The sequence below is a fragment of the Streptococcus mitis genome (assembly GCF_001281025.1).
Lineage (GTDB): Bacteria > Bacillota > Bacilli > Lactobacillales > Streptococcaceae > Streptococcus > Streptococcus mitis_AK.
This window is the reverse complement of sequence record NZ_CP012646.1, coordinates 791715-849385: the sequence shown is the minus strand read 5'-3', so window position 1 is coordinate 849385 and position 57671 is coordinate 791715. Positions and strand designations below refer to the sequence as shown.

General features: G+C 41.1%; 51 protein-coding genes (2 of these 51 cut by a window edge). 8 read left to right on the top strand and 43 right to left on the bottom strand.

Features of this window, described 5'->3' with window-relative positions:
* The 18 genes from rplA to recJ all read right to left on the bottom strand — a co-directional run.
* On the bottom strand, positions 1–112 hold the start of the coding sequence (gene rplA / locus RN80_RS04295) for a 50S ribosomal protein L1 (protein ID WP_001085675.1). 578 nt of this gene lie to the left of the window's left edge; only the first 112 of its 690 coding nucleotides appear in the window; it begins with the start codon at positions 110–112; its stop codon lies off the left edge, out of view.
* Positions 113–318: 206 nt separating this feature from the next.
* A complete protein-coding gene (gene rplK, locus RN80_RS04290; protein WP_001085809.1) occupies positions 319–744 on the bottom strand; it encodes a 50S ribosomal protein L11 in 426 nt (141 codons plus the stop codon).
* A gap of 122 nt (positions 745–866) precedes the next feature.
* Positions 867–1583, bottom strand: coding sequence for an LD-carboxypeptidase LdcB/DacB (ldcB, locus tag RN80_RS04285; RefSeq protein ID WP_060627734.1), 717 nt, complete (start codon positions 1581–1583; stop codon positions 867–869).
* A gap of 2 nt (positions 1584–1585) precedes the next feature.
* Positions 1586–2056 carry an HIT family protein gene (locus tag RN80_RS04280; RefSeq protein ID WP_033686522.1) on the bottom strand — a complete coding sequence of 157 codons (471 nt, stop codon included), beginning with the start codon at positions 2054–2056 and terminating at the stop codon, positions 1586–1588.
* Position 2057: 1 nt separating this feature from the next.
* A complete protein-coding gene (locus RN80_RS04275) occupies positions 2058–3095 on the bottom strand; it encodes a M42 family metallopeptidase (protein ID WP_060627732.1) in 1038 nt (345 codons plus the stop codon).
* 97 nt (positions 3096–3192) lie between these two features.
* Entirely contained in the window at positions 3193–4521 is a 1329-nt protein-coding gene (gene brnQ, locus RN80_RS04270) for a branched-chain amino acid transport system II carrier protein (protein ID WP_060627730.1), read from the bottom strand.
* 171 nt (positions 4522–4692) lie between these two features.
* Complete coding sequence (locus tag RN80_RS04265; RefSeq protein ID WP_060627728.1) at positions 4693–4980, bottom strand: rhodanese-like domain-containing protein; 288 nt, start codon at positions 4978–4980, stop codon at positions 4693–4695.
* Between the two features lie 114 nt (positions 4981–5094).
* A complete protein-coding gene (locus tag RN80_RS04260) occupies positions 5095–5673 on the bottom strand; it encodes a uracil-DNA glycosylase family protein (RefSeq protein ID WP_060627726.1) in 579 nt (192 codons plus the stop codon).
* Positions 5674–5726: 53 nt separating this feature from the next.
* Entirely contained in the window at positions 5727–7127 is a 1401-nt protein-coding gene (gene pepV, locus RN80_RS04255) for a dipeptidase PepV (RefSeq protein ID WP_060627724.1), read from the bottom strand.
* 13 nt (positions 7128–7140) lie between these two features.
* Positions 7141–7746: a nitroreductase family protein gene (locus tag RN80_RS04250; protein WP_000670177.1), complete on the bottom strand. Its 606-nt coding sequence runs from the start codon at positions 7744–7746 to the stop codon at positions 7141–7143.
* 173 nt (positions 7747–7919) lie between these two features.
* Positions 7920–8774: a metallophosphoesterase family protein gene (locus RN80_RS04245; protein WP_000680852.1), complete on the bottom strand. Its 855-nt coding sequence runs from the start codon at positions 8772–8774 to the stop codon at positions 7920–7922.
* Positions 8764–10611 carry an excinuclease ABC subunit UvrC gene (gene uvrC, locus RN80_RS04240; RefSeq protein WP_060627722.1) on the bottom strand — a complete coding sequence of 616 codons (1848 nt, stop codon included), beginning with the start codon at positions 10609–10611 and terminating at the stop codon, positions 8764–8766. The genes RN80_RS04245 and uvrC overlap by 11 nt, the downstream gene beginning before the upstream one ends.
* 38 nt (positions 10612–10649) lie before the next feature.
* Complete coding sequence (locus RN80_RS04235; RefSeq protein ID WP_001267186.1) at positions 10650–11351, bottom strand: M57 family metalloprotease; 702 nt, start codon at positions 11349–11351, stop codon at positions 10650–10652.
* Between the two features lie 78 nt (positions 11352–11429).
* Positions 11430–12662: an aminoacyltransferase gene (locus RN80_RS04230; RefSeq protein ID WP_001174044.1), complete on the bottom strand. Its 1233-nt coding sequence runs from the start codon at positions 12660–12662 to the stop codon at positions 11430–11432.
* A 4-nt stretch (positions 12663–12666) separates the two neighbouring features.
* Positions 12667–13890 (bottom strand): peptidoglycan bridge formation alanyltransferase MurM, encoded by a 1224-nt coding sequence (locus tag RN80_RS04225; protein ID WP_060627720.1) that lies wholly within the window; start codon positions 13888–13890, stop codon positions 12667–12669.
* 133 nt (positions 13891–14023) lie between these two features.
* Positions 14024–14803, bottom strand: a complete 780-nt coding sequence (locus tag RN80_RS04220) for an alpha/beta hydrolase (RefSeq protein ID WP_000290006.1) — start codon at positions 14801–14803, stop codon at positions 14024–14026.
* A gap of 68 nt (positions 14804–14871) precedes the next feature.
* Complete coding sequence (locus RN80_RS04215; protein WP_060627718.1) at positions 14872–16533, bottom strand: ribonuclease J; 1662 nt, start codon at positions 16531–16533, stop codon at positions 14872–14874.
* Positions 16534–16706: 173 nt separating this feature from the next.
* Positions 16707–18929, bottom strand: a complete 2223-nt coding sequence (gene recJ / locus RN80_RS04210; RefSeq protein ID WP_060628754.1) for a single-stranded-DNA-specific exonuclease RecJ — start codon at positions 18927–18929, stop codon at positions 16707–16709.
* 176 nt (positions 18930–19105) lie between these two features.
* Here recJ and RN80_RS04205 point away from each other — a divergent pair, with 176 nt between their 5' ends.
* From RN80_RS04205 to RN80_RS04185, 5 genes are all read left to right on the top strand, one after another.
* Positions 19106–19864: an amino acid ABC transporter ATP-binding protein gene (locus RN80_RS04205; RefSeq protein ID WP_001229569.1), complete on the top strand. Its 759-nt coding sequence runs from the start codon at positions 19106–19108 to the stop codon at positions 19862–19864.
* A 10-nt stretch (positions 19865–19874) separates the two neighbouring features.
* Positions 19875–20669: a transporter substrate-binding domain-containing protein gene (locus RN80_RS04200; protein ID WP_080998496.1), complete on the top strand. Its 795-nt coding sequence runs from the start codon at positions 19875–19877 to the stop codon at positions 20667–20669.
* 12 nt (positions 20670–20681) lie between these two features.
* Positions 20682–21359: an amino acid ABC transporter permease gene (locus RN80_RS04195; protein WP_000131145.1), complete on the top strand. Its 678-nt coding sequence runs from the start codon at positions 20682–20684 to the stop codon at positions 21357–21359.
* Between the two features lie 9 nt (positions 21360–21368).
* Positions 21369–22028: an amino acid ABC transporter permease gene (locus tag RN80_RS04190; protein ID WP_060627717.1), complete on the top strand. Its 660-nt coding sequence runs from the start codon at positions 21369–21371 to the stop codon at positions 22026–22028.
* Between the two features lie 248 nt (positions 22029–22276).
* The gene (locus RN80_RS04185) at positions 22277–23467 is read left to right on the top strand and encodes a ferredoxin reductase family protein (RefSeq protein ID WP_060627716.1); all 1191 of its coding nucleotides are present in this window, start codon (positions 22277–22279) and stop codon (positions 23465–23467) included.
* Between the two features lie 95 nt (positions 23468–23562).
* Here RN80_RS04185 and RN80_RS04180 read toward each other — a convergent pair whose 3' ends face one another.
* From RN80_RS04180 to RN80_RS04085, 20 genes are all read right to left on the bottom strand, one after another.
* Positions 23563–24693 (bottom strand): ABC transporter ATP-binding protein, encoded by a 1131-nt coding sequence (locus tag RN80_RS04180; protein WP_000229953.1) that lies wholly within the window; start codon positions 24691–24693, stop codon positions 23563–23565.
* Between the two features lie 112 nt (positions 24694–24805).
* Complete coding sequence (locus RN80_RS04175) at positions 24806–25675, bottom strand: helix-turn-helix domain-containing protein (protein ID WP_060627715.1); 870 nt, start codon at positions 25673–25675, stop codon at positions 24806–24808.
* Positions 25676–25678: 3 nt separating this feature from the next.
* Positions 25679–26065, bottom strand: coding sequence for a Mini-ribonuclease 3 (locus RN80_RS04170; RefSeq protein WP_000567916.1), 387 nt, complete (start codon positions 26063–26065; stop codon positions 25679–25681).
* Positions 26058–27401: a cysteine--tRNA ligase gene (gene cysS, locus RN80_RS04165; protein WP_060627714.1), complete on the bottom strand. Its 1344-nt coding sequence runs from the start codon at positions 27399–27401 to the stop codon at positions 26058–26060. Before cysS ends, RN80_RS04170 begins: the two co-directional genes overlap by 8 nt.
* An 81-nt stretch (positions 27402–27482) precedes the next feature.
* Entirely contained in the window at positions 27483–28367 is an 885-nt protein-coding gene (locus RN80_RS04160) for a GNAT family N-acetyltransferase (RefSeq protein WP_060627712.1), read from the bottom strand.
* A gap of 11 nt (positions 28368–28378) precedes the next feature.
* Positions 28379–28996, bottom strand: a complete 618-nt coding sequence (gene cysE / locus RN80_RS04155) for a serine O-acetyltransferase (protein ID WP_060627711.1) — start codon at positions 28994–28996, stop codon at positions 28379–28381.
* Positions 28997–29011: 15 nt separating this feature from the next.
* A complete protein-coding gene (pnp, locus tag RN80_RS04150) occupies positions 29012–31225 on the bottom strand; it encodes a polyribonucleotide nucleotidyltransferase (RefSeq protein ID WP_060627710.1) in 2214 nt (737 codons plus the stop codon).
* Between the two features lie 569 nt (positions 31226–31794).
* Entirely contained in the window at positions 31795–32661 is an 867-nt protein-coding gene (gene metF / locus RN80_RS04145; RefSeq protein WP_060627708.1) for a methylenetetrahydrofolate reductase [NAD(P)H], read from the bottom strand.
* A 101-nt stretch (positions 32662–32762) separates the two neighbouring features.
* The gene (metE, locus tag RN80_RS04140) at positions 32763–35012 is read right to left on the bottom strand and encodes a 5-methyltetrahydropteroyltriglutamate--homocysteine S-methyltransferase (RefSeq protein WP_060627706.1); all 2250 of its coding nucleotides are present in this window, start codon (positions 35010–35012) and stop codon (positions 32763–32765) included.
* Positions 35013–35536: 524 nt separating this feature from the next.
* The gene (locus RN80_RS04135) at positions 35537–35830 is read right to left on the bottom strand and encodes a helix-turn-helix domain-containing protein (RefSeq protein ID WP_033686503.1); all 294 of its coding nucleotides are present in this window, start codon (positions 35828–35830) and stop codon (positions 35537–35539) included.
* Positions 35831–36016: 186 nt separating this feature from the next.
* Positions 36017–36382, bottom strand: coding sequence for a TIGR02328 family protein (locus RN80_RS04130; protein WP_060627704.1), 366 nt, complete (start codon positions 36380–36382; stop codon positions 36017–36019).
* The gene (locus RN80_RS04125) at positions 36366–36770 is read right to left on the bottom strand and encodes a YbgA family protein (RefSeq protein ID WP_060627702.1); all 405 of its coding nucleotides are present in this window, start codon (positions 36768–36770) and stop codon (positions 36366–36368) included. Before RN80_RS04125 ends, RN80_RS04130 begins: the two co-directional genes overlap by 17 nt.
* A gap of 81 nt (positions 36771–36851) precedes the next feature.
* A complete protein-coding gene (locus RN80_RS04120) occupies positions 36852–38453 on the bottom strand; it encodes a type I restriction-modification system subunit M (protein WP_060627700.1) in 1602 nt (533 codons plus the stop codon).
* Positions 38454–38482: 29 nt separating this feature from the next.
* Entirely contained in the window at positions 38483–39304 is an 822-nt protein-coding gene (locus tag RN80_RS04115) for a hypothetical protein (protein ID WP_060627698.1), read from the bottom strand.
* A gap of 1 nt (position 39305) precedes the next feature.
* Positions 39306–39659: a hypothetical protein gene (locus RN80_RS04110; protein ID WP_253275441.1), complete on the bottom strand. Its 354-nt coding sequence runs from the start codon at positions 39657–39659 to the stop codon at positions 39306–39308.
* Between the two features lie 195 nt (positions 39660–39854).
* On the bottom strand, positions 39855–41072 hold the full coding sequence (locus tag RN80_RS04105; RefSeq protein ID WP_060627694.1) for a restriction endonuclease subunit S: 1218 nt from the start codon (positions 41070–41072) through the stop codon (positions 39855–39857).
* 11 nt (positions 41073–41083) lie between these two features.
* Positions 41084–43663: an AbiH family protein gene (locus RN80_RS04100; RefSeq protein WP_060627693.1), complete on the bottom strand. Its 2580-nt coding sequence runs from the start codon at positions 43661–43663 to the stop codon at positions 41084–41086.
* Positions 43664–43800: 137 nt separating this feature from the next.
* Positions 43801–44562 carry a DUF6261 family protein gene (locus RN80_RS09960; protein ID WP_060627692.1) on the bottom strand — a complete coding sequence of 254 codons (762 nt, stop codon included), beginning with the start codon at positions 44560–44562 and terminating at the stop codon, positions 43801–43803.
* Positions 44563–44587: 25 nt separating this feature from the next.
* Entirely contained in the window at positions 44588–44803 is a 216-nt protein-coding gene (locus tag RN80_RS04090; protein WP_060627690.1) for a hypothetical protein, read from the bottom strand.
* A gap of 406 nt (positions 44804–45209) precedes the next feature.
* Complete coding sequence (locus tag RN80_RS04085; RefSeq protein ID WP_060627688.1) at positions 45210–48203, bottom strand: type I restriction endonuclease subunit R; 2994 nt, start codon at positions 48201–48203, stop codon at positions 45210–45212.
* A 146-nt stretch (positions 48204–48349) separates the two neighbouring features.
* Here RN80_RS04085 and RN80_RS04080 point away from each other — a divergent pair, with 146 nt between their 5' ends.
* Entirely contained in the window at positions 48350–48967 is a 618-nt protein-coding gene (locus tag RN80_RS04080; protein ID WP_060627685.1) for a TVP38/TMEM64 family protein, read from the top strand.
* Positions 48968–49009: 42 nt separating this feature from the next.
* Here RN80_RS04080 and scrK read toward each other — a convergent pair whose 3' ends face one another.
* Together scrK and RN80_RS04070 are read right to left on the bottom strand one after the other, a co-directional pair.
* Positions 49010–49897, bottom strand: a complete 888-nt coding sequence (scrK, locus tag RN80_RS04075; protein WP_060627683.1) for a fructokinase ScrK — start codon at positions 49895–49897, stop codon at positions 49010–49012.
* A 149-nt stretch (positions 49898–50046) separates the two neighbouring features.
* Positions 50047–51930 (bottom strand): sucrose-specific PTS transporter subunit IIBC, encoded by a 1884-nt coding sequence (locus RN80_RS04070; RefSeq protein ID WP_060627681.1) that lies wholly within the window; start codon positions 51928–51930, stop codon positions 50047–50049.
* Between the two features lie 381 nt (positions 51931–52311).
* On the opposite strand from RN80_RS04070, the gene RN80_RS04060 reads away from it, so the two are divergent.
* A complete protein-coding gene (locus tag RN80_RS04060; protein ID WP_060627680.1) occupies positions 52312–53766 on the top strand; it encodes a sucrose-6-phosphate hydrolase in 1455 nt (484 codons plus the stop codon).
* On the top strand, positions 53747–54712 hold the full coding sequence (locus RN80_RS04055; RefSeq protein ID WP_060627678.1) for a LacI family DNA-binding transcriptional regulator: 966 nt from the start codon (positions 53747–53749) through the stop codon (positions 54710–54712). The genes RN80_RS04060 and RN80_RS04055 overlap by 20 nt, the downstream gene beginning before the upstream one ends.
* A gap of 36 nt (positions 54713–54748) precedes the next feature.
* On the opposite strand, the gene RN80_RS04050 is transcribed toward RN80_RS04055, so the two are convergent.
* From RN80_RS04050 to RN80_RS04040, 3 genes are all read right to left on the bottom strand, one after another.
* Positions 54749–56023 carry a hydroxymethylglutaryl-CoA reductase, degradative gene (locus RN80_RS04050; RefSeq protein ID WP_060627676.1) on the bottom strand — a complete coding sequence of 425 codons (1275 nt, stop codon included), beginning with the start codon at positions 56021–56023 and terminating at the stop codon, positions 54749–54751.
* On the bottom strand, positions 56023–57195 hold the full coding sequence (locus RN80_RS04045; RefSeq protein ID WP_060627674.1) for a hydroxymethylglutaryl-CoA synthase: 1173 nt from the start codon (positions 57193–57195) through the stop codon (positions 56023–56025). Before RN80_RS04045 ends, RN80_RS04050 begins: the two co-directional genes overlap by 1 nt.
* A gap of 113 nt (positions 57196–57308) precedes the next feature.
* A protein-coding gene (locus RN80_RS04040) for a threonine/serine exporter family protein (RefSeq protein ID WP_060627672.1) crosses the window boundary here: on the bottom strand, positions 57309–57671 show its 3' portion. Its footprint extends 87 nt past the window's final position; 363 of the gene's 450 nt are visible here — the last part of the coding sequence; its start codon lies off the right edge, out of view; it ends in the stop codon at positions 57309–57311.

Here is a 57671-nt window from a genome sequence, read left to right as displayed (position 1 = left end):
ATTTTGCAAAGTTAGTTTCTTTTGCAAGTGCTACAGCTTCTTCTACGCTGTATGCTTTTGTGCTGTCGATTTTCTCAAGAGCAGCACGAAGTTGTTTGCTTTTTTTAGCCATTTTCTATTCTCCTTGTAAGTGGTTCAATCGATTTTCATCTCCCACGTCACTCCTCGAAATGATGAAGTCTTGCGGGTTTTCAGTCTATTAGATTCTTTTCCTACTTCGTTAAGCTCCCTTGCTGTACCCAAGTACAAGCCTCAGTCACTTGCCTAGTATGAAAAGCAACTAATAGACTGCTGTGAGATTTTCTACTGTGTTATTGATTAGTCAACAACAGTGAATCCCATAGAACGAGCAGTACCTTCGATCATACGCATTGCAGACTCTACGTTTGCTGCGTTCAAATCTGGCATCTTAGTTTCTGCAATTTCTTGTACTTGTGCACGAGTAACTGTAGCAACTTTAGTTTTGTTCGGTGTACCTGATCCTTTTTCAACACCTGCAGCTTTTTTCAAAAGAACAGCAGCTGGTGGTGTTTTCGTAACGAAAGTAAATGATTTATCTTCGTAAACTGAGATAACAACTGGAATAATCATACCAGCTTGGTCAGCTGTACGAGCGTTGAACTCTTTTGTGAATCCCATGATGTTGATACCAGCTTGACCAAGAGCAGGTCCAACCGGTGGAGCTGGTGTAGCTTTACCAGCAGGGATTTGCAATTTTACAAGTTTTTCGACTTTTTTAGCCATTTTTAAATCCTCCTTTGTGGTTTTGGCGGTAATTAAAGATTTTTACCTCCCACAAGTATGCTTTACACATACTCATCTATTATACACTATTTATCTAGAATTGCAAGAGAAAAGTTTATTTTTTAATCGACGTAATCTCCGCCTTCAAAGCCGTAGTATTCTTCCAAACTGAGACCACTCTCAGCAATTTCTTTTGCTTCTTTTCCGACATAACGAAGGTGCCATTCCTCAGCCATATATCCCGTTTCTTTTTCTTTACCTTTGAGATAACGGACAACAAAGCCATAATCAGCTGCATGGTCCAAGAGCCATTGGGCTGCTTTTTCTTCTGTTACTAAATCACCATCAGTCCCAATAACATCAAAGGCCAAACCTGTCTGGTGTTCGCTATAGCCAGGACGGGCAGAGTAACGGTCGGCAGCCGCCTTCCCATCTTGGTTGACATAATCTTGATAGAGCTTGGTCTGAGTTTCATAACTTCTAAAACCACTGTAATGATCGCTAATCGGGAAACCTGCCTCTTGCATTGCTTTGATAAGTTTGACCAACTCTGCCTTGGCTGTTGGATTTTCCCCTGGATTGTAGTCTTTTGACAATGGGTAGTGTTTATTGGCTACGATGATTTCATCGTATTTCCCTTGGATGCTGTAGTAGTCTCCTTTGTTAACCACTTCTGCTTTTTTCTGGGCAGCTCCTTGAGCCTTACTTCCTACTGTTCCATCAGCTTTAGCTGTTTGCTCTGTCTTAACTGAGCCATCTTCATTTTTTGCTTTTTCTTGTGAACAAGCTGCTAGACTCAAGGCTAGCAAAGCTGTCAAGATAAGGTATCTTTTTTTCATTTCTACTCCTTTATTTCTAATAGTTTATCTACTTCTAACGATAAACGTTTGACTAATCTTTTAATCTCATCCGGTTTTGCTTGGCAGGTTTCTGCTGTCATTTCTTCAAAAGGAACCCACCAGACTGGACCACGTCCCTTGAGACCGTGTCCATTCATATCACCTCTTCGTCTAGGAAACAGATGCCAATGAAGATGGGCATCGCCATTTCCTAGCAGTTCGATATTCATTTTCTCAGCAGCAAAGGCCTTAGCAACCGCCTCTTGGACCACACTCATTTCTTCTAGAAAATGGAGTCTTGTCTCCTTTTTCAAATGGTGCAATTCGGTGACATGTTCCTTGGCTAGAAAGAGACTATAGCCTGCAAAATACTGGTGGTCTCCAATCACAAGATAGCCTGTTTCCAACTCTTTGACAAAATAGGGATTTTCTCTCTTCTTGATGAGCTCAATTCTCTGGCAAATCAAACACATATTAGTCTACCAATGCGCTCTTAAGATAAGCATCAACCATACGTTCTGTTGCGACCACCGAGTCAACATGAGTACGCTCATAAGAATGACTAGACTCGATACCAGCACCGAGAAGGGCGTGTTTGACTTCTGCCCCTGCAGACATAGCTGCTGAAGCGTCCGAACCATAAAATGGATAGATATCCAGCTTAAATGGAATATCTTGTTCTTTAGCCAAAGCAACCAAGTGTTGACGGAAGTCATAGTGATAAGGCCCAGAAGCATCCTTGACACAGATAGACACTGTATATTCGTCTGTTTGCTGGTCATCTCCCATAGCTCCCATATCCACAGCCAGATATTCGACTACCTGAGCAGGAATATTAGAATTAGCACCATGGCCCACTTCTTCAAAGACTGAAAAAGCAAAATGGGTTGTTACTGGCAATTCAATCTTCTCTTTCCTATATATACGAAGTAGGTTAAGCAAAATTGCTGCACTGACCTTATCGTCCAAATGACGAGACTTGATGAAACCTGTCTCTGTCACGACGGTTCGTGGATCAAAGCTGATAAAATCACCGACCTCAATACCAAGAGCACGAGTTTCTTTTTCATTGGTTACTTTGGCATCCAAACGCACTTCCATATTGTCCTGCGTGCGTTCTGCAGTTCCTGCATCCTTATAAACATGGCAAGAAGTTTGGTGGATGAGGATGGTTCCTGATACTTTTTGACCTGTGCTAGCTACGTGAACAGTACAGTTTTCTCCTTCAATCATGTTCCAAGGAAAACCACCGATACGATCCAGTTTGAGACGGCCGTCTGGTTTGACAGCACGGACAATAGCACCAAGCGTATCTACATGGGCAGTCACATAGCGATGTTCTTCATCATTTTGACCTTTGATGGTCACATTGACACCGCCCTTAGCTGTGCGAACCGGCTGGTAACCAAAACCTTCTAGAGTCTTGACCAAATAGTCCGAAATCTCCCGAGTGAAGCCCGTTGGCGACGCAATGGCTGTCAGTTCTTTGATATATTCTACTGTTTGATTCATTTCTTCACCTCTTTTGCTACCTATTATAACACATTTATCATCGGATAAAAAAAGAAAATCACTCCTGTAGACTTGGCTACAAAAGTGATTTTAATGATTATTCCATTTCAAAAACATCGCTTTCTTGCTTGTTTGGCAGAACCAATGAGAGCAAGATTCCGACAATAGCTGGTACTAACCATGGGAGTGATGCCTTGGCAAAAGGAAGAGCGTTGACAAGGTTTGCAAGAAACTCAACCTTAAACGAGCTTCCTAGTACGCTTGCAATAGCAATAGCTGTAACCACAGCAATTGTCAACTGCATACCTGGTTTTGAAAGAGCCACAAATTTGTTGACAATGACAATCATAACGATAGCAATCGTGATTGGGTACAAGATAACCAGTACTGGAATTGAGTACTTGATAATCGCATCAAGACCCAAATTGGCAATAGCAAATCCAATCAAAGTAAAGGCTGTCGCATAAACCTTATAGCTGATTTGTGGGAAGCGTTCATTAAAAAAGAATTCAGCTGTTGACACAATCAAACCAACAGTTGTTGTGAAGCAGGTTACGGTAACCATAGCTGCCAGGAAGAGTTGAGCTGTTGAGCCAAAAATTTCTTGAGTGGCTTGTGACAAGATGTAAACACCTGGTGTTCCACCCTTCATAGCCTCAGCTGGTACCGGGAAATGATTTCCAAGGAAACCTAAACCGATATAAAGAGCGCTGAAGGCAAGGGCAACAACGATACCAACCACCCAAATAGTTGAAATGTATTCTTTCTTACTTGAGAAACCAAGTTGTTTCAAGGTTTGAACTGCAATCACACTAAAGGCAACTGAGGCAAGGGCGTCCAAAGTATTATAACCTTCTAAGAATCCTGTCCCAAAAGCAGAAGCTTGATAAGCAGCTGAAGCAGCTTGAGGACTTGTTCCACCGTATTTGAAAGCTCCCAGAACAACCAAGATAACAATCAAAATCGCAAAGACTGGCGTTAAAATACGGCCGATACGGTCCAAGATTTTTGATGGATTAAGCGAGATTAAATAAGCCGCTGCAAAATACAGAACCGTAAAGACAATCAAACCAAGACCTTTATTTGCATCCGACAAAAGAGGGCTAATCCCTACTTCGTAAGCTGTTGTAGCTGTACGTGGGATAGCAAAAAATGGACCGATTGACAAGTAAAGAACTGAGAGGTATAGAGTCGCAAACCAAGGCGCTATCTTTGTTGAAATCTCATAGATATATCCTTTAGGATTTAGCGTTCCAATAATAAGAGTCAATACGGCGATACCGACGCCTGAAAAGACAAAACCTGCGATGGCAGGAAGAAAATGTTCTCCAGATAGAGCACCTAGAGAAGGCGGAAAAATCAAGTTTCCCGCACCAAAAAATATTCCAAACAGGAGCAAACCTGTTAGGGCACCTTTTTTAGCCATGAAAATCTCCTTCATATTTATAAAATACTGACCTAGTATATCATGAATAGGAGTATGAAAAAAGCTTCACGAAGTAAATATTGAATGTTTTCAAGATTCTTAAAAATGAGAATTATCTAAAAATAAAATTCTCCTACCCAGTCCACACCAAGTAGGAGAAAATTCTACTGTTTAAAGTTCTTCAAAGGCCATCATGCCACCTTGTACATTGATAACCTCATAACCTTGTTCTAATAAGAATTGGCAAGCACGCGCTGATCTCATTCCAGATTTACAAATAACATAATGTAACTGGTCCTTGTCCAACTGATCATAGATATCGGCTAATTGACTCAGAGGAAGATTCTGAGCACCTTCTAAATGAAGAGCTTCAAACTCATCCACTTCTCTCACGTCCACTAAAGAAAGTTGCTCATTTTGGTAAAGCTGGTAAAATGCGTCAAAGGTTATTTCTTTCATTCTTTTTCTCCTAATACTCTTCGAAAATCAAATTCAAACCACGTCAGCGTCGCCTTACCGTACTCAAGTACAGCCTGCGGCTAGCTTCCTAGTTTGCTCTTTGATTTTCATTGACTATAAAATAGTTTTAATTCTTTTTTTCAAATCTGGCACCACTTCTGACTCAAACCAAGTATTTTTAGCCATCCAGATTTGATTTCGCGGCGAGGGGTGAACTAGTGGAAAATAGGTTGGCAAGTAGTTCTGGTAATGTTTTACCCGTTCTGTCACCTTGCCACTGATTTTCTCCTTTAAATAGTAGGCCTGGGCATATTGACCAATCAAAAGGGTCAATTGAATATCTGGTAATTCTTGCAAGAGCTGCGGATGCCATTTTTCAGCAAAGCCAGTTCTCGGTGGTAAATCACCTGACTTGCCATGCCCTGGAAAGTAGAAATCCATAGGCAGAACAGCAAAATATCCTGAATTGTAAAAGGTATCTTCATCCACACCTAGCCAGTCGCGCAAGCGGTCACCACTCTTATCTTTCCAGTAAAGGCCTGCTTCTTGGGTTTTAAGACCAGGCGCTTGACCGATGATATTGATGCGAGCAGTCTTTGGCGCTGCAAAAAGAGGCTCAATTCCGCGTTCTGTATAGCTGACATTCTGCGGATCTGCCATAATAGCCTGCTTGATTCCTTCGATTTGAGACATCTACTTTCCCTCCAAAAAGAAGTCTAAGCATACAATCTCAGACTTCTATCGTTTTATTTGATCAATTCGTAAATAGCTTCGGCATAGATTGCTGCTGCTCGGAAGAGATCGTCCAAGGCGATAAATTCATTGGCTTGGTGCATGGTGTCAATTGAGTCTGGGAACATGGCACCATAGGCAACACCTCGTTCTAGCAAGCGACCAAAGGTTCCACCACCGATAACTTGCTCGTGACCTTTAAGACCAGTTTGTTTTTCATAAACATTCAACAAGGTTTGCACAAGTGGATCTTCCATTGGCACATAGTGAGGGGTATGACCGTGCTCAGAAAGGCTAACAGAAGCGACTGGCAAGTTTTCAAGGATTGACTTGATTTGCTCTGGACTTGTTCCTTTTGGATAACGGATGTTGAGGGCAATAGTATTATCAGCGCTTGTTTCATCAAAGCGGAAGACACCGGCATTCATAGAAAGGGCACCCATCTTTTCATCCACATGAGCAATTTTGAGATTTTCACCCTCATGGTCGTTCAAGAGAATTTTACCAGCGATGTCAAGGTAGTCTTTGGCTGGACCAGCAAAGTCAAACTGACTAAGGAAGAGGGCCAGGTAAGTCGCACCATTGACACCTGAAGCAGGCATAGCACCATGGGCTGATTTACCAATGATCGTCACCTTGTATTGACCAGCTTCTTCTTGAATTTCTCCTCTGAGTTTGTGTTCTGCAACAAAAGTATCTAGTTTACTTTGCAAGTCAGCTAAGTCACCTGAAACAACTGCTGTTGCTGATTCAGGAACCATGTTTTCACGCAAACCACCTGTGAAGCTGTGAAGACGGGCAACACCTGCATTTTCACCTGCAAAGTGGAGGTATTCCGTGATATTTCCTTTTTCACCATTGATGATAGGGAACTCAGCATCTGGAGAGAAACCGAAGTCTGGTTTTGCAAGTCCTACATGCTCGAAGTAGTAGTCCATGTCTGCCCAGCCTGATTCTTCGTCTGTTCCGACGATGAAGCGGACTTTCTTAGAAGTTGGAAGTCCCAATTCTTTGATGATTTTCAAACCATAGTAACAAGCTGTTGTAGGACCCTTGTCGTCTGAAGCCCCACGCGCATAAAGGCGACCGTCTTTGATAGTCGGTGTGTAAGGGTCTGTGTCCCAACCGCTACCAGCTGGCACCACGTCCATGTGGGCAAAGATTCCGAGAACTTCTTCGCCATCACCAAACTCAAAATGTCCTGCGTAGTTATCAACATTTTTAGTTGGGTAGCCATCGCGGTCTGCGATTTCAAGGAATTTTTCCAAGGCTTTTACCGGCCCAGGTCCAAATGGATGCTCAGCATCAACCTTGCTATCATCACGTTCTGAGTTGATTTCCAAAAGGCTAAACAAGTCAGCCAAGAGGGCTTCTTTGCGTTTTTCTACTTCTGCTGTAAAATCAATTGCTGTCATTTTTTTCTTCTTCCTATCTTTTCTCGATGATTTCATCTACTGGCAAGCGGTAGCTTGGTTCCAATTTTTCGTCTGTGTAACCCACTGTAATCAAAAGTTCTGGGCGGAAACGGTCTTCAATTTCCAAAACCTCATTGACTTTTGATTTGTCAAATCCAAGGATCAAATTTGATCCGATTCCTTGGTCTGTAAGAGCCAAAACCAAGTTCATAGCAACCAAACCTGCATTGAGAGCTAGGTAGTCGCTGACTTGTTGTTCATTGTAGCGGGCAAATTCAGCAGGCAAATTCTTCATAAAATATTGAAGTTGCTCTTCTGAGAAATTGTTAGCACCACCAACTCGGGCAATCTTACGAGCACGTTTAGCCAAATCTGTGTCTGTAAACAAGGCAATAGTTACAGGCGCTGATGATACCTGTTCATAGTTTGAACCGTAAGCCAATTTTGCTAGTTCGGCATTTTTCTCACGTACCACCACAAATTTCCAAGGCTGGCTGTTGTGGGCACTTGGTGCCAAGGTTGCAATTTCGATAGCCGTACGCACATCCTTAGGATCAACTGGCTTATCAGTGAAATGCTTAGTCGCATGACGTTTTTTATTTAATTCAAGAAATTTCATAATCGATTTCCTTTTCTAATTCTACTGCTTCCATTCTACCATAATTTGAAAGAGCTTGCAGAGATTTTTCGTAGAAACAAACTGGAACAAGGATAAGCAACCGAATGAAGAAAACCATTTAAATCAGGAATCCCCTCATCCAGTTCCAATTAATTTTCAGCTGCTTAAAGAAACTAGTCCATCTTATATTCTGACTTTATAGCCTCCAAGAAATTCTTCACATCCTCTACATACCCATGCTTTTCTATTAAATTGGCTAAGAGTTTCAGATTGTGCCCCTGATAGTTGTCTTCTCGTCGTAGCTCTTCATACATTTCGATAAAAGGAAGCCCCTTGAATTTGGCCAACTCCAACTCCGCTTCATAGTCATAAGCGACTTTACGAAATAGGATATTTACCAATTCCCCATCTTCAACTTCTATCACGGCATACTGGGCACGGTGATTTTTTAACGCCTCCCAATTAAAATAGGGCATGCCAATCGACCCTGGATTGATGATTTGTTGCCCTTGACTGCCGTAACGAAGCAACTGCTTGTGGACATGACCATAGACTGCCACGTCCGTTTCCTCATCTAGCAGTTGGTCAAATTTTTCTGTATCATTCCCAACCAACAAGTCACCCCCATAATTTTTGTCAGGTAAATTATGAGAGATAGAAAAGCGCAACCCAGCAACCTCTTTCTTTTCCAGCAAAGGCAAGCTTCGTAACCAGACAATCGTTGCAGGATCCATTCGCTCCATCAAAAACTGGGTCATTCGCATTGACTGGATTTCTTGTGGATGTTCCAAACCATATTCACCATCCAAGGCCTCAAGGACACAATCATCCCAATTGCCTCGAACACTGGCTGTGATAGGAAGGTCCTTTAGCAGGGCTACCAAGTCACTTGCACCTGGACCGGGAAGAAAAATATCTCCCAGAAGCCAGTATTCACTGACTCCTTGATTTTTAGCATCTGCAATCACTGCTTCTAAAGCCGTCGCATTTCCATGAATATCTGATAAAATTGCGATTTTATGTTTCATTGTGGTTTCCTTCCGTTTGGTAATCTACTCTTTCTTCCGCCACTTGAGCTAATTCCACTGCTTCCTGCGGGTTCAACTTCCTCTGCACAGCCTCTGCAACAGCTCTAGGTACTCCAACATCGACAATCTCATCCACACTGGCTTCCTTGATTTTTGTTAGAGACTTGAAATGCTTCATGAGATTCTGCTTGCGTTTAGGTCCCAGCCCTTCAATTCCATCCAGTTGTGATGAAAAAGAATTTTTCGAGCGCAGTTGGCGATGGAAAGTTATAGCAAAGCGGTGGACCTCATCTTGTATACGTTGGAGGAGGAAAAATTCCTGAGAATTGCGAGATAACTCCACCACCTTCAGCGGATCTCCAAAGAGCAATTCATGGGTTTGGTGCTTATCATTCTTTTGCAGACCTGCAATGGGAATATCCAAGCCCAGCTCCTCTTGAATGACTTGCTTGGCAATATTGACTTGACCTTGTCCCCCATCAATCACAATCAAATCTGGAGGAGTCAAACCGTCACGCTGTACTCGACCATAGCGCCTGCGAATGACCTCTCGCATACTAGCATAGTCGTCTGGCCCGACGACAGTCTTGATTTTATACTTACGGTAATCCTTCTTACTAGGTTTTCCGTTGACAAAGACCACCATGGCTGAAACAGGACTAGTTCCCATGATGTTGGAGTTATCGAAGGACTCGATGCGAACTGGGGTGGGAATTTGGAGCAAACGACCTAGATTTTCAATAGCTCCTTGGGTCTTTTCGACAGATTTTTCTAACAAATTGAACTTCTGCTCTAGACTGACTCGAGCATTCTTTATAGCCAAATTGACTAGTTGCTTTTTCTCTCCACGCTGGGGTTTGAGAATCTTGGTATCCACCAAGACCTTGACAGCTTCTTCGTCAATATCCTGCGGAATCAGCACCTCATTGGGAACTAGATGAGATTTTTCTTGATAGAATTGTCCTACATAGGTTAGAAAATCCTCATCCGGATCATTGTAGTAGGGGAATAGATTGACGTCACGTTCAATGAGTTTTCCCTGACGGACAAAGAAAACCTGCACACACATCCAACCCTTGTCCACATAGTAGCCAAAGACATCACGATTCTGGAGATCCTTAGCCATGACCCGTTGCTTGGTTCGAAGCGTTCCAATAGCCTGAATCAGGTCACGGTATTCTGCCGCACGTTCAAACTCCATAGACTGGGCTGCCGTTGCCATTTTGCCCTTGAGGTCATCAATGATTTTGTCATCCTGCCCTTTTAGGAAATCAGAAACCTCCTGAGCCATAGACTTGAAGTAGGACTCATCCTTCTTACAGATAGTGTGGGCCATGCATTGGCCGATATGGTAGTAAAAACAGACCTTATACGGTGGATTGGTACACTTTCTAAAAGGGAAAATTCGATCCAGCAGCCGCTTGATTTCATTGGCTGCCCCCACATCTGGATAAGGTCCAAAGTAGAGACCGCCGTCCTTCTTGACCTGACGGGTGATAATTAAACGAGGATAGCGCTCATTAGTGATTTTGATGAAAGGATAAGACTTATCATCCTTGAGCATGATATTGTATTTAGGCTTATTTTCCTTGATCAGATTAATTTCTAGGAGAAGTGCCTCAATATTAGACTCCGTAACAATAAATTCAAAATCTACAATTTCAGACACCAGAGCTTCCGTCTTGGTATCATGACTTCCACGAAAATAGGACCGCACGCGGTTACGCAGATTTTTAGCCTTTCCTACATAGATAATGGTACCGTTTTTATCCTTGTGAATGTAACAACCAGGGCTGGTCGGCAAGAGCTCTAGTTTTGATTTAATCAAGTTGTTCATAATTCCATTATAGCAAAAAAGTAGGGAAAGATTGTTCCCTACTCACTAGTCTCATATATTTTTCGAAGGTTTGCAACATCCTCTTCCTGGATACCATAAAAGGAACCCGCAGGTTGCATGACAGACTTCTCATCTGTATGGTCCAAGCCAATCGCATGACCCAACTCATGTTCTGCCGTATGGACAACGCGCTCATAGGAATAGCCATAGTCAGGATTGGACAGATAATAATGATTCAGACGCACCGTTACAGACAAGAATTGTCCTGTTAAGAGATTGGTCTGACTTTCCGCCTCTCCTGCCACAGGAGTACCTCCGTCATTCATCTCCGTAGCCAAGATATCTGCCTTGCTGGACTCGGTGACAATTTCAAAGTTAAAAGCACCCGTTTGATTCCAATTCTGAATCGCTTCTAAATAAGCTTCTTGAAAGCGTGAATCCATCTGGGGATCCAAGTAAATACGAGCAGAGGCCTGTGGCCACCTTCCTTCAGAATGCTGGTGGCTATCTGTCTGGTTCAACTTAGGCAGTTGCCCTGTTTTTTCCCATCGGTCGATACTTTGTTGACCAATCTTGACTGACCGTTCTGCCTGCTTTAGCGCTCCTTGAAAATCCCCGTTCAGATAGCAGAGAAGTCCGAAAGCAAACGCACATAAGAGCACAACTATCCAAACCAGGCGCCAAAACAAACGCCACACAAAAGAAAAGAAAGCCCCTATCAAACAAAAAATCCAGCGCATGTCTCTCCACCTTTCTAGCAAATAAAGACTATTTTACTAAATCAAGCTGAAAGAAAGCTAAATACTGGCTTTTTCATCTTAACGTCCTAATATTTTTTTGAATAACTGAATAGCTTTGTATTTTAAAGGTGATGGATGATAACGGAAAGTACCCGCTTTGCGTACAATATAGCCATTAAAATTTTGTTTAAAACGCAAAACACCATCACTACCATCAAAAATCCCTTGAATCCCTAGGAAGTTGTATTTAGGGATCCCACGTTTTATGCTTTCCAACATAACATATTTCTGAAGCAAAGCTGGTGCATAAAATTTATTAAACTCAGTATAGGAACCACTAAAAAGATAGGTCGTTTCTTGAGGCATATAAATAAATAAACTACCTGCTAAGACAAGATCTTTCTCTCCATATTTTTCAATCAACTCTCGTGCTTCTGCTTTTCGAACTTCAAAGCTTTCATACTGCCTAGCCAATTCTTTGTGTTCTTTTTTCTTTTGTGCAGAATCTGGATATTGTTCTAATAAGAGTAGTGAGGTAGCTATTTTTTCAGATAATTCTTTTTGCTTATGTATTAAATTTTGTATATATTCTCCTAAATTTAGATTAGCAATTACAAACTCCGCTTGTTCTCCAAATGAATCATAAAAGTGCTCATAATATTCTAAACTTTTATCACTATATTCTCTACGTTCAGAGGTTTCTTTTGTTATATTCTTAAAAATTGAAAGTTCTTCACGATTTAATTTTTTCAACTGAATACCAAATGTATCAGCCTTTTTCACCAAAGCTTTCCCCTTTTTACTAAAACTGTTAAGCAAGGTCTTTTCAGTTAGCTCATTCAAATCTTTACAATATAACCAATCCGGTTCTCCACCTGGGTAACCTGTTTTTAAACCATCAAATTGATAACCTAAATCAGTCAAACCTTGAATAATACTTTTTTTCTCAGCATCTATTGGATTACCTTCACCATCAAAAGTTTGATAAGTTTCATAAGGTTTTACAAGCAACTCTAATACACCATTTTGCTTGGCATATTCTTTTAACTCCGCATAAAAAACTGGGAGAGCATCTTGTTGGGTATAAATCGGCCCCGAATTGATCTCCATATGTAGGCCACCCAGCATGGGCAAGCTATAAACCAGAGCTGCAACTTGAATTTCTCCTTCTTGTTTCAATGCAAGATAAACAATTCGAGCCCCTCTTTTTTCTAACAAGTCCCCCATCTGGACAGATTGCATAAAAGAACGAGAAGAGACCTGATCAGAATAAGCCTGAAATTCTTCTTTTGTGAGTGTAATTAATGCCATGTACTTACCTTCTATGATGTTTTGTTCTTAATGCCTTGCGAAAATCAAGAGCGATTCTTAACAGAGAATAAAGAGGATGGGTGGGCATTGTAAACTCACCCAAGTATTCTTCAATCGTTGGATTAAATTTTTCCTTAAAATGGTAAAGTCCACCATTGAGAGAGTTTTCAACACCACCTAAATTTTGCCACACCATACCTCGCTCAAAAGCATAGCGAGCTGTTTCATACCAAGCTAAAATTGGTGCATTATAACGTTTAAAAGCATCATCCATACCAGCATATAGATTAACAGAGGTATTACCAAATTCCAAACTCAAAGTAGCTGCTAAAGGAATGTTTGATTTTTCTTCATTCAGATATCTCTGCAAGAAATCTCTTTCTTCTACCAAACGCTCTTTTTCCTTCTTCTGGGCTTCTACTTTTGAAGTTCGAGTCGACTCAGTAAACGCTTCTTCCAACGCTAAGTTTTTCGCTAACTGTTTTTCTAATTCTCGTAAACGCTTAGCGATATCCAGAGTAGCCAGCGTAATGTAGGCCTTGTCCTTAAAATTATCTAACAATTTTTTATAATAGGCTTCATTCCTCAAATGGATATCTTTTCGCTTCTCAGTTTTTTTCATCAAAAACGAGAAAGATTCTAACAATTCATCTCTACCAATCTGAATCTCTACACCCTTATTTCGAGCGGATCGAATAGCTTGTTTTGTTGACTTGCAAAGTTTATCTTCTGTAAAATTTTCCTTGTATACTTTTGCCTGAATACGAGGCTGAATGGTATCTCCCATTCCATCGGTCTTTCCTGACCACCTTACTCCCATTCTTTGCAAATTTTCAATAATAGCCATATTTTCAGGATATTCTATTTTTTCATGCTTGATTGAACTTTGCGATAGGCAAATACTTGGGTCAAAAATCACAAAAATCGCTCTCTTGCTTCGAGCATAGGACTTAATGGATTGAAGAACAAAGTTCAAGAGTTCAGCATCCTTATAATCTAATACAGGACCTCTTGGGATATAAAACATTCTATAGCCTAGAGGAAGAGTTTTAATCAAAATACTAGCTGTAGCCAGTAATTTATCTCCTCGGTAGGCGCCAAACTTTTCATGTTGCCAATCAGACTTAACCTCTTCCCAAGCACTACTTTGTAATACATTGACTAATTCATGTTCTTTAACAAACTGATCATATTCTAATGTGGGAATGCCAATTTGATAACGATACATCTCTTACTCTCTTTCCAACAATAATAGAATTTAACTACTATTCTACTATTTTTGTTTAGAAAGTCTAGTAAAAACATATTTTAGTTTCTATTCCATAGAAGACATGGTTATTGAAAGAGTAATACAAACTAAACTAGCTTAATCTCTCTTCTAATTTGAAATCGATTGGTAGGGTTGCTAAGAACCGTTCCAATTGTTTTTCCCAATAATACCACTCGTGAGTTCCAGCACTATGGCTATAGGTCACATCAAATCCCAGTTTATTGAGATTTTTCACTGCGAGATTATTGGCTTCGTACAAGAAATCCTGCTCGCCACACCAAGCCCAAAGTTTGGTCTTTTTATCCGATTTTTTAGCCAGACTTTCTAGAGAATAAGGACTAGTTGTCCAATCTTTAATCTCCCCAAAAACACCTCTCCAGTAAGCTGGTGTTCCCAAATCTTGGCTTTCAGGAGAAAAATCTTGAAAACTAAGCGCACCTGAAAAGCTAGCTGCATGAGAAAAACGATTTGTAGCAAGAGCCAATTTGAAACAGCCATAGCCTCCCATAGAGAGGCCAGCGATAAAGGTCTTTTCACGCTTGCTAGTCATATTAGGGAAGAAGCGTTTCAGAACCTGTGGCAATTCCTCTGCTAGAGCTGTGTAATAGTCAAAACCATACTGGGTATCGGTATACCAACCGTTGCTGGTATTGGGCATAACAACGATGAGATTGGTTCCTCGGAGTAAGCGTTCTACGTTGGTCCGCTTGAGCCAACTATTATGATTACCAGACATCCCGTGCAAGAGGTACAAGACGGGAATATCTTTACAATCTGGTTCTTCCACTCGATTGGCATCGGGGTAAAGAACATTCACTCCCCACTCCATATCCAAAACTTGTGAGTAATACTCAATTTTCATTACTGCCATGATTTTCTCCTTCTATTTTCCGATAAGAAAAAGCCGAAATTCGACTTTCTCTCTATTTATTTCAAAGATTATTTTGCTTCCATGACTACTGGTAAAATAGCTGGACGACGCTTGGTTTGATCAAATAGGTACTTGGTCAGATTATCACGAACCTTCCCTTTAAGATCTGCCCAGTCAAAGTCATCTCCTTGCAGATAGTCTTCTACCGTTTGGTTAATCAATTCTGAACTTTCACGGAGAATATCGCGACTCTTCTTGAGATAAACAAATCCGCGCGTATGAACACGAGCCTTGGCTACAATTTTCTTCTCACGACGGTTAACTGTGATCGCTACGATAAAAATACCATCCTCTGACAAGACCTTACGGTCACGAAGAACCACATTTCCAACATCACCAATGGCATTCCCATCAATCAAGACATCCCCTGCCGAAACCGCGCCAGCTGGGACAAAGTCCCCATTCTCATAAGCCATGCTGGTTCCCTTTTTAGGGATGAAAATGCGTTCTGGCAACATTCCAACTGCCATAGCAGCCTTAGCATGAGCATCCAACTCGCGGTATTCCCCTTGAATTGGGAAGAGATACTTGGGTTGCAAGAGATTGATCATCAACTGCAAATCACGCGCATTTCCGTGCCCTGATACATGTAAACTTTGGGTAATCAATTTGACAACCCCTCCTGCCTGATAAATCATATTTTCCACACGCGCAACGAAGGCTTCTTTAGCAATAGACGGAGCCGTAGCAATATAGACCAGGTCCCCATCCTTGATTTCTACATAACGATGGCGACCAATCGACATCTTACGAAGTCCATTGATAGGTTCACCCATACGACCTGTCTCAAGAATAATCAACTCATGGTCTTCAAAGCGAGACATATCTTTCGGCTTAATCAAGAGAATTTCGTTGGCTAAAGACAACTTCTTGAGACGAATCGCTGTGCGGACGATATTTTCAATATCAAATCCTGTCAAGACGATACGTCGACCTGTTTTATCCGCAGCGTCAAAAATCTGCTGGATACGAGAAAGGTTACTGGAAACAGCTGCAACGATGATACGACCTTCCCAGTCAGCAATGGTTTGGGTAATTTCATCCCTAACTTCACTTTCACTAGCCACCTGAATATTGCTGTCCGCATTGGCCGAATCACTGAGGAGAGCCAGGACGCCGTCACGACCGATTTCTGCCAAACGAGCGAAGTCTGTCGCATAGGATTCACTAGCTGTCTGGTCAAATTTGAAGTCACCTGTATAAACGATGCTACCTTCAGCTGTCTTCAAGACAATTCCCAGGCTCTCTGGAACGGAGTAAGTCGTAGGGAAGAAGGAAACCACTGTCCCACCAAAATCAATCTCCGTATTCTCATCAATGACATGGAAATCATTAAATTCCTTAACGGCATCATTTCCTTTGACAAAGAGTTTGGCCAACTCAATGGTCAACTCAGACCCAAATACAGGAACTTTAGCCTCTGCCAAGAGATAAGGCAGAGCACCAATGGCATCCGCATGCCCGTGGGTCAAGAAAACCCCAGCAATACGGTTGCTATTCTCAAAAAGGTAATCCATCTTTGGAATCACCACATCAACCCCTAATTGTTCATTTTCGGGATATTTTAACCCTACATTCAAAACAAAAATGGACTCTCCAATTTCAGCAATGTACATATTTTTCCCATTTTCACGTACACCACCAAGTGTTGTTAAACTAATATTACTCATTTTTCCTCCAAAATCTTAGTTTATCTTGATTATAGGGTTACTTACCCTTTTATTCTAAAAGCACTATTACTTTTAGCCGAATCTTTTCCTACCATTATACCATTTTTTTGATGATTTTCAAAATGAAGATTTGTTTTCAAAAAAGAGCTGGTTTCCCAACTCTTTCCTATCATCTACTCTTTTTCCATTAAAAAGTCATAAATTTCTTGCACGGTACCCAGCGCCATCATTTCTTGGTCTTTGACGGTTTGTTTGAGATTTTGGTAAATCTGACTTTCTCCTATCTCTCTCTTTGGCGCTTCTTTATTGACTGTCATAACCCCATCTTTGATTACCACAAAACCTAATTCTTCAAATATTTGAATCATTTTGACCAGCAAGATTTGTTGAATATTGAGATAAGCAGCCAAGTCTTTCAGCTTGTAGCGAATATCAAACTCTGGAAACTGGTAGATGGTCTTGTACAATTTGGCAAACTGCTCTCTAGTCCCATAACCTGTTAGATAGTAGGCCTTGTCAATATCATTTTTGAAATAGACCGCAGAGAAATTCTGTTCCTGAAAAATGGTCTTCAGCTGAGTAATATCCTCAGGAACGGTTTTTACGATAACAGCTTCACTATCCGCCAGATTTGGCAGTTCTCCAGCAAAATCCAAGACTGGAACTCCTTCTGGCAAGACTGCATTCTTCCCACGGATATTAAAAAGTTGAACACCCTCCACACGCGCATCCACCATCATCAGCTGCAGGGCAGTTTGGCCATTCCATTGGTTGACAGAGAGAGTCACTGCCAATTCCAATTGCTTGGTCTGTGAGAATTCAGTCGCCCTTTTCCCTTGGCCAAAGGCCACTACCTCAAAACTCGCCTCGCCTTTAGAAATTTTCAGCTTGAGATGGGCATTACCTGCCCCCATAGTACGGGCACTTTCGACCTGAAAATCCTTGATATAAAAGATAGGTTTCTGATTGTCCATGCCAAAAGGTGCCAAACGTTCAAAACTTTTGACCGTTTCCAAGCTAAGTGTCTCCAAATCTAGCTCTTCATCTAGATTTAACTTGTTCTTGCCAGCAGCATCTGCTCCTTTTTCACGGACATAATCTTCCAAAACCTGAGATAAATCTGAGAGTTTCTCAACTTCCAGCGTCATTCCTGCCGCACCAGCATGACCACCAAAGGCTATGAAGAGGTCTCTATGAGGATCCAGAGCCTCAAAAATATCGACCGCTTCCACGCTACGAGCACTACCCTTGGCACGACCGTCCTCTATATTGAGAACGATGACTGTCTGCCCTAGTTCTTCCAACAAACGACCAGCCACGATTCCTAGAACCCCAGGATTCCAGCCCTCCTTAGCCAAAACTTGGACCTTCTTCTCAGGGTCCACCATGGTCTTAGCTTCTTCATAGATAGACTGAACGATTTCCTTGCGCTCTTCGTTTTTCTGATGAATCATGAGAGTAATCTCATGCGCTTCTTCATCATCAAACCCAGTCAGCAAATCAATGGCAGGATTGGGATCATCCAAACGGCCCAAGGCATTCAAACGAGGAGCAATCTGGAAACCAACCGTTTCTTCTGTTACTTCATTAGCGGCAATCCCAGCCATATCCAGCATTTCTTGTAAACCAATGCGCTGAGTATGCCCCAGCATTTCTAGACCATATTGAACCAAAATACGATTCTCATCTGTCAAACTAACCATATCAGCAATGGTACCAATAGCGACCAAATCAAGCAATTCCACTTGTACTTCTTCTAACAGGGCACAAGCCAGCTTGAAAGCCACTCCGCAACCAGCCAAATATTTGAAAGGATAGTTCGCATCCGGATGTTCAGGATGGACAATAGCATAGGCATCTGGTAAGGTTTCAGGTATGGAATGGTGGTCTGTCACAATGACATCTACTCCCATAGACTGAGCCAGTTCAATGGCTTCGTGACCCGCAACTCCATTGTCCACCGTCACAATCAAGGAAATCCCTTCTTGCTCGATAAAGTATTTATAAACACTAGCATTTGGACCATAGCCATCAGTAAAACGATTGGGCAGATAAACCCGGCACTCAGCGCCAAGCTGTTCCAAACTTTCCTTCACAATCGAAGCTGAAGTCATGCCATCCGCATCGTAATCTCCATAAATGAGGATATTTTCCCCTTCTTCAATAGCCTGACGAATCCGTCCCACTGCCTTATCCATATCATGGAGTAGATAAGGGTCATGCAAGTCCTCCAAGGAAGGTTCTAAAAACTTCTTCAGACTCTCTTGGTCCTGAATCCCTCTCTCAAATAGTAACCGAGCCACCTCAGGACCCAATCCAGCCTTCTTGGCTATCTTTGTAAAATCCGCATCTTCTACTTGCGGGGCAAACTGCCATTCATAAGTAGGTGTTATCAAAAAGACATCCACTCTTTCTAAGAATTCTATCGTTTCATTATAACATGATTTAGGCTTTTTCTCTATCCAGATTGCTTTTTTATAAAATTTTAGTGAATTTTTTCAGATATGATTTGACAAGACAAATTTTTTGGTGTAGAATCATGTTATAAAATCTAACACAAAGGAGATTCCTTATGGCTTTAGTAGAATTTGAACACGTCGAAAAATATTACGGAGACTACCACGCACTCCGCGACATCAATCTCCGTTTTGAAAAAGGGCAAGTTGTTGTCCTCCTAGGCCCTTCTGGTTCTGGAAAATCCACTCTTATCCGCACCATCAATGGTTTGGAGGCTGTTGACAAGGGAAGCCTTCTAGTAAATGGGCACCAAGTTGCTGGTGCCAGCCAGAAAGATTTGGTACCTCTTCGCAAGGAAGTTGGCATGGTTTTCCAACATTTTAACCTCTATCCGCATAAAACAGTGTTAGAAAACGTAACACTTGCACCTATAAAAGTTCTAGGAATTGATAAAAAAGAAGCTGAAAAAACAGCCCAAAAATATCTGGAATTTGTAAATATGTGGGACAAAAAAGATTCCTATCCAGCCATGCTATCTGGTGGACAAAAACAACGGATTGCCATCGCACGTGGACTCGCCATGCATCCTGAGCTTCTCCTCTTTGATGAACCAACATCTGCCCTTGACCCTGAAACCATCGGTGATGTTCTGGCAGTTATGCAAAAATTGGCCCACGATGGTATGAATATGATTGTCGTTACTCATGAAATGGGCTTTGCCCGTGAAGTTGCCGACCGCATCATCTTTATGGCTGACGGAGAAGTTTTGGTGGATACGACAGATGTCGATGACTTTTTCGACAATCCAAGCGAACCTCGTGCCCAACAATTCCTCAGCAAGATCATCAACCACGAAAGTGACAAAGTCAAATAAGGAGGCGCCTATGAAAAAGAAATTCTTTTTATCCGCATTATTGATTAGCCTTTTTGGCCTTGCTGCTACAAAACCAGTGCAGGCTGATACCAGTGTCGCAGATATTCAAAAAAGAGGCGAACTGGTTGTCGGTGTCAAACAAGACGTTCCCAATTTTGGCTACAAGGATCCCAAGACAGGGACCTATTCTGGTATCGAAACGGACTTGGCCAAGATGGTAGCTGATGAACTCAAGGTCAAGATTCGCTATGTGCCGGTTACAGCACAAACCCGTGGCCCCCTTCTAGACAACGAACAGGTCGATATGGATATCGCGACCTTTACCATCACAGACGAACGCAAAAAACTCTACAACTTTACCAGCCCTTACTACACGGACGCTTCTGGCTTTTTGGTCAATAAGTCTGCCAAAATCAAAAGCATTGAGGACTTAAACGGAAAAACTATCGGGGTTGCTCAAGGTTCCATTACCCAACGCCTGATTACTGAACTGGGTAAAAAGAAAGGTCTGACCTTTAAATTCGTCGAACTTGGTTCCTACCCAGAATTGATTACTTCCTTACACGCTCAACGTATTGATGCCTTTTCCGTTGACCGCTCGATTCTGTCTGGCTACATCAGCAAACGCACAGTACTACTAGATGATAGTTTCAAGCCATCTGACTACGGTATCGTTACCAAGAAATCAAATACCGAGCTCAACGACTATCTCGATAACTTGGTTACTAAATGGAGCAAGGATGGCAGTTTGCAAAAACTTTATGACCGTTACAAGCTGAAACCATCCAGCCATACTGCAGATTAAGGAGGACACCCCATGACAGATTTATCATCTTGGACAGCCTATTTTCAGGATTTTGGACAATTTTTCAATGGTTTCCTCTTCACCCTTGCCCTAGCGATTGGATCCTTTATCCTCGCCATGGTTTTGGGCATCTTCTTTGGAGCCATGTCAACCAGCAAACGTCCAATTTTGCGCATTTTAGCTCGCATCTTTGTGGAGTTTTACCAAAACACTCCCCTCTTGGTGCAGTTTGTTATCGTTTTTTATGGCCTACCTCTTATCAGTGACCACACCATCATGATTCCGATTTATTGGACAGCTGTACTCTGCGTGGGACTCTATCACGGCGCCTATATCGCTGAAGTGATTCGTTCAGGTATTCAGTCTATTCCTAGCGGTCAGATGGAGGCCGCCTTGTCGCAAGGTTTTACCTATATCAGTGCTATGCGTTTGATTATCTTGCCTCAGGCCTTTCGTATCATTCTCCCTCCTTTGACCAACCAAATTGTTAACCTCATCAAAAACACTTCTACAGTCGCTATTATCTCTGGAGTGGACTTGATGTTTGTGACCAAGTCTTGGTCGGCACTTAACGGAAACTACATTCCAGCATTTTTAGGTGCTGCCCTTCTCTACTTTTCTCTTTGCTTTCCTGTTGCCCAGTTTGGTCGCAAGATGGAGCAAGCCAACAAAAAAGCCTATTCACTTTAGGAGGTTACTATGGAATCCATTTTAGAAGTTTTGACCCCAGATAACCTAGTATTTATCTTTAAAGGATTTGGCTTGACCCTCTACATTTCTCTGATTGCCATCGTCCTCGCTACACTTATCGGTACAGTTCTAGCAGTCATGAGAAATGGGAAAAATCCTATCTTGCGCGTCATTTCCAGCATTTACATCGAGTTTGTGCGTAACGTTCCCAACCTCCTCTGGATTTTCACCATCTTTTTGGTTTTCAAGATGAAATCCACACCAGCAGGAATCACTGCATTTACCCTCTTTACCTCAGCAGCCTTGGCTGAGATTATCCGAGGCGGTCTCAATGCCGTGGACAAGGGACAGTACGAAGCAGGAATGTCGCAAGGATTTACCTCAGCCCAAATCCTCTACCACATCATTCTCCCGCAAGCCATTCGCAAAATGTTGCCAGCCATCATTTCTCAGTTTGTAACCGTAATTAAGGATACCAGTCTTCTCTACTCTGTTATCGCCCTACAAGAACTCTTTGGAGCAAGCCAAATTCTCATGGGCCGTTATTTCGAACCAGAGCAGGTCTTCAGTCTTTACATCCTGATTGCCCTCATCTACTTCAGCTTTAACCTAGCCATTTCTAGCCTGTCTCATATGCTAGCAAAACGCTGGCAACAAGCTGCAGAATAATACTCTTCGAAAATCAAATTCAAACCACGTCAGCTTCACCTTGCCGTACTCCAGTACAGCCTGCGGCTAGCTTCCTAGTTTGCTCTTTGATTTTCATTGAGTATAAACAGCCACTCTCCAGTTCAATTGGAGAGTTTTTTGATGAGAGTAGATATTTATAGACCTCAATTTGACACCATACTTTTTCTATGATAAAATGTAACAAATTCGTTTACAACAAATCAAATCTTAATGAAATGGAATTTTCTATGAAATCACTCAAAGGAATACTCTTTATCATAGCTAGTTTTGTCTTGACTATTTTGACTTGGATGAACACTTCTCCCCAATTCATGATTCCAGGACTAGCTTTAACAAGCTTATCTCTAACTTTTGTCTTAGCCACTCGTCTCCCACTACTAGAAAGCTGGTTTCACGGTTTGGAGAAGGTCTATACTGTCCACAAATTCACAGCCTTTCTCTCTATCATCCTACTCATCTTTCATAACTTTAGTATGGGCGGTTTGTGGGGCTCTCGATTAGCTGCTCAGTTTGGCAACCTTGCCATCTATATCTTTGCCAGTATCATCCTTGTCGCCTATTTAGGCAAATACATCCAATACGAAGCTTGGCGATGGATTCACCGCCTGGTTTATCTAGCTTATATTTTTGGACTCTTTCACGTCTACATGATGATGGGCAATCGTCTTCTCACATTTAATCTTCTAAGTTTTCTTGTTGGTAGCTATGCCCTTTTAGGCTTACTAGCTGGTTTTTATATCATTTTTCTATATCAAAAGATTGGCTTCCCCTATCTAGGGAAAATTACCAATCTCAAACGCTTAAATCACGATACTATAGAAATTCAAATCCAGCTTAGCAGATCTTTCAACTATCAATCAGGACAATTTGCCTTCCTAAAGATTTTCCAAGAAGGCTTTGAAAGTGCTCCGCATCCCTTTTCTATCTCAGGAGGTCATGGTCAAACTCTCTACTTTACTGTTAAAAATTCAGGTGACCATACCAAGAATATCTATGACAATCTTCAAGTCGGTAGCAAAGTAAGCGTAGACAGAGCTTACGGACACATGATCATAGAAGAAGGACGAAAAAATCAGGTTTGGATTGCTGGAGGCATTGGGATTACCCCCTTCATCTCTTACATCCGTGAACATCCTATTTTAGATAAACAGGTTCACTTCTACTATAGCTTCCGTGGAGAGGAAAATGCAGTTTATCTAGATTTGCTCCATGACTATGCTCAGAAAAATCATAATTTTGAACTCCATCTAGTAGATAGTAGGAAAGACGGCTATCTTAATTTTGAGCAAGAAGAAGTGCCCGAACATGCAAGCGTCTATATGTGTGGTCCTCTTTCTATGATGAAGTCACTTGCCAAACAGATTAAGAAACAAAATCCAAAAGCAGAGCTTATTTACGAAGGATTCAAGTTCAAATAACCACTCATACTCTCCTGGAATTTCCCAGGAGTTTTTTCTACGCAATCTCAAAAAACACTGCCAGATTTCTAGCAGTGTTTTGACATTCCATTTGCTTAGTAAACTGTTCTTTCAGTTTCTACATCGAAGAAGTGTGCTTTGTTCAAGTCAAATCCAAGTTCCACTGTTGCACCTGTTTGCAAGTAGTCACGAGCGTCAACTTTGGCAACAAATTCGTCTTTACCAACTTGGCAGTATAGGTGAGATTCTGAACCAAGCAATTCTGATACAGAGATAGTAGCTTTGACAACTGATTCTGGGAATGTTTCAAGGAAAGCAGGTTCTGCATTCACGTCTTCTGGACGGATACCGAAGATCAATTCTTTACCTTCGTAACCTTTTTCACGAAGAACTTTCAATGCTCCTTCTGGCACTTTCAAGCGGAAACCGTCTGAAACAATTTCGCTACCAACCAATTTCACGTTGATGAAGTTCATTGCTGGGCTTCCGATGAATCCTGCTACGAATTTGTTAACTGGGTTTTTGTAAACTTCTTGAGGAGTACCGATTTGTTCAACACGTCCGATAGTACCTGTACCAGCAGGGTTCTTAGTTGCTGACATGATAACGATACGGTCTGCAAGTGTCATCGCTTCTGTTTGGTCGTGAGTTACGTAGATAGTTGTAGCTCCGATACGACGGTGGATTTTAGCGATTTCAGCACGCATTGATACACGAAGTTTTGCATCCAAGTTTGACAAAGGTTCGTCCATCAAGAATACTTTTGCATCACGGACAATCGCACGCCCCATGGCAACACGTTGACGTTGACCACCTGAAAGGTCAGCAGGTTTACGTTCCAAGAATTCTTTCAATCCAAGGATTTCAGCTGCTTCTTGCACACGTTTGTCGATGTCTTCTTTGCTGTATTTACGCAATTTCAAACCGAAAGCCATGTTGTCATAAACAGTCATGTGTGGATAAAGAGCGTAGTTTTGGAATACCATGGCGATGTCACGGTCTTTTGGAGCTACGTCGTTGACAACCACGCCATCGATAGATGCAGTTCCTTCTGTAATATCTTCAAGACCTGCGATCATACGAAGAGTAGTTGATTTACCACATCCTGAAGGACCTACGAAAACAATAAACTCTTTGTCTTTAATGTCCAAGTTGAAGTCTTCAACTGAGTAGTGTTCGCTGTTTGGATATTTTTTGTAAATGTTTTTAAGATTCAATTCTACCATGAGGTGAACTCCTTTTGTCTTTTGATAGTTTTATTATAGATGAAAACGCTTTACATTTCTATGGCAAGATGACCAAAAAAACAAAAAAGTTCTGTGCAACTTGCACAAAACTTTAGAGAATATCTGGTAAAATCAACTGATAACACAGGGTCAGATCAGTCAATTCCTTCAATTGAAGCCCTGTCAATTCTTCCCACTTATCAATCTTGTATTGGAGAGAATTGCGGTGCAGATAGAGTTGCTGGGCTGTTTTTGTTAAAACAGCACTATTTTCCCAAAGAGAGAGAATGATTTCCTGAATCTGGTCTTGATCCAAAATCATCTGGTGTAGACATTCCTTGATTGCCTTCAAGTCCACGAGTCTTTCTCCCATACTCCAAAGATAGAGCTGAGAAAAAGTATGAACACCTTGGTGACCCTGACGCCACCAAGTCTTGAACAAATCGCGCTCAGATTTGATTAAGTCTGATAGGGCCTGATTTCCCGTCTGAGACCAAACCTGGCCTAACATGATAGAGAGACGAAGTCCAAAGTCATACTCAACCGCTTCAATCGTATCACTTAAAATAGCTCGTACAGATGTGTATTTGTCTTGCTGAAGCACGAAAACATAATCCTGAGCTCCGACCTGAATCACCGTCTGACAGTTGGGAAAAAGAGTCCGCATCATATCCAGCCAAGAAGCTAGATTTTCCTGCTGAAAATAGGAAAGATGACAATAAACCAACTGAATCTTTTTAAAAGTTTTCGGCGCCTGTCCCTTCCCCTCAATCAGATAAGGATACCAAGGATTGAGCGAAATAGTTTGCTCCTGTTTGGTTAAGAGAGCTACCAGTTGTTTTTCACGTTCGCTAAGACTAGCTTCCTCCAGCAAAATCCACTGCTGAGAAGCTAAAGGGAGAGTGAGATAGCCCTCTCTCTTTACTGGTTGGTCTGAAATCTGAGCTTCAGGAAACCAGTCTTGTAGTTCTTTTGCCATCATGTCCTAGCCCTCCACTTTTTGGATGCACCAAGAAATTAAGGTTTCGAGGCGCTCCATATTTTCAGTCATATGGAGATATCCCATCACTGCTTCAAAACCTGTGGACATACGGTAAGTCACCACATCAGCATTTTTGGCCTTGGTGTGGCTATTGGTATTGCGACCACGTTTGTAGATTTCTTCTTCTTTTTCCGTCAGGACATGCTCCTCCAACATAAGAGAAATCAGGCGAGCCTGAGCTTTAGCCGACACATACTTGGTCGCTTCTTGGTGGAGTTTATTGGGTTTGGTCATGCCTTTGAGGATGAGGTGACGACGAATATACATAGAATACACCGCATCTCCTTCAAAGGCTAGCGCAATCCCGTTAATGAGATTGACATCAATCACGTGTCCACCTCACTCCATCCTTGGTGTCAAGGAGCTTAATCCCTTGAGCAGCCAATTGGTCACGGATATGGTCCGCTGTCGTAAAGTCACGATTGGCACGCGCTTCTTGGCGTTTTTGGATCAAGTCTTCAATCTCTGCATCCAAAACTTCCTCAACAAAGACGATTCCAAAGACTTCCAACATATCTGCAAGAGCTTTCTTAACACTTGCATCATAGTTGCCGGAATTGATCCATTTGGCCATTTCAAAGACAACTGTGATTCCATTTGCAGCGTTAAAATCTTCATCCATAGTCGCTACAAACTTATCTTTAAAGTCCTGTAACTCTTGAACATCTACAGTTCCAGTAAATGGTTGCTCATAGGTGTTTTTCAGATACTTGAGATTAGTCTCTGCATCCCGCACCGCTTTTTCCGTAAAGTTGATTGGCTTGCGGTAGTGTTGAGTCGCAAAGAAGAAACGAAGCACTTGCCCATCGAGGGTTTTAAGGGCATCATGTACGGTAATAAAGTTGCCCAAGGACTTGGACATCTTGACATTATCAATGTTGACAAAGCCATTATGCATCCAGTAGTTGGCAAATGTCTTACCTGTCTTGGCTTCCGACTGGGCAATTTCGTTGGTATGGTGAGGAAACTCAAGGTCAGCTCCACCACCGTGGATATCAATGGTATCGCCCAAAATCTCTGTTGACATGACCGAACACTCAATATGCCAGCCCGGACGACCAGGTCCCCAAGGGCTATCCCAAGAAATCTCACCTGATTTAGCAGCTTTCCAAAGGGCAAAGTCCACAGGATTTTCCTTGCGAGCTGTTTCTTCATCAGTACGACCTGAAGCACCTAGCTCCAAATCTTCCAAGGTTTTATTGGCCAACTGGGCATAGTTATGAGATTTTTCCACACGGAAATAGACATCTCCTTGACTCTCGTAGGCAAAGCCTTTTCCAATCAAGTCTTCCACAAAGCGGATGATGTCAGCCATAAACTCCACCACACGCGGATGGCGAGTCGCAGGTTTGACGCCCAAGGCCGTCACATCCTCACGAAAGGCAACGATGTACTTGTCCGCAACCTCCTGAGGCGTGATCCCTTCTTCCTTGGCACGGTTGATAATCTTATCATCCACATCTGTGAAATTGGAAATATAGGTAACCTCAAAACCACGGTACTCAAAATAACGTCGAATCGTATCAAAAGCCACCGTTGAACGGGCATTCCCCACGTGGATATAGTTATACACGGTTGGCCCACAAACATACATCTTGACCTTGCCGTCCTCAATCGGGACAAATTCTCGCAAATCACGAGACATAGTGTCATAGATTTTAATCATAAATCATAGTCAGGAAATCCAAAATCCAAGAACAATTAGTTTCATCACTAAGAGTTCAATTGAATTTCAGTCCGAATGTCTCTACACTTCGGAATCCCTTGCTCCTTTCTCATTCAGATAAACCACCTGAGTCTGTTTGGCAAAGCCAATTTTTTCATACAAGCGTTTGGCACCTACATTGCTATCTTCTACTGCAATCTGAAATTCCTTATCATTTTGCTCAATTAGTTGGTTGACAAGGGATTTTGCTAAGTAGCTTCCATAGCCTTTTCCACGTTCAGGTTCCGATACTGCTAAACCGTAGAAATAATTCGTATCGCTCGATAAATCAACCGTGCAAGTTCCAATGACCTCACCGTTTTTTAACAAAATATATAGGAGACTTTCTGAATCTTTCAGAGCTTCAGCGACATATCTATCCACAACTTCTCTAGATTCATGTTCCTCTGAGAATGCCTGAAATTTTAACTGACTAATTTGATCCTGATACGAACTATCTGCTAACAAAACTTCAAGATTAGAAACCTTTGCTAACGGATAAGATCTTCTATCCTTACCTAACCAAGTTTCTGTCTCTTCATCCTCGACCAGTCCCCAGTTGCTGACAAAATCAGGATGACGTTCTAGAAAAATACGTTCTGTCTGAAAAGTAACTGAACGAATAGGGAAAGAAGCCGTTTCTTTCTCAAAACTAGTAAACAATGCACGTGCAATTCCCTGACGGCGATGATTTGGATGAACCAGTATCGTCACTTCCACATCTTGGTCATCTGCATAGACAGTTAATAAACCAACAAGTTCGCCTTTTTCATAATAAAGGAAAAAGGCGGGCATGTTTAGGTCAAAATTAAGCATGTTAGAGAGATAGGGATCACGATAGGTACCGTCATAGTTTTGGCAATAGTTAATTAGTTTTTTCGCCTCAGATAACTCCTCTTGGCTTAACTTGTTTCTTGCTTGAATCATATAGGTATCCTCTACAACCCAGACGATCTGTGACTGGCATCTTTAGCATGCTCGAGTTTATTGACGTAGTACTCTCGTTTTTCTTCGACTTCGTGGATGACCGGCTCATCCTTTTTACCATGTACACGGACAATCTTAGCAGGAATACCGACAACCGTCACATCACTAGGTACGTCTGCCACGACAACTGCTGCTGCACCGACTTTGGCATTTTCACCGATTTCAACGGGTCCAATGACTTGGGCATGAGCAGATATAAGCGCTCCTTTGCGAACGGTAGGATGGCGTTTGCCACAGTCTTTCCCTGTTCCCCCAAGAGTCACCCCATGATAGAGGAGAACTCCCGTCTCAACGATAGCTGTCTCTCCAATCACCAGACCCGAACCGTGGTCGATAAAGACACCTGAATCAATCTGGGCGCCTGGATGAATCTCAATCTGAGTCCAAAAACGCCAAAACTGACTGTGCATACGAGCCAGGAGTTTGAAGCCATGCTTCCAGAGAAAATGCGAAAGACGGTGGGCCGCCAAGGCCTTGACACCTGGATAAGTCAGCAAAACCTCCAAAGTGGTGCGGGCCGCTGGATCATTCTCTTTTACGATATCAATGGTTTCGCGCCACCATCCCATACATTTCTCCTTTTCTTATTCTGAATCTTTTGGTGTTTCTGTAAATTCTTTCTTAGGTTTGTGGTCCTTGTGATGACGTGGGCGGTGAGGTCTCTCAGACTTTTCGCCTTTTTCATCACGTTCAGGTTTTGGAGGTCGAGGAAGAAGAGCTTTCATAGAAGCATCCACACGTCCTTTTTCATCAATCTTGATAACCTTAACATCAACTTCATCCCCGATTGCTACCAAGTCTTCGACATTATTGGTACGCGTCCAAGCCATCTCAGAGATATGAACAAGGGCATCTGTCTTGTCAAAGAGGTTAACAAAGGCACCAAATTTCTCGATACGAACAACTTTAGCACGGTAAACTTCGTCCACCTTAGCTTCACGAACCAAACCAGCAATAATTTCTTTAGCACGGTTAATAGCATCTTGGTCACTAGAGTAGATAGATACATTTCCTTCTTCATCGATATCGATCTTAACGCCTGTTTCAGCGATAATCTTGTCGATGGTTTCTCCACCTTTACCGATGACAATCTTGATCTTGTCCACATCAATCTTGATGGTATCAATTTTCGGAGCAGTTGGAGCCAATTCTGGACGAACTTCTGGAATGGTTGCTTCAATCACATCAAGGATTTCAAAACGCGCTTTCTTGGCTTGAGCAAGTGCTTCTGTCAAGATTTCTGCAGTAATTCCTTGGATCTTGATATCCATTTGAAGGGCTGTAATCCCGTCACGAGTACCTGCAACCTTAAAGTCCATATCTCCAAAGTGGTCTTCCAAACCTTGGATATCTGTCAAGACTGTATAGTTGTTTCCATCTGAGATGAGACCCATGGCAATCCCTGCTACTGGCGCCTTGATTGGCACCCCACCAGCCATAAGGGCAAGAGTTCCCGCACAGATAGAAGCTTGAGAAGAAGAACCATTTGATTCCAAGACTTCTGCCACCAATCGGATAGCATATGGGAATTCTTCCAAACTTGGCAAAACTTGAGCAAGAGCACGCTCACCAAGAGCACCGTGACCGATTTCACGACGACCTGGCGCACCGTAACGACCAGTTTCCCCTACAGAGTATTGTGGGAAGTTATAGTGGTGCATAAAGCGTTTCTTGTACTCTGGATCCAAACCATCAATGATTTGAGTTTCTCCCATCGGAGCCAAGGTCAAGACTGAAAGAGCCTGAGTTTGCCCACGAGTAAAGAGACCTGAACCGTGCACACGAGGAAGGAAATCAACAACCGCATCCAAAGGACGGATTTCATCGACCTTACGACCATCAGGACGAACCTTGTCTTCTGTAATCAAGCGGCGCACTTCAGCGTGTTCCATTTGTTCCAAGATTTCAGCCACATCACGCATGATACGGTCAAATTCTTCGTGATCTGCATATTTTTCTTCGTAAACAGTAGTCACTTGGTCTTTCACTGCTTGAGTTGCAGCTTCACGGGCCAATTTTTCTTCTACTTGAACCGCTTTTTGTAGGTCGCTGTTGTAGGCTGCGATAATTTCAGCTTGCAAGTCAACGTCCACATGAAGCAATTCCACTTCTGCTTTTTCTTTACCAACAGCTGCAACGATTTCTTCTTGGAAGGCAATCAATTCTTTGACTGCTTCATGCCCTTTAAGGAGAGCTTCCAACATGATTTCTTCTGATAATTCTTTAGCACCAGATTCTACCATGTTAATGGCGTGCTTGGTACCAGCTACTGTCAATTCAAGCAGCGATTGCTCTGCTTGTTCTTGGCTTGGGTTGATGATGATTTGACCATCTACATAGCCAACTTGTACCCCAGCGATTGGTCCATCAAATGGAATATCCGAGATAGAAAGTGCCAAGGATGAACCAAACATAGCTGCCATTGGTGCAGAAGCATTTTCATCATAAGAAAGCACGGTGTTAATCACCTGTACTTCATTACGGAAACCTTCCGCAAACATTGGACGGATTGGACGGTCAATCAAACGCGCAGTCAAAGTTGCATCCGTTGAAGGACGTCCTTCACGTTTCATAAAACCACCAGGAAACTTCCCAGCCGCATACATTTTTTCTTCGTAGTTGACTTGGAGTGGGAAGAAATCCCCAGTTGCCATTTTCTTAGACATAACGGCAGCAGTCAAGACTGTTGACTCACCGTAACGAACGACAACAGAGCCATTTGCTTGCTTAGCAACCTGACCAGTCTCTACAATTAACTCACGACCAGCAAAAGTCGTTTGAAACACTTGTTTTGTCATTTTAATCCCCTTTGGATTGATGAAATTATACGCCTTGCCTACAAAGATCAAGATACCAAGGACGTCAAAAGCAAAGTAAAAATAGGAAACTGACGAAGTCTTCGATGAAGACAAGACAGTTTATCTTTTTTACACAGCTTTTCGGCCGGGTTCAATTACACAAGATAGCATTCGATTGACGAAGTGTACATGTACACCAGAAAATCTATCTTTTTCACTAGGGATTTAGCCCGTGTTCAATTACTCAAGATACAAATCATTAGAAAGGTTTGATACTAAAGTATCTAAATCTTTCACGCTAATCGCTATCAGGCGATTAGCTAAATGCTTTACTAACTCTCCCGTCAAATAATATCAATTTGACTCGCTCGTGTCGCTCTTTCCTACCGTTAGTCGTTAGAAAGATTTAATGCTAAGCCTTTCAGTTTAAATGCATTATTTTTTTAATACCCTCATCTTTGTATCAAGTACGTACAGAGTCTATTTTATCATATTTTTCTTAAAAAGTGCGGTCTTTACCATTAAAAAGGAACCATTCCCCTCACCTGAGAAGAATGGTTTGCTTTTTATTATCCTAGAGACTGATGATTAAACAAGGCATGGGTTGCTTGGTGAATGTATTTCGCTGTTTCAGCATTGTTCATAGTGTAGAGATGCACACCGGCAACATCCTGAGTTACCAAGTCCACGATTTGGTCCACCGCATAGGCAAGTCCTGCTGCTCTGAGCGACTCAGGGTCATGCTCATACTTGTCTAAGATGGCTTTAAATTTGCGTGGAAGATGGATATTCTCACAAGTCTTCAAGAGGCGGAGAGCTTGATTTCGATTTAGAATTGGCATAATCCCTGCATGAATAGGAACATCAATCCCAGCCAAGATGCACTTGTCTTGGAAATCATAGAAGCGCTCATTGTCAAAGAAAAGCTGAGTTACAAGACTCGAACAGCCTGCATCTACTTTCTTCTTGAGATTTTGGATATCTGAAATCTGATTTGGTGAATCTGGATGCCCTTCTGGGTAGCAAGCTCCGACAATATCAAAGTGAGGGGCTTGTTCCTTGATGAACTTGATCAAGTCCGTTGCATATCGGAAATCCTTTTGTGGCTCCACATCTGGAATAATATCCCCACGAAGAGCCAAAATTTTCTGCACCCCAACCTTATCCAAGTCAGCAATGGTTTCAGCCACCTTGTCCTTGGTCAAATAGATGGCTGGCAAGTGAGCAATAGTCGGAATCGCCAAGTCATTTTGGATAAAGTCAGCCAAACGAACAGTTGTTTCCTTGATATTAAATTTATTATTGCTGGCAGTTACACTGATAAAGTGAGGGGCCAACTCCTGCATATTTTGAAGAGCTGCAATAATCTTATCGTTGCCTACTGCTGGGTTTGGAGGAAACACTTCAAATGAGAGTGACGGTGTTTGGCGTGACATAGTCCTTATCCTTTTCTAGTTGATTTTTTTCCTTAGCTGGACTCTTAGAACCCAAGTGAAACAGGCAGATTGCCAAACAGCGCTTCTTGGGAAATCCTATCTTACAATTTCTCACGCGCAGCTTTAGCTGCTTCAACAAGGCGAATCAAGCTTTCTTTTGTTTCTGGAATACCACGTGTTTTCAAACCACAGTCAGGGTTGATCCAAACTTTCTTGCTTGGCACTTTAGCAAGGATGGCTTCGATTGTGTGGTCGATTTCGCCTTCATTTGGCACACGAGGTGAGTGGATATCGTAAACCCCAGGTCCCACTTCTGTTTGGAAGTTTTTCGCTTTGAGTTCGTCTAAGATTTCAAGGTTTGAACGGCTAGCCTCAAATGAGATAACGTCCGCATCCATGTTGTCGATAGCTGGGATGATATCTGTAAATTCTGAGTAACACATGTGAGTGTGGATTTGTGTGTCTGGCGCTACTGTTGAGTGTACCAAGCGGAAGGCAGGAATTGCCCAGTCAAGGTAGTCTTCGTACCAGTCGCTACGACGGAGCGGCAATTTTTCACGAAGAGCAGCCTCATCGATTTGGATGATTTTCACACCAGCAGCTTCAAGGTCAAGCACTTCATCCTTGATAGCAAGGGCGATTTGAAGAGTAGAATCCTTGATAGAGATGTCTTCACGTGGGAATGACCAGTTGAGGATGGTAACAGGTCCAGTTAACATACCTTTAACAGGTTTATTTGTACGGCTTTGTGCATAGCTAGACCATTTAACAGTGATAGGGTTAAGACGAGTTACATCACCCCAGATGATTGGTGGTTTAACTCCACGCATACCGTATGATTGTACCCAACCATTTTTAGAGAAGAGGTAACCTGACAAGTTTTGACCGAAGTACTCAACCATGTCATTACGCTCGAACTCACCGTGAACAAGGACATCAAAGTCGATATCTTCTTGCCATTTAATCCATTCATCGATCGTTTCAGCAAGGAAAGCGTCGTACTCTTCTTGAGACAATTCACCTTTACGGTAAGCCAAACGTTTAGCACGAACTTCCTTGGTTTGAGGGAATGAACCGATAGTTGTTGTTGGAAGAGCTGGAAGTTTGAAAGCTTCTTCTTGTATAGCTTCGCGTTCTGCAAAGGCTGGCAAACGAGTGTAGTCTGCGTCTGTCAATCCAGCGATACGCGCACGAAGTTCAGCATTTTCTCCCACACGCTCAGTGGCAAAGAGTTCTTTGTTAGCTGCAAGTGCTTCTTCACCTTGACCATTGCGGATAGCATCCAAATCACGAATCTCATCCAGTTTTTCAACTGCAAAGGCAAAGTGGTTCAAGATTGCTGGTTCAAATTCTTCATTAGCAGTTGTAAATGGCACATGAAGAAGTGAGCATGAGCTAGTCAAGACGATGTTTTCAGCTGGAATTTGTTCAAGAACAGCCAAGCTCTTTTCGTAGTTGTTACGCCAGATGTTTTTACCATTGACAATACCTGCATAAAGAGTCTTGTCAGCTGGGAAGCCACCTTTAACCAATTCAAGAGTTTTCTTACCTTCAACGAAATCAAGACCGATAGCATCTACTGGCAAGTTTACAAGGTCAGCGTAAACGTCACGAACGTCTCCGAAGTAAGTTTGAAGCAAGACTTCAAGACCTTTTTTGTCAGCCAAGAGTTTGTTGTATAGGTTCAAGAAGAGAGCTTTTTCTTCAGCTGTCAAATCTTTTACAAGAGCCGCTTCATCCAATTGGATGCGAGTTGCACCAAGTTCAGCCAATTTAGCAAAAACTTCTTGGTAAGCAGCTACAAAGCTGTCTACGAAGTCTTCTGCTTTCACGCCTTCTTCAAAGTCTGACAATTGAAGGAAAGTGAATGGACCTACAAGAACTGGACGAGTGTTCAATCCAAGTTCTTTGGCTTCTTGAAACTCATCAAAAATCTTGTGACCTGCAAGTTTGACTTGAGTTTCTTTTTCAAACTTAGGAACGATGTAGTGGTAGTTGGTGTTGAACCATTTCTTCATTGGAAGGGCGCGAACGTCCCCTTTTTCTCCTTGGTAACCACGACCCAAAGCGAAGTAGCGCTCAAGGTCAGACAAGTCCAAGTTTTGAACTGAAGCAGGTACCACGTTGAAGAGGAAGGCTGCATCTAGGAAGTTGTCATAGTGAGAAAAGTCATTTGATGGGATTTCAGTGATACCTTTTTCTTTGACAATGTTCCAGTGTTTAGCACGCAAGTCTTTTGCGGCTGCAAGGAGTTCTTCTTCTGAGATTTCTTTTCTAAAGTATTTTTCAGTTGTAAATTTTAATTCGCGGAATTCGCCCAAACGAGGGAAACCGATGATTGTAGTTGACATGATGTGTCCTCCAAAATTTGTTGTTGAAACTATCTTAACAGAAAAGGAATCATCTGTATAATTGTAAAAAATTAGGCTTTGATATAGTTTGAAACTATACCTCCGTTTTAGACAAAAGAAAAAGACTTGAAACAAATGCCTCAAATCCTTTGTGTAGCTTGTTTCAAAGCCGTATTCCAGTTAGAATACTCAAACGCGTTATTAGTAATTCTTATAAGCGACTATGGCTTGTTATTAGAAAAGACTATAGGTTGATTTTTCTTTTGTAATTCTGATATTTCCCTGAAAAGTGCGGACGGGAGCAACTTACTTCGTAATTTCATCCCTAATTTTTGAGCCAGAATGTCTCAAAAATTCCGTTCTAGATAATAATAAATTATTATCTAGAATACCACTATAGCGGGAAATATCTGCTAAAAGCTCACTTCGTTCGCACTTGATATAAATAAAGCATAATTTTTCTATATTATACACTTGAGGCACTATAACTGTTAAATTTGTTAAAGTTTTCCAACCCCTTCCTATCAACTTTTCCCCTGTTCAAGTGGGACGACTGCTAGTGTCTTTCCTAAACTGGCTAGGACTTTTAAGACTGTGTCCAACTGAGGGCTAGTCTTACCTGTTTCCATCCTAGCTATAACCGGCTGGCTTACTCCACTGAGTTCTTCTAGCTTTTTCTGACTGATTCCTTGCTCATGTCTAGCCTCAATCAACTCACTCATGATAGCTACTCGCATATCACTTTCAAGTATTTCCTCCTTGGTAAAGAGTTCTGACCGGACATCCTTCCAGTTACTCCCAATAGCACTATTCTTCATCACTTAACCCTCTTTCTTTTAAGTCCTTTAGTTCACGCTTGGTTTTTTTAAAATTATAACTCAAAAGTTATTAAAAGTAAATCTGAACACTCATAAAAAGACGACCTTAGAAAAACTCTAAAGGTCTCATCTTTATTATTCGAAAAAATTACGAGAAGAGGTATAAAGTGCTGGTAATCCTTACGTTTACTCCAGCTCAATTCCCTTCTCTCGAAGATTAGCCAGACACTCCTCATAGTAGGCATCGTCATGTTCGCTGTATATAGGACTAGTCAATTTTTCCTCTGCTAAATCTTCATAAGGAGGGCAGGTCTTACCGCGGTAGTTCTTGTCCAGCCACTCTGGACTAACCTTGTAGCCACGACGAGCCATCTCCTTCATGATCAAATCATGGTAGGCAAATAGCTGGTAAGGCGAGTGAGTAAAGACATAGTCCACCGTCGCATGCTTTCTACCCCAGCCATTGCCACGTAGAGCGCAACACTCTCGATGCTGCCCCAAGAGTTGAGGACGGGGAAGTTGTGAAATCAAAGCCTCATGCCAAAGTCTCATGGGAGTCTCCTTTCAGTAAAGTCGAATGTTGCAAGTATGTATTTGGGTAACGTTCAAGTAAATCTCTCGTCTTAGCAATTAAGTCTTCTTTGGTGGCATGACCAGAGTGATAACGCTCCAGTAAAAACATATAATCCTTGCGTTCATTCTCCGTTGCTTTCTTCTTGAAATATCCCCAAATATGCTGAAAGGCATTGCAAACCTGACCCCTGTGTTCTGGGATTTGACAGGCATGGTCAATCATCTCTTGAACCTGACTCACTTCCACCACTTCTTGCTTGAGATATTGACGAATCTCATTGTAAATATTGCTAGAATGACTCAAAACGAGGTATTTGTTTCTAGCCCAGAGTTGCTGGCACTGGGATTTTTGGTTAGTTTGTTCCATCTTTCTCCTTACTTTCTACTAGTTCCCCGGAAATATGGAAACAAAGTTATATCTTAAAAATGAGCGAATCAATTACTCTCATCACCCTTCAAACTCTTTCAAAAACTTTTTGAGTTCAGCATCGGCTTCTGGTGTGGTTCCGTGTAGTTGACCGAGCATTTCGAGTAGGGAAGCGGTTTGGTTTTGGATTGATTCATTTGTCTCGTTAATCTTGCTAACGATGTCTGTCAGGGGTTCGACTTCTTCTTCCTCAAAGGTATCTACATAGCGAGGGATATTGAGGTTATAGTCATTTTCGACGATTTCTTCATAGCTTGCTAGATGGGCAAACTTGTCAATCTCCTCACGTGACTTGTAGGCTTCCAGAATCTTCTCGATATGAGCATCCGTCATGATATTCTGGTTTTTCCCCTTATCAAACTCCTTAGAGGCATCGATAAAGTAGACATCACGATTGGTACGGTTCTTTTTGAGAATGATAACCGTGGTCGGAATGCTGGTATTAAAGAAGATATTGGCAGGAAGACCGATAACTGTGTCAATAGCCCCTTCTTCTAGCAAAGCCTTGCGAATGGTTCCCTCCGCATTTCCACGGAAAAGAACACCGTGGGGAAGAACGATAGCCATAACACCATTATCCTGCTTGAGATGGTAGTAACCATGCAAAAGAAAGGCAAAATCAGCCTTGGATTGGGGCGCTAGTTTCCCAAAAGGAGAGAAACGAGAATCACCCAAAAATTCAGATCTAGCAGACCACTTGGCAGAGTATGGAGGGTTCATGAGAACCCCGTCAAAGTTTGTCGGTTCTTGAGTAGGCCAATCTTCATCCAAGGTGTCGGCATTGTGGAGAAATTGATTTTCAACAGGAACACCGTGTAAGATCATGTTCATCCGGGCCAAGTTATAGGTCGAGGTATTGAGTTCCTGACCAAAGTAGACCACTGTCTGCGGTTTATGAGAGTATTTCTTGGCATTGAGCAAGAGAGAGCCGGACCCCATGGTCGGATCATAGATGGTAAAACCTAACTGGTCCTCACGACCCAAAAAGGCAATCTGAGTCATGAGCTTAGCAACTGGCTGAGGTGTATAAAACTCACCAGCTTTCTTACCCGAGTCGGTCGCAAACTGACCAATCAGATACTCATAAGCATCCCCCAGCATATCACCCGCATGACTAGCCACATCTAGCTCAGCCAACTCTTTCATAATCGCCGCCACCGTTTGGTTTTGCTTTTGCGGAGTCGCCCCTAGCTTTTTGGAATAGAGGTCAATATCTTCAAAGAGGTTTTCATAGAGTTCATCACTCTGCTCGATATCTCGAAAACCCTGAGCCAAAAATTCTAACTGAAAAGAATTTTCATTGACACGTGCTAGCAGAGCCGTAAATGTCAGGTTAGGCTTGATGATATAGTTAAGCTCATCTTTTATAACAGATACCAGATCTTCATGAGTCTCCGCATCCTCGTAGTAATTGCGATAGACCTCAAGGGCATCCTCAAGACTATCTATCCCCTCTTCCATGGTCTCAGCCACGAAAAAGAGCAACTTGTCTGACAGATACTTATAAAAGACCATGCCCAAAAGATAGGACTTATATTCATTAGCATCCATCTTAGAGCGGAGAACATCCGCTGAATCCCACAGGGCTTGGGAGAGTGACTTGGAAGTTTGTGTTGTTTCCATAATGTTTCTTTCTAAATCATTTTCTTACTTTAATTTAATTTTTTTGCATGGTTAGCTTCCATTTTATGGTGAGTTATTGGATTTGTATATAACCGTCCAAGTGCTAACTTTAATAAACATGTTAATTTTCTATTACTATCAATTATAAAATTTTGATTATCGTCTAACTCAAACTCTTGATTAGGATACTGACTGTACGTTCTCAACAAAGTACTTTTAACGGCTATATCATTCAAATCTATTCCATAATCTTTTAAAACAGCTAACATCTTTAAATTATTGGTTTTTATCTTAAATTCTTTAACAAAACGTACTAGATTAAATTCTTTAAACTCATCAACTTCTGCCTGACTTGCTATACGATAGTAATCATCAAGCCCCTTAAATAAGCTACTAATCGTTCTAAAATTTTTGAAATACAATTTATCATTTCCATCAAAATAGGCATCGTTCTCAGATTTTAGTTCTATACCATTTTCAATAATTGTTCTTTCAGCTCTTCTATGTCTCAATTTCAATATTGACTTATCAACCAGTCTCTTTGATTGTGTAATTTTTTGAAAAACTAACCCATCATTTTTAACTTTACGAAAAATCAAGTCAATTTTTGAGAACTCTGCTTCATTCACATCATTTAAACCCACAGTATTTAAAAATTTATCTTCATATTCTTTGACCATAGACATATGCGAATCATCAATTTCTACATAGAACCATTCATCATGTTCTAATTTTATTTCTGGATCAAATTCTCTACTATTTTCAGGATCAATCTCCGGAGCAACTAATTCTGAAATATCCTCCGAGTTCTCCAATTTTCTATATATTTGACCTACTTTTACTAAAAACATACTATTCCTTCTCCAAAAAAGTAAAATTATTTATTCTAACAAGTCCTTTTATAGTCCCAGTTTCTTTAACATCTTTTTTCTTGCTATAAATAATAAAGACATTGCCGTTTTTATCAGTGACTCTGTAATAACGATATGAGAATAACCATATCAAATTAAAATAATACGATCTCTCCATAAGAATCCACCATATTAGAAAAATGAAAGCTATTACTATAATCTGATATAAGAATGTTAATTCACCTAAACCCAACATAATTACAAAAAGGCCTAAGTAAGTTGGAATGATTTCATTTTCTACTGGTTGTATACTTTCAACTTGAGCAGTATCATTTGCTTCTTTAAATCTTATCAAATACTGTAAAACTCCAAAAGAAAAAGAAAACATTAGAAAAATTAACACTACGATTTTTAGTATACTACATACATAGGAATCATGTGAGGGAAAAATGTCTATAGTAAACAGATACAAGACTAAACCTGGCGAAAAAGAACAAATTGATAAGCAAAACGACAAACATAATCTTTTAAAGTCTTTCATAATAAAATTCTATATAAACATATCCTGCAAGAGTTTCTTTTTCAGAGTCTCAAGCTGAGAAATTTTTTCTTGGTGAGAATTAATGAGGTTATCGAGTGTGAAGAAATAGGCACCGATGGCTTGTTGTTCGGTTACACTCGGAGGTAAAAAGATATTCGTTTCTAATATATTCTTATTGTATAGTCGTTTTATTGTTGTTCCCTCAATTCCAGACCATTTTATTATTCCATAATATTGTTTCAAATATAAATTATCTAATTGCTGATCATGCTTTAACCATACTATATTTGAATCTTGATAATAAGCATCTTCACCGTTGTATACAACAGTTCTTCCAATACTACCAGATGCAGATATAAGGATATCGCCTATTTCAGGATAAGGATATTTTTCTTTATACTCTTCGAATTTTTCTTTGGATATAAAAGCATCAGCAGTCCCTCCAAATGTTCCAACCTTATAGAAAGGAATATCGCCATTTTCACTAGTTTCATCTTTAAAAATACGTTTATTCATAGCAACCGAACCCAAACTACCTAATGTCTTTTCTTTCCAATCGCCTTCAAATCCATCGAATCGAATCTCAGGAACAGTCTGACCAACTTTCGGAAACATCTTGGAGAGCATAGTCGCCTTGAGACATTGGTAGTTGGTCAGATTCTCTTTGTGGCTTGCTATAAGTTCGTCGAGAGTGCGTAAAAGAGAGCCGATGGCGGTTTGTTCTTGGAGTGAAGGAAAGCTCATTTTCATACTTTTCAATACTGTGCTAGATAAATTTCCAATCGCACCATTTCCACCTTGTACAAATTGTAACACTCGTTTATACTCATTTGAACTCATCCAGGCATTTACAAAGTAATTCTGCTCAGTTTTAAAAAGTAGCATGAACCCGCCATGAACAACTATCTCGTTATCTACTAAATTTTCTACTATTGCATGTTTTCCTACTAGTTTTGTGGAGCCATTAGCTGCAGTTACTAAAATATCACCATTACTTATTCTAGGAATGTTTACTACAGCCTTATCAACAAAAACATCATCATCGGATAATATAAAAGTATCATCTACAATATTTGAACTCCTCAAAACTCTAACACCACTACTCCTCACATCACTAGGTTTATATGTTAGCCCCCTTCGGATTTCTACTTGGTCCATTAGCAAAGATTGCTGCCAAGGATTTTCAAAATTATTAAATCTTAACTTAGGTTTGAGTTCTTCTTCCATCTATTCTCCATTCATAAACTATATTCTTCATGTAGTCTAGTCGCAAATTCCTTAATTGCATTATTAAGGCCTTGTCTATATTGTAACTTATTTTTATTCGACTTATGAAAATATTCCTCATAATTTGCTGTTTCTCTTAAGGCTGTTTCTCCGAGCTGTTTCTCTTCTTTTCTTCTAATATCAAAATTTAAAACATAAAAAGTCAAAGCTTGTTTATCAATTGCCCACTCTTTAGCAAAATCACTAATTTCATTTTCAATCTTTTGCGCAACTCTCTCCTTTTGTTTTTCTCCATCATCAGAATGTAGTAAAGTGTTTTCGGACAAGTGATCTAAAAGTACTTTATAATTCTTATTCTCTGTATCATCATCCATAACTTTACCTTCTATTGATTGAGGAGAAGAAACATAACAATCTGTTATATCAACAATTTTCTTCCGATCAATTATAATCTCTGAATCTAATTCACCAGACGATACCTTATCTGTAGATAATTCCTCGTTAGATTGCGTCTCAGAAACTTCCTGCTGTACTTTTTGAAAACTTTGTTCGTTAACCCATAATTTTATGAGTTCAATTTGCTCACCATTATATGTAATTTGTTGCGTACTCGGAATAATATCAAATATTAATTCTCGACTATTATCCAGAACTGATAATTCTATTTCTTCTAGATTTGGTAAAAATCTCGTATTCTTATTTTTATTGTTCTTTTCAAACTTAAATAAAGAAGATAATCTATAAAAACTTGTTTCTTCTTTTAAATCTATTTTTTTATCAGACAAAGATATTTCTAGTAATTTTAGAGTTCTAATATTAGGAGTAAGAGTGATTCCTGGTATGACTGGATTTATATCTACTTCCTGCGCATCAAGAATAAAGGTTGAGACATTCGAAAAGTGTATCTCGTAGCCAAACTCAACATTATTCGGATAATCCATCTCAAAATAACGGCTATCCTGAGAAAAAATCATCAAAGAATGATCTGTTTTAAGATATGAATTTTCTCGAACAATTATTTTTTTTAGAGAATTGCTAGCTCTATTATTAGAAGCAATTATATTGACTATTTGTCCCTCGCTGATATTATTTTTACTAATTTCTAAGTATTCAATATTCTGAAGATAACTAACATCAATAACAATGTTTTCCTCGTTACCATAATAAAAAGTGCAATTGCTGATTTTTAATTTTTCACATTTTTCAGCATTTAAAAAGATACCTAATAACTTCTCAACACTTAACGAGGAATTTGTTATTTCAATAGATTTGCTATTATTTATACATTTAGTAAATTCATCCATATTAAACAACTCATCCAAAACTAAACTATCATTAATATTCCCTTCAACCCCATCAATTATTATACGGAGATTTTCAATATATGTCTCATTTATATCTAAAAAGCTTAAAATTTTTTTTAATGATTCACACTCCAAAATATTCGAAATTTTTAAATAATGAAACTGATTGAATATAAAAAGTTTATTCGTTAAAATGAAATTATCAAAAGGCTTGACAACAGGTAAGGATACATCAAATATTCTTTTCAATAGTTCAACATCAGTATCGTTCAGCTGAATTGAGCTAGAATTATTACCTCCAAATTCTAGATTCGTCTTTTTTACATCAACAAGAATATCATAAAATGGTACTAAAACTATTTTTTCTAAAATATCTGAATTCAATACCTTACTAATCTTCTGTAATTTGATTAAATAGTCATTTCCATAATAAAACAAATAAATTCTTTTTGATTTTTCAAATATTTTATATAAAAATGGTAAATCACTTCCATATATAGAATGTCCAATAATGTATGTATCAACTGAATTTTCCTGATACTCTTTAATTTTCTCTAATAATTGTCTGCGTTTTTCAAATAAATAAGTATCTTTTTTAATTCGGATAAGTTTATCATTATCCATAGATCCCGGAATATTAAAAACGTTAAACTCTTCATTACCAGTGAATCCTCCTCCAAAAATAATATTCTTTTCAGCTAAGGAGCCATGTACTTGAAAATATCTTGAATTTTGATTATTTTCTATTTGAACTAGTTCTATATCAGATAAGGTACTTGTATAATTAAAGTTAATTACATCCGCATCTTTGAATATGTTTTTATAAACTTCATTGACTATCAAACCTTTATTATTATTTTTTCGAATTCTATATGAATTATTCCACTTCTCATAAGAATCAGATAAATAGGAAGAAAACAATTCTTCCAACTCTTTAAGGTATGTATTTATTTCGGTAACACTGTATAGACTTCTAATTCCATCATCATTATTGTAAGTAATTTCATTAATCTCCTTGATATGATTTTCAAAAATAGACTCTAAATCATTCCAGTTCAATGATTTACCATCAAATTTTTGCAAAAACAATTTATTAAAATTATAAATATCTTCATTGGTTTCAAGTCTTTCCTCTACCCTTATATGTTCTACAAAATTATTATATGAGCTTTTTATACCCGCACTAATATCAAAACCATTGCCTACTATTATCATTTTTGAATAACTAGACTCAGCATTAATTGCGTTATTAGTAACTATTCCACTTCGACTAATCCCCTCAGACATCTATATAAACACCTCTCTAATTTTATTGTAAATATTTTTAAAAAAACTTGTCTATACCATTATATCAATTCTTACTGAGTATATAAAGCTTTTATATACAAAATACCCCTTAGAAATTAATTCCTAAGGGGTTGTATTTATCCTGCTACTTGTGTAGTTTCTTCTGATTTCGCTTTCTTATCCTTCTTACTCGAACCACTCAATCGACGTTTACTATCTCGGATTGTATTGAGGTCTTTCAGGAGTTTGGTCAGGTGCTCTTTTTCTGGATAGGCTTCTGCACTGGCTGCGGTGTAACGCATAAAGAGGTCGTAGATGCTGGTTAGTTCGGTACGGACTTGTCTGGTCTTGCCGACTTCCTTGGCAGATTTATGCGCACGCGCCTGACTTTCGACCTTATCATAGTCTTCCTGTGCACTAATCACCGCCGTCAACATAGGTGTCAGTCCTAAACTGGTAACTGCTGTCTGGTAGGGCTCTTCGCTCAGCGTTTTGAGCAGACTCTTGATTTCTGCCGTTTCCACATCATTGCTATGCTTGGTGATATCCTTGTACTTGGCAAAGACTGGCTTCAAGGTCTCATGAGCTTCTTTGAGTTTGGTCTCCTTGATCTTAGCAAAGCCCCTATGAAGGGTAAAGAGACCGACTAGGGCACTATCACGATTTCGATCGACTTCAGTCAGGTTCGTCGCCTCTTTCTTTTCTACGATAGCGAGTTGGCCTTGGAAGTCTGCTAGCTTGCTCTTGAAGGAATCGAGATGTTTGCTATACATAGGCTCGTCCTTATGTGCCTTGGCAAAAACTTCTAGTAGTTGACCCGTATCTACCATGAGACTTTCAAACTCGCAGTTGGTAAAGTTGGTGTAGCTTAGAGGGCGGATAGTGAATGTTTTTGTCATGATGATAACCTTTCTATTTAACGAATCATTTAGTTTTTTCTTTATCAAATAAAGACTGGATTAGTTCTGGAAGATAGACCTGTTTTTGATCTGTTTTTACAATGCTTCCTTGTCTAGGAGGTTGAATCAAAGGTCTGTCCTTAAATACAAGGACTTGAAACAAAACACAGACCAAAAATATGAGCCCCCATAGAGGAAGTTCCGATAGGAAACTCTCCTCATTTTCTTTATCTTTCTTCATCAGATTTCTCCTTTAAGTTGATAAGACAATTCTAACAAATAGCAAAGAACTTAGGACACTCATCCGCTCAACTGTCTACTTTATCATCCCAACAGCACTTTTTTAGTCTATTTCTTACTTTTACAGGATAAATCAGTCATTTCAGAAATAGAAAATCTCTATCTGACTGGAAACATACCCGTCTGTCAGATAGAGACTCTTACTATTTTTAGATTTTAACTTTTCTAACTTTAGAATACATCTAAACTTTAGGAAAAATGGCTATTCGAAAGCTAGAAGACCTCAAAACTTTCTCAGATAGACTTTTCGAAGCTTAGAATACTTATAAATTTATGTATTTCTTATTATTCTCAGCTTAGAATACATCTAAACTTTAGGAAATTTATGTCTTCGTAACTTCGAAGGACTATCTCCCCACTCTGAGTGGCTCAATGACTTCTTCGACAAGTTGCTTACAAGCTTCCTTGATTTGTTTTTTATAGAGGAGGGGATTGAGGGCATCTGCCACTTCTATCTTATAGTCCTGATAGCGCTGGCTCTTGGTCAGCTGGCTCTCTCCCAGTTGTTTCTTGGCTCCCTTGCGGTAGTGCTCGACATAGTAACGGAGTTCATCCTCTCCGACATACCAACGTTTGCTAAAGACATGGATATGTTGCTGGATAACCGCCTCGATCATCTGATCCAAGATATTGGCAATGGACTGACCGCGATAGCTTTCTGGCTTGTCCTGTACTTCCTTCCATAGTTCAGTGATGATCTGGGCAAGATTTGGATTGGTCTTCTCAAGGCTCTCAATATAGCTATCCACTGCCTCTCTATCTTGAGCGCTTAGGTTCTTTTCTTGACTCTGACCTTGCTCGATCAGGTTTTGGATTAAGGTTAGAATATAGGCATAGTTGATCTCATCCACTTGGATAGACTCTAGTTCATAGTGAATATCAAGGGGTTCCCCATCCTCACCACCATCATCTCTTCGGCTTTTTAATTCAGCTAGGATGTTTTGATAGAAGCCAAGATAGGTTTCCAATTCTTCTGCGCTTAGTCCTGTCTGGGCGTAGATTTCTTCTTCATCATACTCTTTATATACGCGGATAGAGGCTAGATATTTATCAAAAACTTGATAGGCCTTGGCGAGCTTTCTCAACTCAGGTGTAGAGATTTGCTCGATTTGGATTCCTTGCTCAGGATCATCGGTAATGAGATTTTGGAAATCACTGCAACTCCGTAAAAAGTTCCTCTTTTCCTCTTCCCAGCTTGGGGCTAGGACCTCGTTTTCACCACCATTTGAGTAGAGCTTGAGGGCATTATCCACTGCTTCCTTAAAGGCTAGAGGCTTTTGGAAGGTGATGATATGACCGTAGGTCTTACTAGAGTCAAAAATACGGTTGGTTCGGCTAAAGGCTTGAATCAGGTCCTGCGGTTGCATGGGCTTGCGGTCAATAAAGAGAGTCGATAGACAAGGGGCATCAAATCCTGTTAAGAGACGATTGACCACTATAACCAAGTCCAACTGTTCATTGCGATAGAGGTATTTGTCCTGTTTTCGAGCTAGACGGTTATTGACATCCGTATTAAAGCCACGAAGATCCGCCATGGTAAAGTGGGTATCAAACTCTTTGTTATAGTCCTCTAAGACCTGCTTCATGTGGTCTTGGTTGGCTCTTGAGTCTTCTTCATTTTCTGTGACCGAGTAGGTGATAGTCGCCTTTGGAAAGTCAGGAAGGACCTGCTTGACCCTTTCCGATACCTTGACCCTCGTCTCCCCAGCCTTGACTCGTTTGAGCAGGTCATAGTAGGCTTGGGCTTGTGGGATAGACTTAACGGTTATGATGGCATTGTAGGTCTTACCAACTCCCTTTTGGAAGCCTAGCTGTTGACGGGATTTATTGATAATGGCATCCAAGACTTCCAGCATATGTTCCTCATCCTCGTAAACGTTATCTGGTAGGTCATTTTCGGATTTATCCGTGATGAGGGTATTGCGATAATCTACCTTAAAGCCTAAAACTGCGCCGTCATGGATAGCTTCCTTAACTGTATACTCATGGAGACGGTCTCCGTACTGTTGCTGGGTGGTCTGAGCTAGGTCACCTACCTGCTGGCGTTTATTTTCCTTAAAGATGGGCGTTCCTGTAAAACCATACCAGAGCGACTGTGGGAAAAAGACTTTAATATCTTTTTGTGTTTGTGGCGTCACAGCACGGTGGCATTCATCCACTACAAAGGCCACTCTAAGGCCCTTGATTTTGTCAGCATCACGCTGGTAAAGTCCTTGCTCAAACTTACGCATCATGGTGATGATTTTCTGGATAGTAGTTACCACCACACGCTTATCATTACTTCCTAAGCGCTTGACCAAATCATGAGTATTATCCGTCTCATCAATATCAATGACATCATTGGTCGCATAAGAGAGAAAAGATGAAGTGGTCTGTTGATCCAAGTCCCTGCGGTCAACGACAAAGATTGTCTTTTGAATAGAAGGGATTTGTAGGAGATTCCGTGCTACCTTATAGGAGGTCAAGGTCTTCCCTGAACCTGTCGTATGCCAGATATAGCCAGACTCCTGACGGCGAGAAGCTTCCTGAACAGCCTCAATAGCATGGATTTGGTAGGGACGCAGAAGGATGAGAGCCTTCTTACTATCATCAAGGACCGAGTATTGCATGACCATCTGATGAGCACGAGGGATAGAAAGGACTTCGTGGGCAAAGCTAGTCAAGTTTGTCACAGGATAATTGTCCTTATCCACCCACTTGGTTAGAAATTGCTTGTTGAGTTTATTTTCTCTAGCTGCCGCGATATAGCGTGTGTATACTTTATTGGTCACAACAAACATCTGTAAGCTAGAGTAGATGCCACGGAACTTGCCTTCCCTATCATACTTTTTGATTTGATGAAAGGCATCTAGAAAAGCAACTCTGGGACTTTTAAGCTCGATTTGAATCATGGGAAGACCATTGATCAAGAGGGTCACATCTAGCCTGCGGTCTTGATCCTGAGGATTTATCTTATCTCTCTCGACTTGGTTGACAACCTCATAACTGGACTTGCCAGCTGCGATACTGTCTCGCCAAATGACAGATAAACGGATAGTCCCCAAACTAGCATCTTCTCTCTGAACCTCAACCTTGGCAATGCCATTTTCGCCGACCAACCACTTGGCTGCATCATAGTAGCTAACAAAGTTCAGTTGATTCTTTATCTGGCGTTTTTCCTGTTCTGTCAGGGGATGATCTGCCAATAGAGCCACATTGTTCTGGGCTAGCTTTTCAAAGAAGTTTTCCCATAATTGCTCTTCAGTTTTAAGGTCATCTCTGTAAGTCCATTGACTTTCCCCAGTCACCAGTTGGCTGATCAGTTGTTTTTCTATTTCCAGTTCTGGTTTTACCTGCATCATACTCTCTCCTTTGCTACATGTCTGCTCCTTTTATTATAGCATGTTTAGACTCAAAGTCCATCACTCTTCCCATAGCAAAAGCAATCTTCCCCCTTTCTCCTCCAAAATATGGTATAGTAGAATTATACTATCTATGAGGAGTTTACATGTCACAGGATAAACAAATGAAAGCTGTATCTCCCCTTCTGCAGCAAGTTATCAATATCTCATCGATTGTTGGTGGGGTTGGGAGTTTGATTTTCTGTATTTGGGCTTATCAAGCTGGGGTTTTACAGTCTAAGGAAACCCTCTCTGCCTTTATCCAGCAGGCAGGTATCTGGGGGCCACCTCTCTTTATCTTTTTACAGATTTTACAGACGGTCGTACCTATCATTCCTGGGGCCTTGACCTCGGTGGCTGGGGTCTTTATTTACGGGCACATCATCGGGACTATCTACAACTATATCGGCATCGTGATTGGCTGTGCCATTATCTTTTATCTGGTGCGCCTCTATGGGGCCGCATTTGTCCAGTCTGTCGTCAGCAAGCGCACCTATGACAAGTATATCGGCTGGCTAGATAAGGGCAATCGTTTTGACCGTTTCTTTATCTTTATGATGATTTGGCCTGTTAGCCCTGCTGACTTTCTCTGTATGCTGGCTGCCTTGACCAAGATGAGCTTCAAGCGCTATATGACCATCATCATTCTGACCAAACCCTTTACCCTCGTGGTTTATACCTACGGTCTGACCTATATTATTGACTTTTTCTGGCAAATGCTTTGACACATAAAAAATCCGTTTGGTTTCCCAAGCGGATTTTGTGGTTTATTTTGAAACTTCTTTTGCAAGGACAAAGTTCCCAAGTGTGGCAGAACCATTCCCTGCGACTGCTGGAGTCACGATATAGTCACGCACATCTGGTACTGGAAGGTAGCCATTGAGAAGAGCTGTAAATTTCTCACGGACACGGTCCAGCATGTGTTGTTGAGCCATGACCCCACCACCAAAGACGATCACATCTGGGCGGAAAGTCACTGTCGCATTGACTGCAGCTTGAGCGATGTAGTAGGCTTGAACATCCCAGACAGAGCTGTTAAGTTCAATGTTTTCACCACGAATACCTGTACGAGCTTCCAAACTTGGTCCAGCCGCAAAGCCTTCCAAGCAGCCTTTGTGGAATGGACAAACACCGTTGAATTCTTTTTCAATATCCATTGGGTGTTTCGCCACATAGTAGTGGCCCATTTCAGGGTGACCCGCACCACCGATAAACTCACCACGTTGGATGACACCTGCACCGATACCTGTACCGATTGTGTAGTAAACCAAGTTTTCGATACGACCGCCAGCATTGTTACGGGCAACCACTTCACCATAGGCAGAGCTGTTTACGTCTGTAGTGAAGTACATTGGTACGTTTAAAGCGCGACGAAGGGCACCAAGCAAGTCCACATTTGCCCAGTTTGGTTTTGGAGTCGTTGTGATAAAGCCATAGGTTTTTGAATTTTTGTCAATATCAATTGGACCAAATGAACCAACTGCAAGACCAGCAAGATTATCGAATTTTGAGAAGAACTTGATGGTTTTATCGATTGTTTCGATTGGAGTTGTTGTTGGAAATTGTGTTTTTTCTACAACGTTAAAGTTTTCATCACCGACAGCACAGACAAACTTTGTACCGCCCGCTTCCAAGCTTCCATATAATTTTGTCATGATAAACCTCTTGTTTTTATTTTCTTTATTATAGCATATTTCGAAAGTCTAAATTTCTCTATTTTTTAGATTTTCCTCTGTAAATCTTACCATTCAAGCAAAAACGAACAAACATGTCATTTGTTCGTTTTCACATTAGAGAGGATTGATTAGATTTTCACTTCGATCACAGCATCCCCCTTCGCAACTGAACCTGTTGCGACTGGAGCTACTGAAGCGTAGTCAGCTGTATTTGTAACGATAACCATTGTTGTATCATCAAGTCCAGCTGCAGCGATTTTATTTGAGTCAAATGTTCCAAGAACATCGCCAGCTTTAACCTTGTCACCTTGAGCAACTTTTGCTTCAAAACCTTCACCGTTCATTGTTACAGTGTCGATACCAACGTGGATCAAGACTTCAGCACCATCAGTTGTTTTCAAACCAAAAGCGTGTCCTGTTGGAAAGGCAATTGAAACTTCAGCATCAGCTGGTGCATATACCACACCTTGGCTTGGTTTCACAGCGATACCTTGCCCCATAGCTCCACTTGAGAAGACTGGGTCATTGACATCAGCAAGAGCGACAACATCACCAACGATAGGAGTTACAAGTGTTTCATTTTGAAGAGATGCTGGCGCAACTTCTTCTTTTGCTTCAGCAACTTCAGCTTGTTTTGCAGATGCAGTTGCCTCTACTTCATCTTCGTAACCAAACATGTAAGTAAGGGCAAAACCAAGGACAAATGATACAGCTACCATAAGAAGATATAGTGGAAGTTGTCCATTACCTGCATAAAGCATTGTACCAGGGATGATAGTGATACCACTACCAGTAGCAGCAAGTCCAAGGATTGAAGCCAATCCACCACCGATTGCACCAGCAATCAATGAAAGGAAGAATGGTTTACGGAAGCGCAAGTTCACCCCGAAGATAGCAGGCTCTGTAATACCTAGGAAGGCAGAAAGAGCAGCTGGGAAAGCAAGTGTTTTCAGTTTTGGATTTTTAGTTTTAACACCAACCGCAACAGTCGCAGCACCTTGAGCTGTCATAGCAGCTGTGATGATCGCGTTAAATGGGTTAGCATGGTCAGCAGCAAGCAATTGAACTTCAAGCAAGTTGAAGATGTGGTGCACACCTGACACGACGATCAATTGGTGAACCCCACCGATCAAGAAACCACCAAGACCAAATGGCAAGCTGAGGATCGCTTTTGTAGCGATAAGGATGTAGTTTTCAACGACGTGGAAGACTGGTCCGATGACAAAGAGTCCAAGGATAGACATAACCAAAAGTGTCACGAATGGCGTTACTAAGAGGTCAATCACATCTGGAACAACCTTGCGGACAGCTTTTTCAAATTTAGCTCCGACAACCCCGATGATGAAGGCTGGAAGAACTGAACCTTGCAAACCAACAACAGGGATGAAACCAAAGAAGTTCATAGCTGTTACTTCACCACCTGAAGCGACTGCCCAAGCGTTTGGAAGTGAGCCAGAAACAAGCATCATACCAAGAACAATACCAACGGCTGGATTTCCACCGAATACACGGAAGGTTGACCACACAACCAAACCTGGCAAGATGATAAAGGCTGTATCTGTCAAGATTTGAGTGTAAGTTGTCACATCAGCTGGAAGTGTCATTCCAAGAGCAGTCAAGAGACCACGCACACCCATGAAGAGACCTGTCGCTACGATAACTGGGATGATTGGAACGAAAACGTCACCGAAAGTACGGATAGCACGTTGGAACCAGTTCCCTTGTTTAGCAGCTTCTGCTTTCATGTCATCTTTAGATGATGTTGGCAAACCAAGTGCAACAACTTCATCGTACATTTTGTTAACTGTACCTGTACCAAAGATGATTTGGTATTGACCTGAGTTAAAGAACGCACCTTGAACTTTTTCCAAGTTCTCAATCACTTCTTTATTGATTTTTCCTTCATCTTTGACCATGACACGAAGACGAGTCGCACAGTGGGCAACACTGTTGACATTTTCACGTCCGCCCAAGGCATCGATGACTTTTTTTGCAATTTCCTGATTGTTCATTTGCAAAAATCTCCTTATATAAAATTTCGTTATTGTTTGAAAGCGATTTTATTCGCCCTTACGACTATTATTTTATCATGTTTTAGAAATATGTCAAGCGTTTTGCAGAAAAAATATTCTATCCACTTAGTAGACACGTTTCAGATTGATTGTTTTTGACTGTTTTAACAGACATCTCTTGAAAAAATAAGTTTGAACCCTTGGTTAAAAAGGCTTTTATTTCATTATCTTTCATATTTTCTTGAAAAGTTGATTGATTTTCTGGTTTTGTTTTGTGATAAACGTTTGACAGTTTTTTCTCTTTTTTAACATAAAAGACTTGCTTTTTTAACCGAAAACGGTTACTATTAAAAGTGATAAGATTTTTGGAGGAATGAATGAATGGAATGGACAACTGAGCATCGTTACAGACTTTATCAAGATTGGACGCAAGAAGAAATTCAACATATAAAGGAAAATATGGCACAATCTCCATGGCATACTCATTACCATGTTGAGCCAAAAACAGGACTTCTAAACGACCCAAATGGCTTTTCTTACTTTGATGGGAAGTGGATTGTTTTTTATCAAAACTTTCCTTTTGGTGCAGCCCACGGTTTGAAATCTTGGGTTCAATTGGAAAGCGAGGACTTGGTTCACTTCACAGAAACTGGTGCCAAAGTTTTGCCTGATACTCCATTAGATAGCCACGGTGCCTACTCTGGTTCTGCCATGCAGTTTGGTGATAACTTGTTCCTATTCTATACAGGAAATGTTCGCGACGAAAACTGGATCCGTCACCCATACCAGATTGGGGCTTTGATGGATAAGGATGGCAATATTACGAAGATTGACAAGATCTTGATTGACCAGCCAGCAGACTCTACAGACCACTTCCGCGATCCGCAAATTTTTAACTTCAAGGGGCAATATTATGCCATCGTCGGTGGACAGGACTTGGAGAAAAAAGGCTTCGTCCGTCTCTACAAAGCTATTGACAATGACTACACAAACTGGCAAGCTGTTGGCGACCTTGACTTTGCTAACGACCGCACTGCCTACATGATGGAATGTCCAAACCTGGTCTTTGTAGGCGAGCAACCTGTCCTTCTCTACTGCCCACAAGGATTGGATAAAGATGTTCTAGACTACGATAATATCTATCCAAATATGTATAAAATTGGGGCTTCCTTTAACCCTGAAAATGCTAAAATGGTAGATGTATCTCAACTTCAAAACATGGACTATGGTTTCGAAGCCTATGCAACTCAAGCCTTCAACGCTCCTGATGGACGTGCTCTAGCTGTTAGCTGGCTTGGCTTGCCTGATGTTTCATATCCATCTGATCGTTTTGACCACCAAGGAACCTTCTCTTTGGTCAAGGAACTGATTATCAAAGACGGCAAACTCTACCAATTCCCAGTCGCAGCTGTCAAGGACCTTCGTGCCTCTGAAGAAGCCTTCTCAAATCGTGTCCAAACTAAGAACACTTACGAACTTGAACTCAGCTTGGAAGCTAATAGCCAGAGCGAGATTGTCTTACTAGCTGATAAAGAAGGCAAAGGACTTTCCATCAACTTTGACCTTGTAAATGGTCAAGTGACAGTGGATCGTAGCCAGGCTGGAGAACAGTATGCCCAAGAATTTGGAACTACTCGTTCTTGCCCTATCGAGAATCAGGCTACTACTGCTACGATTTTCATCGATAACTCTGTCTTTGAAATTTTCATCAATAAAGGAGAAAAAGTATTTTCTGGTCGTGTCTTCCCACATGAGGACCAAAATGGTATCCTGATTAAATCTGGAAACCCAACTGGAACTTACTATGAATTAGATTATGGTCGCAAAACTAACTGATGTCGCCAAACTTGCAGGCGTCAGCCCTACTACCGTTTCTCGGGTTATCAATAAAAAAGGGTATCTATCTGAAAAAACCATTCAAAAGGTAAATGAAGCCATGCGAGAACTGGGCTATAAACCCAACAACCTAGCTCGCAGTCTACAAGGAAAATCAGCTAAGTTAATCGGTTTGATTTTCCCAAATATTTCCAATGTTTTCTATGCAGAATTGATTGATAAGCTGGAACACCAACTCTTTAAAAATGGTTACAAGACCATCATCTGCAACAGCGAACACGACTCTGAGAAGGAACGCGAATACATAGAAATGTTGGAAGCCAATCAGGTAGACGGCATCATTTCTGGTAGTCACAACTTGGGAATCGAAGACTACAATCGCGTGACGGCGCCGATTATTTCCTTTGACCGAAACCTATCGCCAGACATCCCAGTCGTCTCCTCTGACAACTATGCTGGTGGGGTTCTTGCTGCCCAGACCTTGGTTAAGACAGGCGCCCAATCTATCATCATGATTACAGGGAATGACAATTCCAATTCGCCAACTGGACTGCGCCACGCTGGTTTTGCTTCTGTACTCCCCAAAGCTCCTATTATCAATGTTTCCAGTGACTTTTCTCCCGTCAGAAAAGAAATGGAAATCAAGAATATCTTGACTCATCAAAAACCAGATGCCATCTTTGCTTCGGATGATTTGACCGCTATTCTAGTCATTAAAATTGCTCAGGAACTGGGAATTTCTGTACCAGAAGAGCTTAAAATCATCGGCTATGATGGGACCTACTTTATCGAGAATTACTACCCTCAACTGGCTACTATTAAGCAACCTTTGGAAGAGATTGCCTGCCTTACCGTTGACCTCCTCTTGCAAAAAATCGAAGGCAAAGAAGTCGCAACAACTGGTTACTTCTTACCAGTTACTCTATTACCAGGAAAAAGTATTTAAACACAAGAAAACTCAGACCAATTCGTCTGAGTTTTTTTATGATCTTAAGTTTTCTAGATAACGCTGGGCAGTCTCTAAGTTAAAGGTTTTATCTGCGATGAGGCGCTCGACTAGGGGAGCTACCTCGGATTCACTAGCACCTGCGAGAAGTGCCAAGGATTTGGCCTGCAATTTCATATGTCCCTGCTGAATACCCGTACTCACCAAGGCTTTGAGGGCCGCAAAGTTTTGGGCAAGCCCGATAGACACGATAATCTGGGCTAATTCTTTGGCAGAAGGATTTCCCAGTAATTCATGACTGATGGCTACACGAGGGTTGAGACCGATAGAGCCACCCTTGGTCGCTACAGGCATGGGCAGGGTCATCTCACCGACCAATTCTTCTCTTTCAAGGTCCAGTGTCCAGCGACTAAGACCTTGGTAGCGTCCATCTCGACTGGCAAAAGCATGGGCCCCTGCCTCAATGGCACGCCAGTCATTACCAGTGGCTATTAAAATGGCATCTATACCATTAAAAATCCCTTTATTATGAGTAGCAGCTCGGTAAGGATCAGCCTGCGCAAACTGACTAGCCAAGGCTATCTTCTCCGCAATTTCTCGTCCTTGATCCTTTTGGCGGCTCAAGTATCGAAAGGCGATACGACAGCTTGCAGTCACCAGAGAATCGGTCGCGTAATTAGACAGGATTCCCATAAGACTCTGTCCCTGACTGAGTTCTTCTAAGACTGGTTTCAAGGCTTCCAGCATGGTGTTGAGCATATTGGCTCCCATGGCTTCTTGGGTATCAACATGGAGATAAACAACAAGGAAGTCTGTTTCGCCTTTTATCTGTTCTACATGCAAATCACGCGCCCCACCTCCACGTTTAACGATAGAAGGATAGGCTTGATTGGCAAGTTCCAAGAGTTCGGCTTTCTTGCTGGCAATTTTCTCTTGCGCTTGTTCAGGATTAGCAACTTGATAAAGGGCTACCTGCCCAATCATCTGGCGCTCATGAACTTGAGCAGTAAAACCGCCTGCTCGCTTGATGATTTTACTTGCATAGCTGGCCGCAGCAACCACGGACGGTTCTTCTGTCACATAGGGAACTGTGTATTCCTGACCGTTGACGAGGACCTCTGGGACCAGCGAATAAGGTAAAGAAAAAGTTCCCACCACATTCTCACTCAGCTGGTCTGCGACAGTCACGCTAATTTGTTCATCCTGCTCCAGACTGGTTTGTTTTTCAGGACTAAGGAGCGCCTGAGCTTTTAACAGCTCAAGGCGCTCTTGGTATGATTTTTTAGAAAATCCATTCCAACTTATCTTCATTATTTTTCAACCTTGCTATAACGGCGTTGGTGGTCAACAATTTCAACCAAGGCAAAATCTTGATTTTCATAGCCAGCAAACTGGGCAGAATTTGTTTCATCTAAGTCTACTTCCTCAAAGAAGACTTTTTCATAGTCAGCAACAGACAAGGCAGTTCGTTGGTTGAGCTTGTTCAAACGGCCTTTATCCAGATAAGCTTCATATCCTTCAACCAATTCACCACTGAAGAACTCAGCCACAGCACCACTTCCGTAACTATAAAGGGCAATTTTATCCCCAGCCTTCAAGCTATCTGTATTTTCCAAGAGAGACAAAAGTCCAAGGAAGAGGGAACCAGTGTAGATATTCCCCACCTTTTGACTGTAGAGAATAGACTGGTCAAAGTGGTTTTGCAAGAGGTCTTTTTTCTCTTGAGGCAGGCTCTTATCCATGATTTTTTTCAAGCCTTTTAGCGCTAATTTAGGATAAGGCAAGTGGAAGCAAACAGCTGCAAAATCATCCAAAGTAAGCTGGTAGCGTTTTTGGTATTCAAGCCAAGTCGTTTTCAAACTATCCAAATATTGTTGGGTAGAATAGACACCATTTACATAAGGTGTTGTCGAGTAATTTGGACGCCAGAAATCCATGATATCACGGGTCTGAGCCACATTGTCATTATTAAAGGCCATAATGCGTGGATTTTGTGTAATCAACATAGCCACACTTCCAGCACCCTGAGTTGGTTCTCCTGGAGTTTCAATTCCATATTTGGCAATATCACTGGCAATGACCAAGACCTTGGACTCTGGAGAATTTTCCACATGCAATTTGGCATAATGAAGGGCAGCTGTCGCTCCATAGCAAGCTTCTTTAATCTCGAAACTACGAGCAAAGGGCTGGATGCCCAGCAAACCATGCACAAAGACGGCCGCAGCTTTACTTTGGTCAATTCCTGACTCAGTAGCCACAATGACCATATCAATTTCTGATCTTTCTTGCTCAGTTAAAATAGAATCACTTGCACTGGCTGCCAAGGTCACGATATCCTCAGTTAGGGGCGCAATACTCAACTCCTTGAGTAAGAGTCCTTTGCTTAATTTTTCAGGGTCAATTCCCCTCGCTTCTGCTAAGTCTTGTAATTTCAAGACATATTGACTGGTCGCAAAACCAATCTTATCAATACCGATTGTCATATTTACCTCTGTTTTATCATTCATTGTAAAAAATCGTTCTATACTATTTTATCACAAATGGCAGTAAAAGAGAGAAAAAAGACTTGATTCACCAAATCAAGTCGCTTATTATTCTAACTTTTATGCTGTTTTCTTAAGTAGGAATAAAATCTGAGAATTACTGTTCCACTAGCCATTCCAATAGAGATTACCAGAGCCAACATGACAACCAAGGTAGCACTCGCAATGGCATGATTGTAATCCCCTGTCACAAAAAAGGCAGTTGTCCGATAGGAAAGATAACCCGGAACCAGAGGTGCCAAGATGGCCAAGATAAAGACCACAGCAGGAGTCTTATAAAGAATACTTAAAATCTGGCTGATACAAGAACCGATAATAGCCGCAATGAAGGTGGCTACGATGACATTGGTCGGTTCTTTAAGCAAGAGATAAATCAGCCAGACAGCCATGCCCAAAATTCCTCCTGGTAAGAGCAT

Coding starts and splice junctions, on each gene's coding strand:
- rplK (WP_001085809.1), bottom strand. CDS start 744: ATGGCTAAAAAAGTCGAAAAACTTGTAAAATTGCAAATCCCTGCTGGT.
- ldcB (WP_060627734.1), bottom strand. CDS start 1,583: ATGAAAAAAAGATACCTTATCTTGACAGCTTTGCTAGCCTTGAGTCTA.
- RN80_RS04280 (WP_033686522.1), bottom strand. CDS start 2,056: ATGTGTTTGATTTGCCAGAGAATTGAGCTCATCAAGAAGAGAGAAAAT.
- RN80_RS04275 (WP_060627732.1), bottom strand. CDS start 3,095: ATGAATCAAACAGTAGAATATATCAAAGAACTGACAGCCATTGCGTCG.
- brnQ (WP_060627730.1), bottom strand. CDS start 4,521: ATGGCTAAAAAAGGTGCCCTAACAGGTTTGCTCCTGTTTGGAATATTT.
- RN80_RS04265 (WP_060627728.1), bottom strand. CDS start 4,980: ATGAAAGAAATAACCTTTGACGCATTTTACCAGCTTTACCAAAATGAG.
- RN80_RS04260 (WP_060627726.1), bottom strand. CDS start 5,673: ATGTCTCAAATCGAAGGAATCAAGCAGGCTATTATGGCAGATCCGCAG.
- pepV (WP_060627724.1), bottom strand. CDS start 7,127: ATGACAGCAATTGATTTTACAGCAGAAGTAGAAAAACGCAAAGAAGCC.
- RN80_RS04250 (WP_000670177.1), bottom strand. CDS start 7,746: ATGAAATTTCTTGAATTAAATAAAAAACGTCATGCGACTAAGCATTTC.
- RN80_RS04245 (WP_000680852.1), bottom strand. CDS start 8,774: ATGAAACATAAAATCGCAATTTTATCAGATATTCATGGAAATGCGACG.
- uvrC (WP_060627722.1), bottom strand. CDS start 10,611: ATGAACAACTTGATTAAATCAAAACTAGAGCTCTTGCCGACCAGCCCT.
- RN80_RS04235 (WP_001267186.1), bottom strand. CDS start 11,351: ATGCGCTGGATTTTTTGTTTGATAGGGGCTTTCTTTTCTTTTGTGTGG.
- RN80_RS04230 (WP_001174044.1), bottom strand. CDS start 12,662: ATGGCATTAATTACACTCACAAAAGAAGAATTTCAGGCTTATTCTGAT.
- RN80_RS04225 (WP_060627720.1), bottom strand. CDS start 13,890: ATGTATCGTTATCAAATTGGCATTCCCACATTAGAATATGATCAGTTT.
- RN80_RS04220 (WP_000290006.1), bottom strand. CDS start 14,803: ATGGCAGTAATGAAAATTGAGTATTACTCACAAGTTTTGGATATGGAG.
- RN80_RS04215 (WP_060627718.1), bottom strand. CDS start 16,533: ATGAGTAATATTAGTTTAACAACACTTGGTGGTGTACGTGAAAATGGG.
- RN80_RS04205 (WP_001229569.1), top strand. CDS start 19,106: ATGGCTTTAGTAGAATTTGAACACGTCGAAAAATATTACGGAGACTAC.
- RN80_RS04200 (WP_080998496.1), top strand. CDS start 19,875: ATGAAAAAGAAATTCTTTTTATCCGCATTATTGATTAGCCTTTTTGGC.
- RN80_RS04195 (WP_000131145.1), top strand. CDS start 20,682: ATGACAGATTTATCATCTTGGACAGCCTATTTTCAGGATTTTGGACAA.
- RN80_RS04190 (WP_060627717.1), top strand. CDS start 21,369: ATGGAATCCATTTTAGAAGTTTTGACCCCAGATAACCTAGTATTTATC.
- RN80_RS04185 (WP_060627716.1), top strand. CDS start 22,277: ATGAAATCACTCAAAGGAATACTCTTTATCATAGCTAGTTTTGTCTTG.
- RN80_RS04180 (WP_000229953.1), bottom strand. CDS start 24,693: ATGGTAGAATTGAATCTTAAAAACATTTACAAAAAATATCCAAACAGC.
- RN80_RS04175 (WP_060627715.1), bottom strand. CDS start 25,675: ATGATGGCAAAAGAACTACAAGACTGGTTTCCTGAAGCTCAGATTTCA.
- cysS (WP_060627714.1), bottom strand. CDS start 27,401: ATGATTAAAATCTATGACACTATGTCTCGTGATTTGCGAGAATTTGTC.
- RN80_RS04160 (WP_060627712.1), bottom strand. CDS start 28,367: ATGATTCAAGCAAGAAACAAGTTAAGCCAAGAGGAGTTATCTGAGGCG.
- cysE (WP_060627711.1), bottom strand. CDS start 28,996: ATGGGATGGTGGCGCGAAACCATTGATATCGTAAAAGAGAATGATCCA.
- pnp (WP_060627710.1), bottom strand. CDS start 31,225: ATGACAAAACAAGTGTTTCAAACGACTTTTGCTGGTCGTGAGTTAATT.
- metF (WP_060627708.1), bottom strand. CDS start 32,661: ATGTCACGCCAAACACCGTCACTCTCATTTGAAGTGTTTCCTCCAAAC.
- metE (WP_060627706.1), bottom strand. CDS start 35,012: ATGTCAACTACAATCATCGGTTTCCCTCGTTTGGGCGAATTCCGCGAA.
- RN80_RS04135 (WP_033686503.1), bottom strand. CDS start 35,830: ATGAAGAATAGTGCTATTGGGAGTAACTGGAAGGATGTCCGGTCAGAA.
- RN80_RS04130 (WP_060627704.1), bottom strand. CDS start 36,382: ATGAGACTTTGGCATGAGGCTTTGATTTCACAACTTCCCCGTCCTCAA.
- RN80_RS04125 (WP_060627702.1), bottom strand. CDS start 36,770: ATGGAACAAACTAACCAAAAATCCCAGTGCCAGCAACTCTGGGCTAGA.
- RN80_RS04120 (WP_060627700.1), bottom strand. CDS start 38,453: ATGGAAACAACACAAACTTCCAAGTCACTCTCCCAAGCCCTGTGGGAT.
- RN80_RS04115 (WP_060627698.1), bottom strand. CDS start 39,304: ATGTTTTTAGTAAAAGTAGGTCAAATATATAGAAAATTGGAGAACTCG.
- RN80_RS04105 (WP_060627694.1), bottom strand. CDS start 41,072: ATGGAAGAAGAACTCAAACCTAAGTTAAGATTTAATAATTTTGAAAAT.
- RN80_RS04100 (WP_060627693.1), bottom strand. CDS start 43,663: ATGTCTGAGGGGATTAGTCGAAGTGGAATAGTTACTAATAACGCAATT.
- RN80_RS09960 (WP_060627692.1), bottom strand. CDS start 44,562: ATGACAAAAACATTCACTATCCGCCCTCTAAGCTACACCAACTTTACC.
- RN80_RS04090 (WP_060627690.1), bottom strand. CDS start 44,803: ATGAAGAAAGATAAAGAAAATGAGGAGAGTTTCCTATCGGAACTTCCT.
- RN80_RS04085 (WP_060627688.1), bottom strand. CDS start 48,203: ATGATGCAGGTAAAACCAGAACTGGAAATAGAAAAACAACTGATCAGC.
- RN80_RS04080 (WP_060627685.1), top strand. CDS start 48,350: ATGTCACAGGATAAACAAATGAAAGCTGTATCTCCCCTTCTGCAGCAA.
- scrK (WP_060627683.1), bottom strand. CDS start 49,897: ATGACAAAATTATATGGAAGCTTGGAAGCGGGCGGTACAAAGTTTGTC.
- RN80_RS04070 (WP_060627681.1), bottom strand. CDS start 51,930: ATGAACAATCAGGAAATTGCAAAAAAAGTCATCGATGCCTTGGGCGGA.
- RN80_RS04060 (WP_060627680.1), top strand. CDS start 52,312: ATGGAATGGACAACTGAGCATCGTTACAGACTTTATCAAGATTGGACG.
- RN80_RS04055 (WP_060627678.1), top strand. CDS start 53,747: ATGGTCGCAAAACTAACTGATGTCGCCAAACTTGCAGGCGTCAGCCCT.
- RN80_RS04050 (WP_060627676.1), bottom strand. CDS start 56,023: ATGAAGATAAGTTGGAATGGATTTTCTAAAAAATCATACCAAGAGCGC.
- RN80_RS04045 (WP_060627674.1), bottom strand. CDS start 57,195: ATGACAATCGGTATTGATAAGATTGGTTTTGCGACCAGTCAATATGTC.